Annotated in this window: 60 protein-coding genes (1 of these 60 running past the window's edge); 23 read left to right on the top strand and 37 right to left on the bottom strand. The window is 70.2% G+C overall.

All coding sequences use genetic code 11. The annotated features are described in order from the left end of the window. Positions 1 to 310 carry the 5' end (the start) of a diiron oxygenase gene (locus tag AB0M59_RS19905; RefSeq protein WP_364616924.1) on the bottom strand. 599 nt of this gene lie to the left of the window's left edge, so the window shows 310 of its 909 coding nt (coding positions 1–310); the start codon lies at positions 308 to 310; its stop codon lies beyond the left edge, outside the window. Between the two features lie 52 nt (positions 311 to 362). On the opposite strand from AB0M59_RS19905, the gene AB0M59_RS19900 reads away from it, so the two are divergent. Together AB0M59_RS19900 and AB0M59_RS19895 are read left to right on the top strand one after the other, a co-directional pair. Then, positions 363 to 1,136, top strand: coding sequence for a TetR/AcrR family transcriptional regulator (locus AB0M59_RS19900; protein WP_364616922.1), 774 nt, complete (start codon positions 363 to 365; stop codon positions 1,134 to 1,136). Next, entirely contained in the window at positions 1,133 to 1,450 is a 318-nt protein-coding gene (locus tag AB0M59_RS19895) for a DUF4873 domain-containing protein (protein ID WP_364616920.1), read from the top strand. The genes AB0M59_RS19900 and AB0M59_RS19895 overlap by 4 nt, the downstream gene beginning before the upstream one ends. A gap of 102 nt (positions 1,451 to 1,552) precedes the next feature. On the opposite strand, the gene AB0M59_RS19890 is transcribed toward AB0M59_RS19895, so the two are convergent. The 3 genes from AB0M59_RS19890 to AB0M59_RS19880 all read right to left on the bottom strand — a co-directional run bounded on the left by AB0M59_RS19890 (position 1,553) and on the right by AB0M59_RS19880 (position 3,196). Next, entirely contained in the window at positions 1,553 to 2,008 is a 456-nt protein-coding gene (locus AB0M59_RS19890; protein WP_364616918.1) for a pyridoxamine 5'-phosphate oxidase family protein, read from the bottom strand. Positions 2,009 to 2,192: 184 nt separating this feature from the next. Continuing rightward, a complete protein-coding gene (locus AB0M59_RS19885; RefSeq protein WP_003095490.1) occupies positions 2,193 to 2,423 on the bottom strand; it encodes a DUF3107 domain-containing protein in 231 nt (76 codons plus the stop codon). Positions 2,424 to 2,542: 119 nt separating this feature from the next. Beyond that, entirely contained in the window at positions 2,543 to 3,196 is a 654-nt protein-coding gene (locus AB0M59_RS19880) for a ferritin-like fold-containing protein (RefSeq protein ID WP_364616916.1), read from the bottom strand. A gap of 230 nt (positions 3,197 to 3,426) precedes the next feature. Here AB0M59_RS19880 and AB0M59_RS19875 point away from each other — a divergent pair, with 230 nt between their 5' ends. Further along, complete coding sequence (locus tag AB0M59_RS19875) at positions 3,427 to 5,217, top strand: DEAD/DEAH box helicase (RefSeq protein WP_364616914.1); 1,791 nt, start codon at positions 3,427 to 3,429, stop codon at positions 5,215 to 5,217. A 24-nt stretch (positions 5,218 to 5,241) separates the two neighbouring features. After that, on the top strand, positions 5,242 to 6,567 hold the full coding sequence (locus AB0M59_RS19870; protein WP_364616912.1) for a hypothetical protein: 1,326 nt from the start codon (positions 5,242 to 5,244) through the stop codon (positions 6,565 to 6,567). A 245-nt stretch (positions 6,568 to 6,812) separates the two neighbouring features. Here the strand turns inward: AB0M59_RS19870 and AB0M59_RS19865 are convergent, their stop codons facing one another. The 7 genes from AB0M59_RS19865 to AB0M59_RS19835 all read right to left on the bottom strand — a co-directional run bounded on the left by AB0M59_RS19865 (position 6,813) and on the right by AB0M59_RS19835 (position 13,535). Beyond that, positions 6,813 to 7,661 carry a hypothetical protein gene (locus AB0M59_RS19865; RefSeq protein WP_364616910.1) on the bottom strand — a complete coding sequence of 283 codons (849 nt, stop codon included), beginning with the start codon at positions 7,659 to 7,661 and terminating at the stop codon, positions 6,813 to 6,815. 12 nt (positions 7,662 to 7,673) lie between these two features. Next, a complete protein-coding gene (locus tag AB0M59_RS19860; RefSeq protein ID WP_364617134.1) occupies positions 7,674 to 8,525 on the bottom strand; it encodes a PD-(D/E)XK nuclease family protein in 852 nt (283 codons plus the stop codon). 126 nt (positions 8,526 to 8,651) lie between these two features. Continuing rightward, complete coding sequence (locus tag AB0M59_RS19855; protein WP_364616908.1) at positions 8,652 to 11,120, bottom strand: alpha-L-rhamnosidase C-terminal domain-containing protein; 2,469 nt, start codon at positions 11,118 to 11,120, stop codon at positions 8,652 to 8,654. A 126-nt stretch (positions 11,121 to 11,246) separates the two neighbouring features. Further along, positions 11,247 to 11,876: a MarC family protein gene (locus AB0M59_RS19850; protein ID WP_364616906.1), complete on the bottom strand. Its 630-nt coding sequence runs from the start codon at positions 11,874 to 11,876 to the stop codon at positions 11,247 to 11,249. Between the two features lies 1 nt (position 11,877). Then, positions 11,878 to 12,750 carry a PHP domain-containing protein gene (locus AB0M59_RS19845; RefSeq protein ID WP_364616904.1) on the bottom strand — a complete coding sequence of 291 codons (873 nt, stop codon included), beginning with the start codon at positions 12,748 to 12,750 and terminating at the stop codon, positions 11,878 to 11,880. 39 nt (positions 12,751 to 12,789) lie between these two features. After that, the gene (locus AB0M59_RS19840) at positions 12,790 to 13,350 is read right to left on the bottom strand and encodes a PH domain-containing protein (protein ID WP_364616902.1); all 561 of its coding nucleotides are present in this window, start codon (positions 13,348 to 13,350) and stop codon (positions 12,790 to 12,792) included. A 20-nt stretch (positions 13,351 to 13,370) separates the two neighbouring features. Further along, the gene (locus AB0M59_RS19835; protein ID WP_360687940.1) at positions 13,371 to 13,535 is read right to left on the bottom strand and encodes a hypothetical protein; all 165 of its coding nucleotides are present in this window, start codon (positions 13,533 to 13,535) and stop codon (positions 13,371 to 13,373) included. A gap of 195 nt (positions 13,536 to 13,730) precedes the next feature. Here AB0M59_RS19835 and AB0M59_RS19830 point away from each other — a divergent pair, with 195 nt between their 5' ends. Beyond that, positions 13,731 to 14,144 (top strand): NUDIX domain-containing protein, encoded by a 414-nt coding sequence (locus AB0M59_RS19830; protein ID WP_364616900.1) that lies wholly within the window; start codon positions 13,731 to 13,733, stop codon positions 14,142 to 14,144. Positions 14,145 to 14,205: 61 nt separating this feature from the next. On the opposite strand, the gene AB0M59_RS19825 is transcribed toward AB0M59_RS19830, so the two are convergent. Both AB0M59_RS19825 and AB0M59_RS19820 read right to left on the bottom strand, forming a co-directional pair. Next, positions 14,206 to 15,300 (bottom strand): DUF2332 domain-containing protein, encoded by a 1,095-nt coding sequence (locus AB0M59_RS19825; protein WP_364616898.1) that lies wholly within the window; start codon positions 15,298 to 15,300, stop codon positions 14,206 to 14,208. Positions 15,301 to 15,339: 39 nt separating this feature from the next. Beyond that, the gene (locus AB0M59_RS19820; protein WP_013223004.1) at positions 15,340 to 15,843 is read right to left on the bottom strand and encodes a MaoC family dehydratase; all 504 of its coding nucleotides are present in this window, start codon (positions 15,841 to 15,843) and stop codon (positions 15,340 to 15,342) included. 306 nt (positions 15,844 to 16,149) lie between these two features. Here AB0M59_RS19820 and corA point away from each other — a divergent pair, with 306 nt between their 5' ends. The 3 genes from corA to AB0M59_RS19805 all read left to right on the top strand — a co-directional run bounded on the left by corA (position 16,150) and on the right by AB0M59_RS19805 (position 18,898). Then, positions 16,150 to 17,232, top strand: a complete 1,083-nt coding sequence (gene corA, locus AB0M59_RS19815) for a magnesium/cobalt transporter CorA (protein ID WP_364616896.1) — start codon at positions 16,150 to 16,152, stop codon at positions 17,230 to 17,232. 179 nt (positions 17,233 to 17,411) lie between these two features. Then, positions 17,412 to 18,062, top strand: coding sequence for a metallophosphoesterase (locus AB0M59_RS19810; protein WP_364616894.1), 651 nt, complete (start codon positions 17,412 to 17,414; stop codon positions 18,060 to 18,062). Beyond that, entirely contained in the window at positions 18,059 to 18,898 is an 840-nt protein-coding gene (locus AB0M59_RS19805) for a chromosome partitioning protein ParB (RefSeq protein WP_364616893.1), read from the top strand. The genes AB0M59_RS19810 and AB0M59_RS19805 overlap by 4 nt, the downstream gene beginning before the upstream one ends. Before the next feature lie 85 nt (positions 18,899 to 18,983). Here AB0M59_RS19805 and AB0M59_RS19800 read toward each other — a convergent pair whose 3' ends face one another. Genes AB0M59_RS19800 through AB0M59_RS19790 form a run of 3 tightly spaced genes read right to left on the bottom strand, consistent with a single transcriptional unit; the run spans position 18,984 to position 21,781 of the window. Next, a complete protein-coding gene (locus AB0M59_RS19800) occupies positions 18,984 to 19,727 on the bottom strand; it encodes a hypothetical protein (RefSeq protein ID WP_364616891.1) in 744 nt (247 codons plus the stop codon). Further along, positions 19,727 to 20,221 carry a SigE family RNA polymerase sigma factor gene (locus tag AB0M59_RS19795; protein WP_364616889.1) on the bottom strand — a complete coding sequence of 165 codons (495 nt, stop codon included), beginning with the start codon at positions 20,219 to 20,221 and terminating at the stop codon, positions 19,727 to 19,729. The genes AB0M59_RS19800 and AB0M59_RS19795 overlap by 1 nt, the downstream gene beginning before the upstream one ends. A gap of 60 nt (positions 20,222 to 20,281) precedes the next feature. Next, the gene (locus tag AB0M59_RS19790; RefSeq protein WP_364616887.1) at positions 20,282 to 21,781 is read right to left on the bottom strand and encodes an MFS transporter; all 1,500 of its coding nucleotides are present in this window, start codon (positions 21,779 to 21,781) and stop codon (positions 20,282 to 20,284) included. Between the two features lie 118 nt (positions 21,782 to 21,899). On the opposite strand from AB0M59_RS19790, the gene AB0M59_RS19785 reads away from it, so the two are divergent. Together AB0M59_RS19785 and AB0M59_RS19780 are read left to right on the top strand one after the other, a co-directional pair. Beyond that, positions 21,900 to 22,565: a TetR/AcrR family transcriptional regulator gene (locus tag AB0M59_RS19785; RefSeq protein WP_364616885.1), complete on the top strand. Its 666-nt coding sequence runs from the start codon at positions 21,900 to 21,902 to the stop codon at positions 22,563 to 22,565. Positions 22,566 to 22,569: 4 nt separating this feature from the next. Beyond that, positions 22,570 to 22,746, top strand: a complete 177-nt coding sequence (locus AB0M59_RS19780) for a DUF397 domain-containing protein (RefSeq protein ID WP_364616883.1) — start codon at positions 22,570 to 22,572, stop codon at positions 22,744 to 22,746. Here the strand turns inward: AB0M59_RS19780 and AB0M59_RS19775 are convergent. Beyond that, positions 22,730 to 22,924, bottom strand: a complete 195-nt coding sequence (locus AB0M59_RS19775) for a PspC domain-containing protein (protein ID WP_364616881.1) — start codon at positions 22,922 to 22,924, stop codon at positions 22,730 to 22,732. The genes AB0M59_RS19780 and AB0M59_RS19775 overlap by 17 nt on opposite strands. Before the next feature lie 253 nt (positions 22,925 to 23,177). Between AB0M59_RS19775 and AB0M59_RS19770 the strand changes: the two genes are divergently transcribed. Together AB0M59_RS19770 and AB0M59_RS19765 are read left to right on the top strand one after the other, a co-directional pair. Further along, positions 23,178 to 24,083 carry a hypothetical protein gene (locus AB0M59_RS19770; protein WP_364616879.1) on the top strand — a complete coding sequence of 302 codons (906 nt, stop codon included), beginning with the start codon at positions 23,178 to 23,180 and terminating at the stop codon, positions 24,081 to 24,083. A 124-nt stretch (positions 24,084 to 24,207) separates the two neighbouring features. Continuing rightward, positions 24,208 to 24,780, top strand: a complete 573-nt coding sequence (locus tag AB0M59_RS19765) for a dihydrofolate reductase family protein (RefSeq protein ID WP_364616878.1) — start codon at positions 24,208 to 24,210, stop codon at positions 24,778 to 24,780. Between the two features lie 62 nt (positions 24,781 to 24,842). On the opposite strand, the gene ugpC is transcribed toward AB0M59_RS19765, so the two are convergent. The 6 genes from ugpC to AB0M59_RS19735 all read right to left on the bottom strand — a co-directional run bounded on the left by ugpC (position 24,843) and on the right by AB0M59_RS19735 (position 31,257). Then, complete coding sequence (gene ugpC, locus AB0M59_RS19760) at positions 24,843 to 26,024, bottom strand: sn-glycerol-3-phosphate ABC transporter ATP-binding protein UgpC (RefSeq protein WP_364616876.1); 1,182 nt, start codon at positions 26,022 to 26,024, stop codon at positions 24,843 to 24,845. Between the two features lie 2 nt (positions 26,025 to 26,026). After that, complete coding sequence (locus AB0M59_RS19755) at positions 26,027 to 26,866, bottom strand: carbohydrate ABC transporter permease (RefSeq protein WP_364523706.1); 840 nt, start codon at positions 26,864 to 26,866, stop codon at positions 26,027 to 26,029. After that, a complete protein-coding gene (locus tag AB0M59_RS19750) occupies positions 26,866 to 27,837 on the bottom strand; it encodes a sugar ABC transporter permease (RefSeq protein WP_364616874.1) in 972 nt (323 codons plus the stop codon). The genes AB0M59_RS19755 and AB0M59_RS19750 overlap by 1 nt, the downstream gene beginning before the upstream one ends. Continuing rightward, positions 27,834 to 29,156, bottom strand: a complete 1,323-nt coding sequence (locus AB0M59_RS19745) for an ABC transporter substrate-binding protein (RefSeq protein WP_364616872.1) — start codon at positions 29,154 to 29,156, stop codon at positions 27,834 to 27,836. The genes AB0M59_RS19750 and AB0M59_RS19745 overlap by 4 nt, the downstream gene beginning before the upstream one ends. A gap of 243 nt (positions 29,157 to 29,399) precedes the next feature. After that, the gene (locus AB0M59_RS19740; RefSeq protein ID WP_364616870.1) at positions 29,400 to 29,927 is read right to left on the bottom strand and encodes a general stress protein; all 528 of its coding nucleotides are present in this window, start codon (positions 29,925 to 29,927) and stop codon (positions 29,400 to 29,402) included. A gap of 133 nt (positions 29,928 to 30,060) precedes the next feature. Beyond that, positions 30,061 to 31,257, bottom strand: coding sequence for an acyl-CoA dehydrogenase family protein (locus AB0M59_RS19735; protein ID WP_364616868.1), 1,197 nt, complete (start codon positions 31,255 to 31,257; stop codon positions 30,061 to 30,063). A gap of 210 nt (positions 31,258 to 31,467) precedes the next feature. Here AB0M59_RS19735 and AB0M59_RS19730 point away from each other — a divergent pair, with 210 nt between their 5' ends. Further along, entirely contained in the window at positions 31,468 to 32,109 is a 642-nt protein-coding gene (locus AB0M59_RS19730) for a DUF4190 domain-containing protein (protein WP_364616866.1), read from the top strand. 168 nt (positions 32,110 to 32,277) lie between these two features. Here the strand turns inward: AB0M59_RS19730 and AB0M59_RS19725 are convergent, their stop codons facing one another. Beyond that, positions 32,278 to 33,186: a slipin family protein gene (locus AB0M59_RS19725; RefSeq protein WP_364616864.1), complete on the bottom strand. Its 909-nt coding sequence runs from the start codon at positions 33,184 to 33,186 to the stop codon at positions 32,278 to 32,280. 92 nt (positions 33,187 to 33,278) lie between these two features. Between AB0M59_RS19725 and AB0M59_RS19720 the strand changes: the two genes are divergently transcribed. The 4 genes from AB0M59_RS19720 to AB0M59_RS19705 are packed head-to-tail and all read left to right on the top strand — an operon-like array spanning position 33,279 to position 37,157. Further along, a complete protein-coding gene (locus AB0M59_RS19720) occupies positions 33,279 to 34,190 on the top strand; it encodes an aminoglycoside phosphotransferase family protein (RefSeq protein ID WP_364616862.1) in 912 nt (303 codons plus the stop codon). A 10-nt stretch (positions 34,191 to 34,200) separates the two neighbouring features. Then, complete coding sequence (locus tag AB0M59_RS19715; RefSeq protein WP_364616860.1) at positions 34,201 to 35,499, top strand: CBS domain-containing protein; 1,299 nt, start codon at positions 34,201 to 34,203, stop codon at positions 35,497 to 35,499. Continuing rightward, positions 35,492 to 36,001: a DUF1003 domain-containing protein gene (locus AB0M59_RS19710; protein WP_364616858.1), complete on the top strand. Its 510-nt coding sequence runs from the start codon at positions 35,492 to 35,494 to the stop codon at positions 35,999 to 36,001. The genes AB0M59_RS19715 and AB0M59_RS19710 overlap by 8 nt, the downstream gene beginning before the upstream one ends. Positions 36,002 to 36,011: 10 nt before the next feature. Beyond that, positions 36,012 to 37,157 (top strand): P-loop NTPase, encoded by a 1,146-nt coding sequence (locus AB0M59_RS19705; RefSeq protein ID WP_364616856.1) that lies wholly within the window; start codon positions 36,012 to 36,014, stop codon positions 37,155 to 37,157. Between the two features lie 7 nt (positions 37,158 to 37,164). On the opposite strand, the gene AB0M59_RS19700 is transcribed toward AB0M59_RS19705, so the two are convergent. The 5 genes from AB0M59_RS19700 to sigE form a co-directional block, all read right to left on the bottom strand. Continuing rightward, positions 37,165 to 38,223, bottom strand: a complete 1,059-nt coding sequence (locus tag AB0M59_RS19700) for a hypothetical protein (RefSeq protein WP_364616854.1) — start codon at positions 38,221 to 38,223, stop codon at positions 37,165 to 37,167. Between the two features lie 319 nt (positions 38,224 to 38,542). After that, entirely contained in the window at positions 38,543 to 38,977 is a 435-nt protein-coding gene (tatB, locus tag AB0M59_RS19695) for a Sec-independent protein translocase protein TatB (RefSeq protein WP_364616852.1), read from the bottom strand. A 77-nt stretch (positions 38,978 to 39,054) separates the two neighbouring features. Then, a complete protein-coding gene (locus AB0M59_RS19690; RefSeq protein ID WP_364616850.1) occupies positions 39,055 to 40,572 on the bottom strand; it encodes a trypsin-like peptidase domain-containing protein in 1,518 nt (505 codons plus the stop codon). Between the two features lie 639 nt (positions 40,573 to 41,211). Beyond that, a complete protein-coding gene (locus AB0M59_RS19685) occupies positions 41,212 to 41,868 on the bottom strand; it encodes a hypothetical protein (RefSeq protein WP_364616848.1) in 657 nt (218 codons plus the stop codon). After that, a complete protein-coding gene (sigE, locus tag AB0M59_RS19680) occupies positions 41,865 to 42,464 on the bottom strand; it encodes an RNA polymerase sigma factor SigE (protein ID WP_364617132.1) in 600 nt (199 codons plus the stop codon). Before sigE ends, AB0M59_RS19685 begins: the two co-directional genes overlap by 4 nt. A gap of 212 nt (positions 42,465 to 42,676) precedes the next feature. Here sigE and AB0M59_RS19675 point away from each other — a divergent pair, with 212 nt between their 5' ends. Next, on the top strand, positions 42,677 to 43,321 hold the full coding sequence (locus AB0M59_RS19675) for an O-methyltransferase (RefSeq protein ID WP_364616846.1): 645 nt from the start codon (positions 42,677 to 42,679) through the stop codon (positions 43,319 to 43,321). 12 nt (positions 43,322 to 43,333) lie between these two features. Here the strand turns inward: AB0M59_RS19675 and AB0M59_RS19670 are convergent, their stop codons facing one another. Further along, entirely contained in the window at positions 43,334 to 44,236 is a 903-nt protein-coding gene (locus AB0M59_RS19670) for a LysR family transcriptional regulator (RefSeq protein WP_364616844.1), read from the bottom strand. Positions 44,237 to 44,298: 62 nt separating this feature from the next. Between AB0M59_RS19670 and AB0M59_RS19665 the strand changes: the two genes are divergently transcribed. After that, positions 44,299 to 45,486: an MFS transporter gene (locus AB0M59_RS19665; protein WP_364616842.1), complete on the top strand. Its 1,188-nt coding sequence runs from the start codon at positions 44,299 to 44,301 to the stop codon at positions 45,484 to 45,486. Positions 45,487 to 45,584: 98 nt separating this feature from the next. Here the strand turns inward: AB0M59_RS19665 and AB0M59_RS19660 are convergent, their stop codons facing one another. Together AB0M59_RS19660 and AB0M59_RS19655 are read right to left on the bottom strand one after the other, a co-directional pair. Beyond that, positions 45,585 to 47,048 (bottom strand): M17 family metallopeptidase, encoded by a 1,464-nt coding sequence (locus AB0M59_RS19660; protein WP_364616840.1) that lies wholly within the window; start codon positions 47,046 to 47,048, stop codon positions 45,585 to 45,587. 90 nt (positions 47,049 to 47,138) lie between these two features. Then, positions 47,139 to 47,306: a DUF3117 domain-containing protein gene (locus tag AB0M59_RS19655; protein WP_013222969.1), complete on the bottom strand. Its 168-nt coding sequence runs from the start codon at positions 47,304 to 47,306 to the stop codon at positions 47,139 to 47,141. 210 nt (positions 47,307 to 47,516) lie between these two features. Here AB0M59_RS19655 and AB0M59_RS19650 point away from each other — a divergent pair, with 210 nt between their 5' ends. After that, on the top strand, positions 47,517 to 48,311 hold the full coding sequence (locus AB0M59_RS19650; protein WP_364616838.1) for an enoyl-CoA hydratase-related protein: 795 nt from the start codon (positions 47,517 to 47,519) through the stop codon (positions 48,309 to 48,311). 19 nt (positions 48,312 to 48,330) lie between these two features. Here the strand turns inward: AB0M59_RS19650 and AB0M59_RS19645 are convergent, their stop codons facing one another. From AB0M59_RS19645 to AB0M59_RS19625, 5 genes are read right to left on the bottom strand one after another with little or no spacing between them, the layout of a single operon-like run. Next, on the bottom strand, positions 48,331 to 48,894 hold the full coding sequence (locus AB0M59_RS19645; RefSeq protein WP_364616836.1) for a DNA-3-methyladenine glycosylase I: 564 nt from the start codon (positions 48,892 to 48,894) through the stop codon (positions 48,331 to 48,333). Then, on the bottom strand, positions 48,887 to 49,345 hold the full coding sequence (locus tag AB0M59_RS19640) for an SRPBCC family protein (protein ID WP_364616834.1): 459 nt from the start codon (positions 49,343 to 49,345) through the stop codon (positions 48,887 to 48,889). Before AB0M59_RS19640 ends, AB0M59_RS19645 begins: the two co-directional genes overlap by 8 nt. Then, a complete protein-coding gene (locus AB0M59_RS19635) occupies positions 49,342 to 49,665 on the bottom strand; it encodes a DivIVA domain-containing protein (protein WP_285999800.1) in 324 nt (107 codons plus the stop codon). The genes AB0M59_RS19640 and AB0M59_RS19635 overlap by 4 nt, the downstream gene beginning before the upstream one ends. After that, the gene (locus tag AB0M59_RS19630; protein ID WP_364616832.1) at positions 49,662 to 50,330 is read right to left on the bottom strand and encodes a permease prefix domain 1-containing protein; all 669 of its coding nucleotides are present in this window, start codon (positions 50,328 to 50,330) and stop codon (positions 49,662 to 49,664) included. The genes AB0M59_RS19635 and AB0M59_RS19630 overlap by 4 nt, the downstream gene beginning before the upstream one ends. Further along, the gene (locus AB0M59_RS19625; protein WP_003086561.1) at positions 50,327 to 50,644 is read right to left on the bottom strand and encodes a helix-turn-helix transcriptional regulator; all 318 of its coding nucleotides are present in this window, start codon (positions 50,642 to 50,644) and stop codon (positions 50,327 to 50,329) included. The genes AB0M59_RS19630 and AB0M59_RS19625 overlap by 4 nt, the downstream gene beginning before the upstream one ends. Positions 50,645 to 50,704: 60 nt before the next feature. Between AB0M59_RS19625 and AB0M59_RS19620 the strand changes: the two genes are divergently transcribed. The 3 genes from AB0M59_RS19620 to cydD are packed head-to-tail and all read left to right on the top strand — an operon-like array spanning position 50,705 to position 54,429. Further along, complete coding sequence (locus tag AB0M59_RS19620; RefSeq protein ID WP_364616830.1) at positions 50,705 to 51,865, top strand: cytochrome ubiquinol oxidase subunit I; 1,161 nt, start codon at positions 50,705 to 50,707, stop codon at positions 51,863 to 51,865. 3 nt (positions 51,866 to 51,868) lie between these two features. Beyond that, positions 51,869 to 52,849 carry a cytochrome d ubiquinol oxidase subunit II gene (gene cydB, locus AB0M59_RS19615; RefSeq protein ID WP_364616828.1) on the top strand — a complete coding sequence of 327 codons (981 nt, stop codon included), beginning with the start codon at positions 51,869 to 51,871 and terminating at the stop codon, positions 52,847 to 52,849. Positions 52,850 to 52,857: 8 nt separating this feature from the next. Next, on the top strand, positions 52,858 to 54,429 hold the full coding sequence (cydD, locus tag AB0M59_RS19610) for a thiol reductant ABC exporter subunit CydD (RefSeq protein ID WP_364616826.1): 1,572 nt from the start codon (positions 52,858 to 52,860) through the stop codon (positions 54,427 to 54,429). Positions 54,430 to 54,503 lie beyond the last annotated feature (74 nt).

The raw sequence follows: 54,503 nt of genomic DNA, 5'->3' as shown, positions 1-54,503 counted from the left end.
CCGACGTCGGGTCCTGCTCGTAGACGTCCTTGAGCAGCATCTGCATCAGGAGGATTTCGAACCACAGCCCGGTCGTCGCGACGCTCGCGACCTCGTGCTTGCCCAGCTCGATGCGCTGGTCGGGGGTCAGCTTGTCCCAGAGTTCGGTGCCGTAGAGCGAGGAGCGCTCGTCCAGGATGAAACGCTTGCCCTCGACCAGGGGCGCCGTCCAGTCGATGTCGACGTCGGGGTCGTAGAACTTGTTCGCCGACGACTTCAGCAGCCGTTCCGCGGTCTTCTCGCGATCCGGTTCCTTCAACGTCCGCGTCATCGCCGACACCCCTTTCAACATGTAACTTGAGGTAACAGTTACCTCTGGTAGCATGAGCCCCGTGATCGAACGTGTCAAGCGCTCCGGCAAACAGTCCAGGTCCTCGTCGCGCGACGAGGAGGCGACCGGCGACGCCCGCCGCGACCGCTGGCGCAAGCACCGGATCGCCCGGCGCAAGGAGTTCGTCGAGGCCGCCCTGCGGGCGCTCGACACGCACGGGCCGGACCTCGGCATGGAGGACGTCGCCGCAGAGGCGGGCGTCACGAAACCCGTGCTGTACCGGCACTTCGACGACAAGGCCGACCTCTACGTGGCCCTCGGCCAGCGCGGCACGGAGATCCTCTTCGAGCGCCTGATCCCGGCGATCAACGCGGAGCTCGCGCCGGTCCCGCGGATCCGGATGGCCCTCGACGCGTTCTTCACGGTGATCGAGGAGCACCCGAACCTGTACCGGCTGCTGGCGCACGGGCGGCCGGAGAAGCCGGTGTCGTCGGACGTCGTGGCCGAGGACAAGGAACTGATCGCGACGGCGCTGACGGCGCTGCTGGGCGACTACATGCGGATGTTCAACATGGACTCCGGCGCGGCCGAGCCGTGGGCGCACGGCATCGTCGGCATGGTCCAGAACACCGGCGAGTGGTGGCTGGGGCGCCGCTCGATGGGCCGCGACGCGGTGGTCGAGTACCTGACGCAGATCATCTGGGCGGCGATCGACGGGCTGACCCGCCAGCACGGCGTGGTCATCGACCCGAACCTCCCCCTGGAGGTCAACAAGGTGGTCCAGCTGGGCCGCGCGGAGTCCGATTCGCTGGAGGAGACGTCATGAGCGAGCACGACGAAGACGGCTACAGCGGCGAGGCGACCCTGGTGGTCGACGGGGTGTCGCTGACGACGACGGTGGAGTTGCGCGGGTACTTCCAGCCGATCGACGGCTTCTACCGCTGGTACGGCCGGGTCGCGGTGAACGAGGAGCTGACGCAGCTCGCGGGCGGCAAGAAGAAGCCGGTTTCGATCCAGGCCGGTGCGTATGCGGCCACCGGTGAGCTGTCGGACCCGGACCCGTGGGGGCGGTACCGGATCATGGGGACGAGCACCCCGCCGTTCCACGTGCCGACGTCCCTCGAAGAGCTCAACGCCTGAACGCCGTGAAGGCCTCCTTACCGGCGCTCATGGCCGGTGAGGAGGCCTTCACGGACTTCGGAACCGGCCCGGCCAACCCGCGCGGTGGCCGCACCGGCCGGCTCAGGGGTTGCGCGGGCCCGGCAGCTCACGCCCGGGCAGCCAGCCGTTCGGGATGTCCGTCGCCCGCCACTTGCGGACGCTCAGCCGCACGGCGGTGACCGGCGCTTCGAGGAACGGCGCCGCCTCCGGGACCTTCGCCACGAGCAACGAGCGCACCATGGCTTCGTCATTGGCCGGGACGACTTCGGCGAGGGCCTGCGCCTGCAGGAACGGCTGCATCGGCGAGCCCGTCGACACCACCACCGAAACGACCGGGTTCTCCCGGACGGCGGCCAGCGTGCGGCCCCGGTCCTCGAGCACCAGGTTCAGCGTGAACGGCCCGGTTTCGGCGAAGTACACCCCGCCCACCCACGGGCCGTCACTGCCCGAGGTCGCGAGGAACATCGACTTGTGCGCGGAAAGGGTGTCCCGCACGAGACCCGCCACGTCGCCGGCCATCGGCTCGACAGTGGTCATGCTTGCTGCTCCCGGAGGTGTCCGTCCGGGCCCCGTGGCGCCGGATCGCCAGCCGAAGCTAGGCGGCGGATTCGCGACACTCCAAGGAACACGCACCGATCCGGTGAAAGCGGCGGCCCACCGGGGCGGCAAAGCACGAAGGCCACCCCGGGAGGTCCCGGGGTGGCCTTCGCGTGGCTACGAGTCAGTCGCCGACGCCGAAGCCGACCTTGCGGACGTCGGACGGGGCGATCTCGACGTACGCGATGCGGTCGGCGGGGACGATGTACTTGCGCCCCTTCTCGTCGTTGATGCGGAAGAGCCCGTCACCGGCCGTCAGGGCCTCGGCGACCAGCTTCTCCACCTCTTCGGGAGACTGGCCACTGGACACCACCAGCTCGCGCGGCGTGTCCTTGATGCCGATCTTGACCTCCACGTGGGACCTCCGCTGGAAATTCGTAAGGGATGTGCTCGGCAAGGCTAACCGAACGGGCTCGTTCCGGTGGCGCATGTCCGCGCTCGACCGCGTCGTCACTTCCGGGTACTCCATCGGGATCAGCCCAGGCCGAGCGCCTGCATGCGCTTGGTGTGCCCTTGTTGCAACCGCCGGAACAGCGCGGCAATTCCGGAGAGGTCGCCCGATCCGCCGATGATCAGCTCGGCCAGCCCGTCGCGCTCGGCGACGACGTACTGGGCCTGGGTCAGTGCCTCCCCGAGCAGGCGGCGCCCCCACAGGGCGAGCTTGTCGCGGGTCTTGGGGTCGGCCTCGATGCCGGCCGCGACCTCGCGTTCGGCGAAAGCCGAGTGACCGGTGTCGGCGAGCACGGTGAGCACGAGGTCCTTGGTCTCCGGGTCGAGCCAGCTCGCGATCTCCCGGTAGAGGTCGGCGGCCAGCCCGTCGCCGACGTAGGCCTTGACCAGCGACTCCAGCCACGACTTCGGCGGCGTCGAAGCGTGCCAGGCGTCGACCTGGGCCACGAACGGCCCCATCGCGTCTTCGATCTTGACGTCGTGCGCGGCCAGGTGCTCGGCGAGCAGGCCGTAGTGACCGATCTCCGCGGCCGCCATCTGCGCCAACGCGGCCCGCCCGGCCAGCGTCGGGGCACTGCGCGCGTCTTCGGCCATCCGGTCGAACGCGGACAGTTCGAGGTAGGCGATCACACCCAGAAGGTCTACGACGCCTTCGGGAGTCTCTTTCGGCTCGGTCACGGGGGCAGGGTATCGCCGAAGCACCCGGGCGTGTCGGGACGAGACCGATCACACTGGTTCCGGCGTGCCGGGTACTGTCGAAAAACTGCTGACCAGGTACACTGCGAATGGTATAGAAGCTTCCGTACGCCATACCGGCGTCGGGAACAGGCAGGTCACGTGGCTTGCCGACGTACTGCAATGTGCGTGCACGCCTCTTCCGGCATTCCCGGGACGGACCGGTTCCGCGCTTGAAGATCAGCGCCAGGGACCAGGGTTTACTCCCGGTCGAGTGTCGAGCGGACCCAGGGCTGTGCGCGCTGGTCACGAGAGAGGCGATCACCCTGACCGCAGAAATTCCCACAACCGAACAGACTCCTGCCGTCGCGCTGGAACACAGCGAGACCGGCCCGGCCGCGCTCGACACCTCGCACCCGCTGCAGGCGGGCGTCGAGGTCGAGCCGGAAAACCCGACCTTCGCGTCCTTCGGCGTCAAGCCGGAGATCGTCAAGGCTCTCGGCGAGGCCGGCATCGAGCGCACCTTCGCGATCCAGGAACTCACCCTGCCGCTGGCGATGGCCGGCGACGACCTCATCGGCCAGGCCCGCACCGGCATGGGCAAGACGCTGGGCTTCGGCGTCCCGCTGCTGCACCGCGTGCAGGTCCCCGGCGACGGCACCCCGCAGGTGCTGGTCGTGGTGCCGACCCGCGAGCTGTGCATCCAGGTCGCCAACGACCTCAAGGGTGCCGGCAAGCACCTCGGCATCCGCACCCTGGCCATCTACGGCGGCCGCCCGTACGAGCCGCAGATCGACGCCCTGCGCAAGGGCATCGACGTCGTCGTCGGCACCCCGGGCCGCCTGCTCGACCTGGCCGAGCAGCAGCACCTGGTGCTCGGCAAGGTCCGCGGCCTGGTGCTCGACGAGGCCGACGAGATGCTCGACCTGGGCTTCCTGCCCGACATCGAGCGCATCCTCCGGATGGTGCCGGACGAGCGGCAGACGATGCTGTTCTCGGCCACCATGCCCGGCCCGATCATCACGCTGGCCCGCACGTTCCTGCGGCAGCCGACGCACATCCGCGCCGAAGAGAACGACGCGAGCGCGATCCACGAGCGCACCACCCAGTTCGTCTACCGGGCGCACTCGATGGACAAGCCCGAGGTCATCGCCCGCGTCCTGCAGGCGAAGGACCGCGGCCTGACGATGATCTTCAGCCGCACCAAGCGCACCGCCCAGAAGGTGGCCGACGACCTGGTCGAGCGCGGCTTCGCGGCCGCCGCCGTGCACGGTGACCTCGGCCAGGGCGCGCGTGAGCAGGCGCTGCGCGCGTTCCGCTCCGGCAAGGTCGACGTCCTGGTCGCGACCGACGTCGCGGCCCGCGGCATCGACATCGACGACGTCACGCACGTCATCAACTACCAGTGCCCGGACGACGAGAAGACCTACGTCCACCGCATCGGCCGCACCGGCCGCGCGGGGCGCACCGGTGTCGCGGTCACCCTCGTCGACTGGGACGAGATGCCGCGCTGGAAGCTGATCTCGGACACCCTCGGCCTCGACAAGCCGGAGCCGGTGGAGACGTACTCGTCGTCGAAGCACCTGTTCGAGGACCTGGGCATCCCCGAGGGCAAGACCGGCCGGCTGCCGCTGGCCAACCGCACCCGGGCGGGCCTGGGCGCCGAGGAGGAAGAGGACCTCGGCGGCAAGCGCCGCGGCCCGCGTGGCCGGGGCAAGGCCGGCGAGACCCCCTCGGAAGACGCGCCGCGCAAGCGCAACCGCACCCCGCGCAAGCGGACCCGCGGTGGTTCGTCGGGCGAGGCGACCGAGGCCGCGGACAACGCCGCCCCCGCCGTGTCTTCGGACGACGCTCCCGCTTCGGAAGGCCGCACCCGAGCGCGTCGCCGCACCCGCGGCACCGCGCCGGAAGCGACCGGCCCGGCCACCGAGAAGGAAGCCGGCGACAACGCCGAGCGGCCCGCTCGGCGGCGCCGCCGTCGCCGTCCCGCCGCGACGTCTGATACACCTGCGTCGGCAGACTGAACCTGAGCGCGGGGGTCCGGGCAAGTGAGCGACGACGTCGAGAAGGCGCCTGAAAACGCGCCCGAAGAGACCCCTGACTACGGCTCGGAGGACGTCCTCGAGGAAGTCGAAAGCACTACACCCGTCCCGCGGGTCAAGGCGCGTCGCTCGCCTTGGAACCGCGGGCGGGACCGGGTGATTGCCGCCTTGGCCGCGGTCGCCGTGGTCGCCGTCGCGCTGGTCATCGGCGTGACGAGCGACAGCGCGGCGACCGACCGGACCGAGGTGGCACCACCGCCGCCGTTGCCCGCGGCACCGGACAAGGTGCCCGGCTCGCTGGCCGAAGTGTGGAGCGCCCGCAGCGGCGCGACGCCGGTCCCGGTGGTGGCGGGCGACTCGGTGGCGACGGCCGACGGCGGCGAGGTCGCCGCCCGCGACCCGCTGACCGGGCAGATCCGCTGGCACTACACGCGTGACCTGCCGTTGTGCACGATGAACGAGACGTGGGGGCGGCTGAACGCCGTCTACGCCAAGTCCGAGGGGTGCAGCGAGGTCACGCAGCTGGACCCGGGCACGGGCCGGATCACGGCGCAGCGCAACGGCAACGCGGAGCTGGGCACGCGCCTGGTCGGCGACGGCTCGCACGTGACGACGACGGGCAAGAAGCTCCTCACGACGTGGCGCGACGACCTGGTGCAGAGCGCGGAGTACGGCCAGGTCCCGGCGCTGGTCAACGCGGGCAAGCAGCCCCGCACGGGCTGCACGTACGGCACGGTCGCGGCGGCGTCGGGCAAGGTCGGCGTGATCGAGCACTGCCCGGGCGACCCGGCGGACCGCCTGACGGTCTACAAGGCGGCACCGGAGAAGGACGACGAGCCTTCGGTGGCGTTCAGCAGCGTGCTGGCGGGCAAGCGGGCCCGGGTGATCGCGATGTCCGGCGACCTGACGGCGGTGGTCCTGCCGGACCAGAAGCTCCTGGTGATCTACAACGGCGACGGTTCCCAGCGCGCGGCGTACCCCCTGGACGTCCCGGCGGCCGATTTGGCGGCGGATCCCCTCGGGGGTGTCGAGGCGACGACGTCGACGACGCAGAACATGTACTGGTTCAGCGGGTCGAAGGTGGTGGCGCTGTCCCGCGACGACCTTTCGCCGCGGTGGACGTTGAGCAGCGCTTCCGGTCCCGGGATCTTGTTCGCTTCCCAGCTGGTGGTCCCGATCAAGGGCGGCCTGGCGGTGCTGAACGAGAACGACGGCTCGACGATCCGCACCGTCGGCGTCGACCGACGCGGGTATGCCGGGGTGGTCCGGTTGGGCGCGGCGGGCCCGGTCCTGCTGGAAGAACGCGGCGACACGCTCACGGCCCTGAAGTAACGACTTCCGGCTTCAATCACGCGAGTTCCGGGCTCAATCACGCGAGTTCCGGCTCCGATCACGCGAGTCCCGGGTCTGATCACGCGAGTTCCGGCTTCCGTCCCGCGAACAGACCGTCCAGGCACGCGAGCCGACTGCCCAGGTACGGGAGTTCGCCGTTCCGGGCCGCGAGCCTGCGTGATCGGCCACGTCATTCGCGTGATTGGGGGCGGAACTCGCGTGATTGAGCCCGGAACTCGGTGGGCTCAGGTGAGCCAGAAGAGGGTCAGGGCCGAGACCGTGAACAGCACCACCGCGACGCCCGCACCCGCGGCCGGGGCGCCGTTGCGGCGGTCCGCGACCCGCTGGGCCAGCAACGCCAATATCGCTGCCAGCGGGTGGCCGATCAGCAGCACGGCGCCAGGGCCTGGTGCGCCCGTGTTCAGGTCGATCCCCGCCACGACGAGGACGCCGATGGCCAGGACCGTGAGGCCGGCGGCCAGTGAGCCGGTGAATCCGCGCCACCAGCGGCCGCCCGGCTTCGCCGGCTCGGCAGCCTCGGACACATCGGCCGAAGTGGGATCCGCCGGCTCGATCAGCTCGGGTTCGACACGTTCTTGAGGCACCGTCTGCGCCTCGCCCGGCTCGAAGGCGAGCGGCTCGGTCTGCTGCTGCGCCTCGGCCACCCCGGACCCGGTGGCAAGCAGCTCGGTCTGCTGCTGCGCCTCGGCCACCCCGGACCCGGTGGCAAGCAGCTCAGTCTGCTGCTGCGCCTCGGCCACGACGGACCCGGCACTAGGCGGCTCGGTCTGCTGCGCCGCCACTCTCTGGTCACCCGACGCCGTAGCCAGCGGCTCGGTCTGCTGCTGCGCCTCAGCCGCGCCGGACCCGGCAGTAGGCGGCTCGGTCTGCTGCGCCGCCACCCTCTGGTCACCCGACGCCGTAGCCAGCGGCTCGGTCTGCTGCTGCGGAACCGCCTTCGCCTCAGCTTCAGCCGCCGGCTCGGCGCGCTCCTGCCTTGCCGCTCGGCCCGCGCCTCGCCCACCCGACTTCGCATCGGGCGCGCTCGCGGGCGTGGGCACCGTGGCCAGTTCGTCGGTGTCCGGTGAAGCCACTTTCCCTCCCTGTCAGGGCGCGAGCAGGTCCCACGGCTGCATCTGCGGGGCCGCTTCCTGCCCCGCCTTGCAGCTCGGCCTGAAGTCGCACCAGGCGCAACGGCGGTCCGGGCGGGCCGGGAACAACACGTCTTCGTCACCGCCCGCGTCCAGGGTATCCGTGGCCAGCCTGAGGTCTCCGGCGGTCTCGTCGGCGCGTTGGAGGTGCCTCCGCAGGCTCTCCGGCGTGTGCTCGGCCGCCGAGATCGTGCCCGTCGGGAGGTGGTGGAGCTCCACCGTCGTACACGGCATCCGCAGCGTCCGCGCCGCCGCCACCGCGTACAGCGCCAGTGCCTGCGACGCGCGGGCCTCGTACTCGTCCGGCGGCCGCCGTCCCGTTTTGTAGTCCACGATGACCAGCTCGCCGTCGCGGGCGTCGATGCGGTCCGCGCGGCCCTCGATGATCATCGACGGCTTCTCCCCCGGCGACGGGCTCACCGGCGCCGACACCCACCGCTCGAGCCCGACCGGCTCGTGCGTGACGTCGTTGTCCTCGACGTACTCCGCCACCCACCCCTTGGCGCGCGCCCGGTAGCGCGCCGCCTGCTCGTCGCTCTCGAAGCCCGCGTCCTTCCAGAACTCCGCCACCAGCGCCACCGCCCGCTGCGGCACGCGCTTGAGCACCGGCAGGTCGAACAACGCCCGCAGCGCGTTGTGCACCACCGCGCCGAGCGTGCTGTGCGCCCACGGCCCCGTGCGCTGCGGGGTCGGCCGTTCGAGGTACGCGAGCCGGTACCGGCGCGGGCAGTCGTCGAAGGTGGCCAGCCGCGCCGGCGACACCTTCGTGAGCCGCACCGGTTGCGCGACGCCGAAGTCGAACCCCATCTGCTCCTTCACGGCTGCCACGCTACGCACCACCACCGACACTTTCCGCGCCGGACCACCACGCAAAGCCGTGAAGGCCTCCTTACCGGCCATAAGAGCCGGTAAGGAGGCCTTCACGGACTTTCGCTACCGCACCACCAGGACCGTGTGCGTTCCGCCGGAGACCGCCAGAGCGCCGCCGGCCGCCGCGCGGATCGGGCGGCCGTCGAGCAGCACCACGCGACCGGCCGGGACCACCAGCGATCCCGACGTCCCGCGTGGAGCCGTCACCGTCAACGAGAACACCGAACCCTGCTGAGTCCACGAAGCCGACAACGCGCCCTTCGGCGTCGGCACCGCTCCGCGCGCCCAGGCGACAGAACCCGGGTGCGGCGAAACCGTCCACGTCGCGAAGCCGGGCGAAGTCGGCGAGACGCCCAGAAGGTCGTTCGTCAGCGCCGGCACGACGCCGGTCGACCAGCCGTGCGCGGCCGACGTGTACCCCTGCTCGTAGTGCGACCCGCCCTCGCCGATGCCCTCCCACGCCGTGATGCCCGGGTCGTGGGACGCCATCCAGCCGTACATCCGCTTGATCTGGTCGATCGCCGACGCCGCCTGCCCGCTCCGGAACCGCGCCTGGATCTCCGGGAACGACGTGAACGCGTAGACGCGCTTCGTCCCGTCAGCGACGAGAGTGTCGTTGTCCATGAAGGGATTCCCGTAGGGCAGCGCCCCCGCGGCGAGCCGGGCCAGTGACGAAGTGGCCTGCGACGGCGACGCGATCCCCGCCACGATCGCCTGGCTGTTGCCGTCCTGACCGTGGCGCACCGCGCCCGTCCCGGAGTCGAGGTAAGCCCCCGCGGCCGGGTCCCACAGGTACTGGTTCACCGCCGCCGAAACGCCGGAAGCGCGCGCCAGCCACCGGTCCGCGTCCGCCGCGTGGCCCGTCGCCCGCGCCAGGCCCGCCGCGCCCTGAAGCGCCCGGACGTACAACGCGTTGTAGTACGTCACTTCGCCCGTACGCGGCAGGAACGCGTAGTCGCCGTAGCCGCCGGTGCCGTTGAGGCCCTTCGAGAGCAACCCGCGCGAATCGGTGACCGACGGGTACCACGCGTCGAGCGTCTTCACGAGGTGCGAGTAGTACGAAGACGCGTACGCGTTGTCGCCCGTGTAGAGCACGTAGTCCCAGCTCGACGTCACCCACCAGAGCGGATAGTCGAACAACGGCAGTGTGTAGTTGTTGATCGACGCGGGCGGGATCCACCCGTCGGCGCGCTGGTGGTCCGCCAGGTCGGCGAGCACGTTGCGAGCCGCCGTGCCGTCCTGGTGGGTCAGGTACTCGGTCAGCCCGGACACCGCGACGTCGCCGACGTACGGGTCCCGGTCGCGCTTCGCGCCGTCGTGCAGCACCAGTTTCCCGTCCAGCGACGGCGAGAACGCGCCGCGCGGGTCCACATCGGACGCACGGAAGGTGTCCATGCCCAGCTCGTTGGTGTAGGACGCGGCGTACCAGTACTGGTTGAGCTGGGCGTCCGACGACTCGAACCAGCCGCGGTAGGTGTCCGGCGTGCCGAGGAACGGCGTGAAGTCGAGCGAGACACCGCTGATGCGCACCTCACCGGCGGGCTGGGCGAGCGGCGCGTCCGACGCGAGCGCGTCGAGGCTGATCCGCAGGTAGCGGAAGCCGTGCAGGCCGTCCGCGCACACCTGCGTGCCGCTCTGGCAGCCCTTGGTGTCCCGCCAGACCGTCGGCGCCGAAGGCACGGCGTACTGGTCGCTGCCCGGCCCGCCGGAGAAGTCCGACCGCGTGAAGTCGGAGCGTTCGCCCAGGTACTGCTGGGTTTCCGAGAACGACAGCCGGACGCCGGGCCGGTTCGCCGACGCGCCGGCGAACGCGATCTTCGGGTACCCGGCGACGACCTTGCCGAAGTCCACCACCGCGACCGGCACCGGCGGGTCGGCGACCAGGCCCGGCCAGACCTCGTTGACTCGGCTGAACTCCCCCGATGGCGTGTTCTGCGCCTTCGTGATGGTGATCCGGACCTGCGCGGTCGTCACCGGCCGGTCGAACGTCACAGCGCGCTGAACAGCGGTGTTGCCGCTCACCGAAGCCGCGACGCGCCACGCGCCCGCGTCCAGCACCTCCACCGTGTAGTCCTGCGGCACACCGTCCACACTGGACAGGACCGTGACGCCGGGGAGCGCGACCGGCGCGGCCGAGGTGATCGTCAATATGTCCGGGTAGGCGCCGATCGTGTCGTCGTTCCAGAAGGTGTCGACGTTGCCGTCGACGGCGTTGCCGGGCGCATACGTCCGCGGCTGGCCGTTGCCGCCGTTGTTCGGCGCGTGGAACGACGACGCGGTCGCCGAAGTCTCCGCTGGCCAGGCCGGCTTCGGCGGCGGCGCCTGCCGCTTGAACGTCGCGACGCCCCGGCCGAGCAGGCCGTCCGGGTTCGTGACGTCGCCGGTGGTCGACAGCACCTTCACCGGCCGCACATCCCGGCTGGCCGGCGCGACGACGTACTTCTGCCAGCTCGGGGCGGCGTCGGCGGGCGCGGCGACCACGCCGCTCGCCACCAGCACCGTGACCGGCAGGACTGCTCTGAGCCACTTCATCGAGGCCTCCGCAAGGCGTTTGAATCGTTTCAACCGCTGAGCTGAGATTCAGGCTGCGGGAGGCGTGCCAACGATGTCAACGAAGCCGGCGGTTCCTGTCCGGCAGGACAACCCGAAAGGCGGGGGTCAGCTGCCGCCGTCGATGAAGCCCCGGACGGAGTTCGCGACGAGCTCCACGGCGATGGCCGCGAGCAGCAGGCCGGCCACCTTGGCCAGCAGCGTGATGCCGCTTTCCTTGATCAGCCGGATGACGACGCCGGAGTAGCGCATGCAGATGTAGATCACGAAGTGCGTCGTGATGATCGCCAGCGCCAGCGCGATGTACGCGCCGATGTGCCCGTCGGCCTGGCGGACGAACACGATGGTCGCGGCGATCGCGCCGGGCCCGGCCAGCAGCGGCGTGCCGAGCGGGACGAGCGCGACGTTGACGTCCTCCGTGGCCGCTTCGGCCTCGTGGCCGCTGCCGGTGAGCAGCTGCAGCGCGATCAGCAGGAGCAGGAGGCCGCCCGCGCCCTGCAGGGCCGGGATGCCGATGCCGAGGTAGGACAGGATCGCCTGGCCGGCGACCGCGAACAGGCTGATGACCAGCAGCGAGACCAGGACGGCCTGCCGGGCGGCACGCGCCCGCGTCGCCACCGGCTTGCGGCCGACCAGGCTGAGGAACACCGGCACGGTGCCGGGCGGGTCCATGATGACGACCAGGGTGATCGTCGCGCTCATGAAGAGCTTCGCGTCGAAGAAGTCGGCGATGGCCATGTCAGCTCTTCACGACCTGGAACCCCGTCGCGCGCGCGACGAGCTCCTCGAGCTGCCCGGGGTCGGTGGTGCACTCGCCGAGCGCGATCGTCTTGTTCGTGCCGTGGTAGTCGCTGGACCCGGTGACGAGCAGGCCGAGCTCGCCGGCCAGCGCGCGGGTGCGGGCCCGCGTCGGCGCGTCGTGGTTGGGGTGGTCGGCCTCGACGCCGGTGAGCCCGTGCGCGGCCAGCTCGGCGAGGGTGTCCTCGCTGATCGTGGCGCCGCGGCTGAAGGCGAACGGGTGCGCGATGACCGTGACGCCGCCGGCCGCGGCGATCATGTCGATGGCCTCCTCGACCGGCGTGTCGCGGCGGGCGACGTAGTAGCCGCGACGCGGGCTGAGGTAGTCGGCGAAGGCCTCGTCGACGGACTTGACCAGCCCGGCCCGGACCAGCGCCTGGGCCAGGTGGGGGCGTCCGGGCGGCGAGTCCTCGGGAAGGAGGCCGAAGATCTCGTCGGCGTCGACGGGGAGGCCGTCGGCGGCCATCCGCTCGGCCATTCGGCGCAGCCGCGTGCGGCGCTCGACGCGCAGCCGGGTCTGCTCGGTGACGACCGGCTCGGACGTCGGGTCGAAGAGGTAGGCCAGCAGGTGGACGCTGATCTGGCGGCCGGTTTCGGGGTTGATCGACACCGTGGACAGCTCGGCGCCGGGGACCAGGGTCAGGCCCGGCGGCATCGCTTCGGTGGCGGGCGCCCAGCCCGCGGTGGTGTCGTGGTCGGTGATCGCGACGACGTCGAGCCCGGCTCTCGCGGCCGCGGCGACGAGCCCGGCCGGCGAGTCGGTGCCGTCGGAAGCGGTGGAATGGGCGTGCAGGTCGATGCGCATCGTGTCCATTGTCGACGATGCGCTAGGTCACACGTGCGCCGGGACGGCTCAGCCGACCGGCTTCTTGCCGCGGGCGGCCCGCTGGGCCTTGATCATCGAGAAGCGCTCGGCCTGCTTCTGCTTGTCGCCGAAGACGAGCTCCGAGATCGTGTCGTAGAACTCTTCGGGCCGCGGCAGGAAGTCGATCTTGTTGAGCGCCTGGATCTGACCGGCCGACTCGACGACCATCGTGCCGTAACCCATCATGCGGCCGGTGGCGGTGCGGACGTAGCTGAGGTCGGTGACCTTGCTGATCGGCATCATCAGCACCTTGGTGGTGAACACGCCGGTGGTCATGACGAACCTCTTGTCGGTGACCACCAGCCGCTCGACCCACCACTCCATCACCTGGTAGGCGAAGCGCAGCACGACGATCAGCGCGACGTACCAGAGAAGGTTCTGGCCGATGTACAGCGCCGGTGGCAGCAGATAGGACACCAGGACGCAGACGGCCAGCAGCGCGGCCGCCTCGAAGGTGTCCCACAGCAGCACCGCCCAGTGGCGGCGGATCCGGATGACCCGCCGCTCGGTGTCGAGGAGGTACTCGTCGGGGTCGCGTGGCGCGAACATGGTTCGAGGGTAGCCCCCGATCAGCCCTTGAACACGTTGCTGACGAAGGTGATCACCGATTCGGCCGAGTCCCGGAGGAAGTCGACGATATTGCCGACAAGGCCAGCGGCCTGACCCGGCTGGGCAATGACGAAGAACAGCACCAACGCGATACCGGCGAGGCCCGCAATCTTCTTCACGTTCACCGCGATCAAATCCCGTCTCTTACGGTGACACCGGACAACAGCAGAAATCCTGACTTTTACGTTGTACCGCACTGAACAGGCACGTGGGAGGTAAGTCCCGCGCTTGGGTCAGCACGCGGTCCGAAGTGTACCGTATGGCTACTCTCCGTGTACAGGACATCGGTTTTCAAGTCGGTCACGTCTACCCTTCGGGACATGGACGGCCTCACCAGCACCACGGTCCGCTGTGTCGGCGGCATCGCGTTCGACCCGCACGGCCGCTTGCTGCTCATCCGGCGCGCGAATGACCCCGGTTCGGGGCAATGGTCGCTGCCGGGTGGCCGAGTTGAACCGGGCGAAACGGACAAAGAGGCGGTGATCAGGGAGCTTTTCGAGGAGACGGGCCTCGACGTGATTCCCGGCACATTGGTCGGGACGGTGACCCGCGGGCCCTACGAAATCCACGACTACTGGTGCACGGTCGCCGGCGGAGTTCTCACGGCGGGTGACGACGCATCGGACGCGCGTTGGTCCGAAGCGGCAGACCTTTCGAGGCTCGAGGCCGCGGGGGAACTGGTGGACCTCCTTTACGTCACGCTCCGCGACTGGAAAGCGCTACCTCGGGCTTGAAAAGCCGTGAAGGCCCCCATAACGGCCACAAGAGCCGGTAAGGAGGCCTTCACGGCTCATGTCAGAGCGGCAGCCAGGTCATCCGCTGCCCGTGCGGTGCCGTACGGGCCAGCGCGTGCGCCGCCGCCTTCCCGTCCTCCCAGCGGACCACGCCGAGCGTCGCCAAGCCGTCGGCGCCGGCCAGGTCGTCCCGGCCCGGCAGGACCAGCTCCAGCCCGGCGCCGTAGAACTCCTCCGAGACCCACCACAACGGCCGCGACGCCGCCAAGGCACCCAGCGCCGAGACGAACTCGGCACGCCGAGGAGCCGGGAAGTACGCCAGAGCGTGGCTCGTGACCACGACCAGCGGTCCCTCCAACGACGCAGCAGCCCCGCCCAGGTCGTCCACTCCGTCACCCGCGATGAGGCGAGGGCGGTGCTTCGCCTGCTCGGCCGCCGCCGTCCTCAGCAACCGGATGCGGTCCGGCTGGTCGGCCCAGACGCACGCCTCCAGCCACGCCAGCTCGTCCTCGTCCGAGAGGTCCACCGGTGCCCGGTCCAGTCCGGCCCGATCGAGCACGGAAAGCTTCTTCGGCAGCTTCGGCGCCACCGCGCCGGGCGCCAGGTCCAAAGCGCAGTGCAGCCCGACCGAAGTCTTCGCCGGGCCCGCCGTCAGCTGCTCGCCGCCGTCGCACTGGTAGCGGTAGCCGAAGCGGTCGAGGCCCAGCAACAGCCCCGCACTGCAGCCGACCTCCAGCAAGGAAACCTTCCCGCCCGCTTCCTTCGCCGCCCGCGCGACGCCCGGGTACAGCAGCGCCGCCCGCCGGACCTCGTTCGTCTGCGTATAACGCGACGAAATCAAGGCGCGCGCCTTGTCCGCCCGCTCCAGCAGGAACGACCGGAACAGCGGCCAGGTCTCCGAGTCGACGCCGTCGAAGCCGCCCAGCGACGGGTAGTACCGCGAAAGCGGGTGGATGGGGTCGGCCTGCACGAGCCGGTGCGCCGTCGCCATCAGCAGCGTCCCGCGCACCTCGCCGTCGCGGGCGGCCGAGAGCAGGCCCGCCACGTCGTCGTCCTCGGCCGCCTGCAGCGCCAGGTGCTCGTACAACGGCGAAACGCCGCGGGCCTCGACCTCGGCGAACGTGCGGAGGATGCCCTTGATCGCGTCCAGGTCCATCAGTGCCTCATCCGTGTACAGAGCTTTGTTCGTGCAGCCTCATTCGTGCGGCACCGGCCGGCCCGGCTGCTCCCCGCCCCGAGTTTCCCCGTAGGAGCGCTTCGGCACCATCACCTTCCGCCGGAAGGTGCACACGATCAGGCCGTCCTGCTTGTAACCGCGCGTCTCGACGTACACGACGCCGCGGTCGTCCTTGGACTTCGACGGCGTCTTGTCCAGCACCTCGGTCTCGCCGTAGATGGTGTCGCCGTGGAAGGTCGGCTTGACGTGCTTGAGCGACTCGACCTCGAGGTTCGCGATGGCCTTGCCGGAGACGTCGGGCACGGACATCCCGAGCAGCAGCGAGTAGACGTAGTTCCCGACGACGACGTTCTTGCCGAAGTCGGTCGTCTCCTCGGCGTAGTGCGCGTCCAGGTGCAGCGGGTGGTGGTTCATGGTGATGAGGCAGAACAGGTGGTCGTCGTATTCGGTGACCGTTTTGCCCGGCCAGTGCTTGTAGACCGCACCGACCTCGAACTCCTCGTAGTACCGACCGAACTGCACTCGTCTCTCCTGTTCCGCGTAACACCGCGTGAGCCTGGTACGACACGCATCCGTAGTGAGGAGTACCCTCAACCATTGGTTCTCGTGCGTCAACGCGAGCCGTACCACTCTGCACCCGGCCCGGAGGAGGTGAGGAACCCGATGAGTAGTGGCGATAGTCCGCTCCCTAGTACTCCCAGCGTTCCCACTTCACGGGTCGTCTCCAGGTAGGCCTTCTCTCACGGGGAACGCTGGTGTCGCCGGGCGGACGCGTTTCCGCCCTGGTCAGTCGTCTCGCACGACCACGCACGACGCCCAGGAGATCCCATGCCTGCCATTCCCTCGCTCGGCGGCCTTCGCGGCCGCGGCAACAAGGGCGCCGTCCCCGTCCGTCCGGTCCCGGTGCCGCTGTCCGCGTACGTCGTGGACTGCGCGGTGTACGTCTCGGGCGAGCGCCTGCCCGGCCGCTGGACGCACATCGAGGCGATCAAAGAGGTCCGCAAGCGCCACGAGGGGTTCGTCTGGATCGGCCTGCACGAGCCCGACTCCCAGCAGATCCAAGGCATCGCGGAGACGTTCGGGCTGCACGAGCTGGCCGTCGAGGACGCCCTCGAAGCGCACCAGCGCCCGAAGCTGGAGCGCTACGACGACACGCTCTTCCTGGTGGTCAAGACCGTCCGGTACGTCGAACACGAGTCACCCACAACGGCGAACGAGATCGTCGAGACCGGCGAGCTGATGGTGTTCCTCGGCCGGGACTTCGTGATCACCGTCCGCCACGGGAACCACTCGGGCCTGGCGCGCCTGCGCCGCGAGCTCGACGACGACGCCGAGCGCCTGCAACTCGGCCCGGCCGCGGTCGTGCACGCGATCACCGACCACGTCGTCGACCACTACCTCGACGTCACGGGCCGCATCGAAAACGACATCGACGTGATGGAGGCGCAGGTCTTCGCGCCGCGGTCGCAGGTCAGCGCCGAGCAGATCTACCTGATGAAGCGGGAGGTCCTGGAGCTGCGCCGGGCGGTGATGCCGCTCGCGACGCCGATCCAGCGCCTGGCCGAGGGCTACACGCGGCTGGTGCCGGACGAGGTCCGCTCGTACTTCCGCGACGTCGCCGACCACCTCACGACCGTGTCCGAGCGGGTCGCGGCGTTCGACGAGCTGCTGTCCACCCTGGTCGACGCGACGGTCGCGAAGATCTCCCTGCAGCAGAACACCGACATGCGCAAGATCACGTCGTGGGCGGCGATCATCACCGTGCCGACGATGATCGCGGGCATCTACGGGATGAACTTCGACTACCTGCCCGAGCTGCACTGGAAGTTCGGGTACCCGCTGGTGATCACCGTGATCCTGGCGATCTGCCTGTTGCTGTACCGAATATTCCGGAAGAACGGCTGGCTCTAGGTCCCCTTCCTCCCCACCGGAACCCTTCGGAGAACGCCATGTCCAGGATGCTGTCCAACCTGAAGTTCTGGGCGCTCGCGCTCAGCGTGCTGTGGATCGTCGTCATCACTTTCGTCATCGTCGCCGACCCGGGGTTCGCTCACGGGATGAAGTAGTCCCCGGCGTCGTACCCTGGGTGCGTGCCGAAAGCGCTGGTGGTCTCCGACGAGGTCGACGAGCGGCTGTGGACCGACGCGGTCCGCACCGTCGCCGTCGACCTCGTCATCGGCGCCGGCGACCTCCCCTACGACTACCTCGCGTTCCTGGCCAGCGCGCTCGACGCACCGTGCGTGTTCGTGCCCGGCAACCACGACCCGGACCTGGGCGGCTACACGCGCTACGGCGGGCTGTCCATGAAGGACGGTTTTCCCACGGTCTGGCCGGGCCCGGCGGGCGGCGTCAACGCCGACGGCCGGGTCGTCGACGTCGCCGGGATCCGGTTCGCCGGGCTCGGCGGCTCGATCCGCTACAACGACGGGCCGAACCAGTGGACGCAGCGCCAGCAGGCGCGCCGGGCCCGCGGCCTGGTGCGGCGCGCGAAGTGGCGGCGCCGTCGTGACGGCCGTGACGTCGACGTCCTGCTGACGCACTCGCCGCCGCTGGACCTCGGCGACCGGGCGGACCCGCCGCACCGCGGGTTCGCGTGCCTGCACCGGACGATCGACGTGCTGCGCCCGAAGTGGTTGCTGCACGGGCACATCCACCCCCACGGCGAGCCGGTGCCGGACCGGGTCGTCGGCGAAACCCGTATCCGCAACGTGGTGGGCCACCGGATCATGGAGTTCTCATGAAAGAGACGGGGTTCCCCCGCGCCGACGCGGAGAACGACTTCCTCCGCGCCCGCCGGGGCCAGGTGCTCTCGCGGCTTTCGACGTGGCTGCGCCGCGAGCCCGACGACGTCAACATCATGCTGCCGTTCCACGAGGTGGTGGAGGCGCTCGGCTACCTCGGCGAGAGCCGGATCGGCCTGCGGGTGATCAAACTGGACTCGATCGTCGGCACGGTCGACCGCAGCCGCGACTTCGACCGCCGCTTCCGCCCGACGTCGGCCCGGGTCCGCGAACGCTGGGAGCGCTTGGCTTTGGCGTCCCGGCGCGGCGAAGAGATCCCGCCGATCGAGGTGTACCGCGTGGGCGAGCTGCACTTCATCATCGACGGCCACCACCGCGTCTCGGTGGCGCTCGCGCAGGGACTGTCCACAATAGAGGCATTCGTGACGGTGGTCCGGACCAAACTGAACCCGAGCGGCATCCGCCACCGCGGCGACCTGATCGTCAAGGACTACCGGCGGTTGTTCCTGGAGCGCGTACCGCTGGCGGGCCACGCGCGGGCGTCGGTGATCGTGTCGGACCCGTGGGACTACGCGAAGCTGGGCGAACACGTGGAGGCGTGGGGATTCCGGCTGATGCAGGACGAGGGCAAGTTCTGCGACCGGGCGAGCGTGGCGCAGCGATGGTTCGACGAGGAGTTCGTGCCGGTGGTGGGGATGTTGCGGCAGGCCGGGATGGTCGGCGATCGGACGGATGCCGAGGCTTACATGTGGGTGGCGGCGGAGCGGTACCGGCTGATCCGGACCCACCGCTGGGACGACGAGGTCATCGAGACGCTCCGCTCCCGCCGCCCCTGAAGCGCCCCAATGTGGCCTTGGTTGCGTTCAACGCACCCAAGGCGGCCTTCGGTGCGTTCAACGCACCGAAGGCCACATTGGGGCGCTAGAGACCCAGCCCCGGTGTCAACGCCAGCTGCCGCACCTGGGCGAGCGTCAGTGTCGGCTCCGGACGCTGCTCCGGCAGGTGGACGTCCTTCTGCTCCAGCACCCCGCTGCTGGTCGACCAGAACTGCACCAGCGCGTTCGGCACCGCCAGCGCCACGCGGTTCTTCACGGCGTCACCAGTGCGCAGTGTCGACAGCCACATCGTGCCCTGGGGCGTCGGTTCCGTGCGGCAGGTGATCTCGTCCGGTTCGCCGCACGGTGGGCCGCCCGCGTTGCCGGTGGGCAGGATCAGGACGTACACCGAGCCGGAACCCAGCGAGTCGGTCACCCGGACGCCCATGTGGAAGATCGCCTCGCCGGGCGCGTCCCCGATCGCGTCGGCGATCAGGTGGAACGGGTCTTCCGGCGGGGTCTCCCCCGGGATCGTCAGCCGCGTGATCTGCGCTTCGGGATCCAGAAGAGACCGCACGGCCTTCCCCACCACGCAGCTCAGCCGGTCGACCAGTGCCGAGCGGGTGTCCGATGAGGACGGACAAGGCGGGCCCGCCACCGGAGCCCGGTGCGGCAGCACCACCACCGCCAGCCCCAGCGCGAGCGCCACCACGACCAGCGCCACCGCCCCCGTGAGCAGGTGCTGCCGGCGGGACCGGCGGGCCGACGCCAGCACGCCGGAAGTGGAGAGACCCAGCGGGGGCTCGCCTTCGGTCACGTAGGCCGTCAAGGCGGATCGGACGTCTTCCATCACCGCTCCTCCGCCGTCGGCGCGGGCAGGACCGCGCGCAGGGCTTCGACCCCGCGGGCCGTCTGGGACTTGACCGTGCCCTCGGCGACGCCGAGCAGCGAAGCGACCTCCGCCACCGGGAGGTCTTCGAGGAACTGCAGCACGACCATCGCGCGCTGCCGCGGCGTCAGCCCGGAAAGGGCGCGCTCCACGTCGAGCCGCACGGGGGTGTCGCGGCCCGGAGGCGACTCCTGATCGGGCGGAGAAGCCATCACGTACTCACGAACGGACGTCCGCCTCCCGGCGAGGAAGAGGTTCAGCAGGATGCGACGCGCGTAGGCGTCGACGGTGTCCGGACGCACCCGCCGCCAGCGCCGGTACAGCTGCACGAACATGGCCTGGACCAGGTCTTCGGCCTGGTGCCAGTCGCCGCAGAAGGCGAACGCCACCCGGCGGAACCGCTGCACCCGCGCGGCGAAGTACTCGCTGAAATCGAGGTCTCTCGACGCCCCCACCCGGCCCTCCTTCGCACGTTCTCAGTGTTACTAGTGCGCGGAGGGCCGGGAAGGTTCAACTCACATGTGAACAGCGCCGGGAGCGGCTTCGCCCTTCGGGACGCCCGGGCGCAGCAGCAGGCCGCTCAGCAACGCACCCGCCGCGAAGATCACCGCCGCCCACGTGAACGCCGTCGTGTAGCTCTCGATCGACGCCTCGGCCGCCAGCTGCGGCGTGGGGACCTTGCCCGCGAGGTACGACGTCGCCGCGTTGCCGGCCAGCGTCGACAGCAGCGCCGTGCCGATCGAGCCGCCGACCTGCTGCATCGTGTTGACCGCGGCCGACGCGACACCCGCGTCACGCGCCTCGACGCCGAACGTCGCGACGCTCATCGCCGGCGCCATCGCCAGCCCGATGCCGAAGCCCATCACCAGCAGCGGGCCGAGCACGCCGGAGGCGTACGTGCTCTCGAGACCGATGCCGCTCAGCCAGAACAGCCCGACGGCCGCGATCGCCATGCCCGTCGGCACCAGCGGACGCGGGCCGAAGCGCGGCAGCAGGACGGCCGTCGCCGTCGTGGCGGCCAGCATCAGCGTCGCGACCATCGGCAGGAAGCCGACGCCGCTCTCGATCGGGGTGAACTTCAGGTTCTGCTGCACGTAGAACGTCAGGAACAGGAAGATCGCGAACATGCCGATGGCGAGCAGGAACATCGCCAGGTACGAGCCGCCGCGGTTGCGGTCCAGCAGCACGCGCAGCGGGAGCAGCGGGTGCGAGACGCGCTGCTGCAGCCACACGAACACGCCCAGCAGCACGACGCCTGCCGTGAGGAACCCCCACACCGAGACCGCCGACCACGAGTCCGCCTCGGCGTTCGCGAAGCCGTAGACCAGCGCGAACAGACCGGCCGACGCGGTGACCGTGCCCGGCAGGTCGAGCTTCGGGCGCGGGCCGGCGTCCTTCTGGTTGCTCAGCAGGACCGAGCTGCCGACGAACGCGGCCACGGCGAAGATGATGTTCACGAACATGCACCAGCGCCAGTCGAGGTACTCGGTGAGCACGCCGCCGAGCAGCAGCCCGACCGCCGCGCCGCCACCGCCGATGGCGCCGAAGACGCCGAACGCGCGACCGCGTTCCTTCGGGTCGGTGAACGTGGTGGTGAGCAGCGAGAGTGCGGCCGGCGCGAGCAGCGCGCCGAACACGCCCTGTGCCGCACGCGCGATCAGAAGCATCTCGATGTTGCTGGCCGCGCCCCCGAGCGCGGACACCGCGGCGAAGCCGGCCAAGCCGACAAGCAGGGCGTTCTTGCGGCCGAAGAGGTCTGCGAGGCGCCCGCCGAGCAGCAGGAGGCTGCCGAACGCGAGCGCGTAGGCCGTGACGACCCACTGGCGGGCGTCGTTGGAGAAGCCCAGGTCGACCTGGGCGGAGGGCAGCGCGATGTTCACGACGGTCGCGTCCAGCACGACCATCAGCTGCGCCAGGCCGATCATCACCAGGATCAGCCACCGTCTGGCGTGGTGGGGGTTGTCGGCGGCGCGCGTGTCCCCCGACGGCGCGACGACGAGCGTGGACTCGGTCATGGAGTGTCCTCACAGAAAGTGATCAAGACGCTATGTGGAGTAGGTATCTCCCCTTACGAGACCCAACGTACACAAGAACCGGAGATGGTGCCTCTACTTGGTTGGTAGAGTGGGACGCATGACACGGGACACTGGTCCCGCCGCACCGGCGCGGCCGCTGCGGCGCGACGCCGAACTCAACCGCCGCCGCATCCTCCAGTCGGCCCGGGAAGTCTTCGGCCGGCGAGGCCTCGAAGCCACGCTCGACGACATCGCGCACCACGCCGGTCTCGGCGTCGGCACGGTGTACCGGCGCTTCCCCAGCAAGGAACACCTGGTCGAGGCGATGTTCGCCGAGCGGATGGAGGAGATCGGCGACCTCGCCGAGGAAGCGCTGAAGGCCGAGGACGCCTGGCAAGCGTTCGTCGACTTCACCTGGAAGTCGATCGAGCTTCATTCAGGCGACCGCGGGCTGCGCGAGATCATGCTGTCCAACAAGTTCGGCCACGAGCACGTCGCCGAAGAGAAGGCCCGCATGGTGCCCTTGATCACACAGCTCGTCGAGCGGGCCAAGGCGGCGGGCGGCCTGCGCGCCGACTTCTCCCCGACGGACATCCCGCTGCTGCACATGATGGTCGGCTCGGCGATCGAGTTCACGTCCGCGGTGGAACCGGACCTGTGGCGCCGCTGCCTGGCGATGCTGCTGGACGGGTTGCGCGCGCAGCCGGGAAAGCCGTCGCAGCTGCCCCACCCGCCGCTCGGCGTGGACGAAGTCGACGAAGCGATGTCGTGCTGGCGCCCCTGAGGGGGTGATCGGCGGCTCGCCGAGCTTGGCGTGGCGCGGGAACAGTTACAGCGGCGGCGAAGTCGCCTTCACCGCGCCCGCCGTGAGGGTGCGGGACTCGGAGGATCCCTCCGGCCCGCACCTCACCGCCGGCGCTTCTTCCTGGTTCGGCTTGCTCACCTCCGTCACTCGGACGGGATGACCGCCCACATGATCAGGTAGGCCACGAACTGCGGCCCGGGCAGCAGGCAGGACAGCACGGCCAGCAGCCGCACGGTGCTGGTCTTCATGCCCCACCGCTGGGCGAGACCCGCGCACACGCCGCCGATCATGCGGCCGTTGCGGGGACGGGACAGCCGTCGGATGGTCGGTGCGCTCATCGTCTTTCCCTTTCTTCGAACTTCGGATATCCCCACTTCACCACGGGAGCACCCGCTTCCGCATCGCTCGCGGGAAGGATCGCTCCCTTAGGGGACGGTAAAAACGAAAACCATTCGGAACCTCCGGCGAAACCCCGGAAACCGGCGCGAAATCCGGTGACCTGCACGTTCTCCGGGCAGGGCGCGAAAAACCTCTGAGAGATGTCCCCGTCAGGGCTGGTTTTTCGCTTCGATGCGGTGATACTTGCACACCGTGTACCCGCGTCTGCAGTCCTTGGTCGTCGCCATGCTCTGCGCCCTGCTCGCCGCCGGGTGCGCGACGACCCAGGCCGCTCCCGAGACGAATTCCGGGCCGACGCCGCTGACCGCGTCCGCCGCCCTCGGGGACTTCGCGACCGTCGACTACTGCAGTCTGCTCGACGTGCCCGAGGTCGCACCCGGCGCGGTCGTCACCCCGACGTTCGAGACCTGCCGGGCCGACGTCGGCACGCGCACGATCCTCGTGGGGCCGCTGGCCTTCGACTCCGACCCGAACATCAAGCCCTACGCCTACCCCGGGCCGGTGCCCGACGGCGTCGCGGTGCAGCAGTCGATGTTCAACGACCGCAGCGCGTGCACCCGCGCGATCATCTTCGCCGACGGGAACCGGCTCGACCTCTCGGTCACCGACACCGGTGACGACCAGGGCGACCGCTGCGGGGTCGCGGACGCGACCGTCGGCTCGGTCCTGGGCGCGGTCACGGCGAACCAGGTGGGACGGCTCAAGTTCCCGGAACGTTCGTGGGGCCTCGTGGCGCCGTGCGCGATGCTGGACAACCACGACCTCGACCCCCTCGCGGGCGCCGGCACCCGGCCGACGACCGGACTGTCCGGGCACAGCTGCATCCGCGGCAAGGTGAGCTTCAAGCTGACGGTGCAGACGGACGAGGACAAGGCCCCGGCCGGGCCGCCCGAGCGGCTCGGCGGCCGCGAGGCCCGGGTGCGGGTGACGGGGGCGTTCTGCTTGGTGGACACGACGCAGCCGGCGCCGGGACTGCCGGGCCGCCGGGAACTGGCGGAGCTGAGCGTGGTGGAGACGGCGGGCACGGCCGGCGACGGCACGTGCACCGTGGCCCGCGCGGCGGCGAACGTGATCCTGCCGCTGCTCCCGACGGCGTAACCCAGGCTCGACGGCGGCCGGGGCTCCCTGCCACTTTCTTCCGCGGCGATGTCGAATGACGCCGAGCGCGTTCGTGGCGAAGGTGAGAGACCGGCACCGAACTCACCACCTCGAGGAGCGCATCATGACCGCCACCTACACCTTCGACGTCTTCTGCAGCCTCGACGGCTTCGGCAGTCACCACGGCGATTGGGGCGGCTACTGGGGCAAGCAGGGCCCCGAGCTGCTCGCGCACCGCCTCGCCCAGTACAGCGAAGACCAGCGGATGGTCTTCGGTGCCACCACCTTCCGGACCACCGCGGAGATGCTGAACGCCGCTGCCGACGAGGTGCTCGACCCGTGGGTGAAGCGGCTGCGGAACCTGCCGGCCACCGTGGTGTCGAACACCCTCGTAGGACCGCTCGACTGGCCGGACGCGACCGTCCAGGGCGGCGACGCCGTCGACGTCGTGACCCGGCTCAAGAAGGAGTCCGACGTGCCGCTGCGCTCGCACGGCAGCCTGGCGCTGAACCGGGCGCTGCTGGCCGCCGGCCTGGTCGACCGCGTCCAGGTGACGCTCTACCCGGTCATCACCGGCAGGACCGGGGAGGGCCCGATCTTCGCCGGCGCCGAGGACTTCGACCTCGAGCTGCTCGAGACCCGGACGCTCGACGGCAGCATCCAGGAGCTGATCTACCGGCCCACCCTGCACCCCTGAAAGCCGTGAAGGCCTCCTTACCGGCATCTTGAGCCGGTAAGGAGGCCTTTACGGACTTGGGGCTAGTCCTCGTAGGTGAGGTTCTTGCCGTTGGACGGGTCGAACACCTTGATCTTGTCCGCGTCGAACCAGACTTCGAGGTCCTCGTTCTCCTTCGCGGACGACTCCGCCGACAGGCGGGCCACGATCTGGGACTCCGACCCCGGGACGTCGGACGACCCGCTGTCCGCGGCCAGTTCCGCCAGCTCCGCGGACGTCGCCGTCTCGCCCTCCACCGTGAAGTGGGCGAACTTCTCCGAACCCATCGACTCGAGCACGTCGATGTGCGCGGTGAACGTGCTGCCACCGGTCTTCTGACCGGCCTCCACCAGCGCCGCGTCCTCGAAGTGCTCCGGCCGGATGCCGACCAGCACCTCGCGCCGCGCGTCCGCCTTCTCCACCAGCTGACGGATCCGGTCCGTCAGCGGCGTGGTGCCCAGCGGCGTGCGCAGCTCGTTGTTCTCCAGCGTCGCCGGGAGGAAGTTCATCGACGGCGAGCCGATGAACCCCGCGACGAACAGGTTCGCCGGGTTCTCGTAGAGGAACTGCGGCGCACCGATCTGCTGCACGTACCCGCCGCGCAGCACCACGACCCGGTCGCCCAGGGTCATGGCCTCGGTCTGGTCGTGCGTGACGTACAGCGTCGTCGTGCCGAGCTGCTTCTGGATCTTCGACACCGACGTCCGCATCTGGCCGCGGAGCTTGGCGTCCAGGTTGGACAGTGGCTCGTCCATCAGGAACGCCTTCGGGTTCCGGACGATCGCCCGGCCCATCGCGACGCGCTGCCGCTGGCCACCGGAGAGGTTGGCCGGCTTGCGGTCCAGGTGCGCGTTCAGGTCGAGGATCGCCGCGGCTTCCTCCACCTTCGCCCGCACCGTCTTGTCGTCCACCTTGGCCAGCCGCAGCGGGAAAGCCATGTTCTCGCGGACGGTCATGTGCGGGTACAGCGCGTAGGACTGGAACACCATCGCGATGTCGCGGTCCTTCGGGGCCTTCTCGTTGACGCGGGCACCGTCGATCCGCAGCTCACCGGTGGTGATGTCCTCCAGCCCCGCCACCATGTTCAGCATGGTCGACTTCCCGCAGCCGGACGGGCCGACCAGGACCAGGAACTCACCGTCGGCGATGGTGATGTCCACTTCGGACACCGCGAGCGCGCCGTCAGGGTACTTCTTCGACACCTTGTCGAGGACGATTTCTGCCATGACTACCCCTTCACCGCACCGGAGGTCAGCCCCGCCACGATGCGACGCTGGAAGAACAACACGAACACAATGATCGGGATGGTGATGACGACCGCGGCCGCGCTCACCTGCCCGGTCGGGTCCTCGAACTGCGAGGACCCGGTGAAGAACGACAGCGCCGCCGGCACCGTGCGCGACGCCGTGGTCGACGTCAGCGAGATGGCGAACAGGAAGTCGTTCCAGCAGAAGATGAACACCAGGATCGCGGTGGTGAACACACCCGGCGCGGCCAGCGGCGCGATCACCTTCCGGAACGCCTGGGCCGGCGTCGCGCCGTCCATCTTCGCCGCTTTCTCCAGCTCCCACGGGATTTCCCGGAAGAACGCCGACAGCGTGTAGATCGACAGCGGCAGGGCGAACGTGATGTAGGGCAGGATCAGCCCCGGCCAGGTGTCGAACAACCCCAGGTTCCGCTCGATGTTGAACAGCGGGGTCACCAGCGACACCTGCGGGAACATCGCGATCAGCAGCGAGAGCCCGACCAGCAGCTGCTTGCCGGGGAACTCCAGCCGCGCGATCGCGTACGCGGCCATCGTGCCCAGCACCACCGCGATCACCGTCGAGATGATCGCGATGCCGATCGAGTTCACCAGCGCCAGCAGGAACTCCGACGTCTGGAAGATGTCCGCGTAGTTCTGCCAGGTCCACGACTGCGGGATGAACGACCCGTCGGTCAGCGTGTCCTTGGTCTTGAACGACAGCGAAACGACCCAGAGCACCGGCACCAGCGCGAACACCAGCACGAGGATGTCGACCAGGCCCCACCTGACTTTGCGGCCCGTCGTGACGGTTCCCATCACCATCAGCGCTTACCCCCGTCGTCCGAACCCGGTGCGGCCGTGCCGAACACCTTGATGAAGATGAAGGCGATGATCGCCACGGTGATGAAGATCAGCACCGCCATCGTCGACCCGATCCCGAGGTTGAGCCCCTTGACCAGGTTGTCGTAGGTCTGCATGGACACCGAGCCGGTGTCCTGCGCACCACCGGTGAGCACGTAGATGTTGTCGAAGATCCGGAACGCGTCGAGCGTGCGGAACAGCAGTGCCACCAGGATCGCCGGCTTCATCACCGGCAGCATGACCTTGGTGAACCGCTGCCACGCGCTCGCGCCGTCCATCGACGCGGCCTTGAGCAGGTCGTCCGGCACCAGCGCCAGGCCGGCCATCAGCAGCAGCGCCATGAACGGCGTGGTCTTCCACACCTCGGCGAGGATGATGATGAACATCGACGGCCACTGGTCGGTGAGCGGCGCGCCGTCGGAGGCCAGCCAGTTCGCGAGGTAACCGGTCTTCGGCGTCCACGCGTAGTACCACGAGAACGCCGCGACGACCGTGACGATGCCGTACGGGATCAGGGCGACCGTGCGGACCAGGCCGCGCCCGACGAGCGTGCGGTGCATGACCAGCGCCAGCGCCATGCCGAGCACGAACTCGATCGCCACCGACACCACGGTCAGGAACATCGTGGTGCCGAACGCCGTCCACCAGTAGGAGTTGGACAGCACGGCCCCGTAGTTGTCGAGGCCGACGAACTCCTGCTGCGCGGGGAACCTCAGGTCGTACCGCTGCAGCGACAGCCAGATCGAGTAGACGATCGGGTAGCCGGTGACCGCGATCATCACGAAGAACGCGGGCGCGCACAGCCAGAGCCCGAGCTTCCGCTCGGCCTTCTTCCCTTCGGAGAGCGCGGGCTTGCCCTTCTTGCGGGAGGTCGCCTCATCGGCGACCGTGGCCCCGGCGGTGTCCGCCGGAGTCGAGTCCTGGACGGTCACGGGATCACTCCCTTCGACTGGAGCGCGTCGTTGAGCTGCTCACGCAGCTTGTCCGCGGTGGCCTGCGGGTCGATTTCACCCGGCGGGGAAAGGACTTTCGACATCACCGTCGACATGTTCTGGTACGCCGGGGTCAGCGGCCGCACCGCCGAGTCCTTGATGGCGTCGATGATCGAGTCGCGCATCGGGTACTTGAGCGCCATGTTCGGGTTGTCGGCGCTCGCCGGCTTCGACGGGTCGAGCGGCGTGTCGTTGTGGTACACCGATTCGATGGTCGGCGGCACACCGTCGTTGATCGCCGAGAACTTCTGGTTCTCCGCGTTGCGCAGGCACAGCGCCGCCTCGAACGCCTCGGGCTTGTGCTGCGACAGCGAGCTGACGCCGAGGTCGTAGCCGCCGATCGTGGTCTTGGCCGGCGTGCCGGCCTGCGCCTCGGGGTAGACGGCCCACTTGAAGTGCGAGACGTCCTGCGGCTTTTCCTTGGCGTAGGAGGCGTAGACGAACGGCCAGTTGAGCTCGAACGCGGCGTCACCGCGCTGGAACGTCTGCCGGACGTCGTCCTCCTTCGAGTTGGTCAGCGAGGGGTCGGTGATACCCGACGACGCGATCTGCTTCAGCAGGGCGAGTGCCTTCACCGCGCCGTCGTCGAGGACGACGGACTTGCCGTCGTCGGACAGGATGTGGCCGCCCATCGACTCCACGAGCGTGTTGTAGAAGACGACGAGGCCTTCGTACTGCGCGCCGGTGAAGACGATACTGTAGGGCTTGCCCTGCGCTTTGAGCTCCTTCGACTTGGCGATCATCTCGTCCCACGTCTTCGGCGGCGTGGGCGTGATGCGGTCGTCGTACCAGAGCAGCTGGACGTTGGTGTTCTTCGTGGCCGCGTAGAGCTTCCCGTTGTAGGTCGCCGTTTCCAGCGGTCCCTGCAGGACGCCTTCGGTCGCTGCCGCCTTGTTCTGGTCCTTCCACTCCTCGACCCAGCCGGCTTCGGCGAACTCCGAAACCCAGGTCACGTCGAGGCCGAGGACGTCCATCGCGGTGTCGCCCGCGGCGAGCCGCCGGGCCATCTGCAGGCGCTGGTCGTCCGCGCCGCGCTGCAGCTTGTTGTAGACGATTTCGTACTTGCCGTTCGCCGCCGCGTTGCAGTTGTCGACGACTTTCTGGAAGCTGTCTTCGGGCGCGTAGTAGACGTTGATCTTGAGCCCGCCGCTCGAGCCGCAACCGGCCAGCATGCCGGTCACCAGTGCCCCTGCCCCCAGCAGGACCGCGGTACGGCCGGGCGAGCGCCCCCGTTTGCCCGCGCCGATCCTCTTCCCCATAAGGCCTCCTCACCCGCATGCACGCCGGAAACCGCGGTGCCCGGCGGGCACCACGACGCGATGAGGCGAACCGCGCCAGCACCCCGACGTGCTAGTGATCGGGCCGCCGCGCTGGTTGGACGAGGCCGCCCGACTGGTGTCGGACAACTTATGCCGGGCGATCACACCCCGCAAGCAGTATCGGTAACGATTCAGCCCACTGCAGCTCGAACTGTGATTTTCCCCTGATAATGGCGGTTTTTTTCAGGTCGTCGCCGTCGGTGGCTTAAGGGCGAGCTTGGCGAGCAGCTCACGGGCCCGCTCGGCCGACCGGGGCTGGCACAGGACGTCGTAGCGGCCGGCGACGAGCTGGCTCGCCGAGGAGAAGTCCGGCCGCCGCCCGCGCGACATGCCGTACCCGATGGCGGCGAACATCAGCCCGGAGAGGACGCCGAGCACGAGCCCGGTCAGCACCTGCAGCACGAAGCCCTGGTTGACGAACAGCCCGAGCAGCAACCCGGCGAACACGCCGAACCAGGCTCCGGAGACGGCGCCGGTGGCGAGCACCCGGCCCCAGCTGAGCTTCCCGATGACCCGCTCGACGAGCATCAGGTCCACTCCGACGATCGTGACGTCGCCGACGGAGAATTCGCTGTCCGCGAGGAAGTCGACGGCCTGCTGCGCCTCGCCGTAGGTCGCGTACGACCCGATCGGCCAGCCGGTCGGCGGGGTCGGCAGCCGCGGCAGGCCGCCGGGCGCCGGGCGTCCGCCAAAGGGACTACTCACCATCATCACCTGCGCACTCGTGGGTCCGGGCGTCCATCTTGTCAAGAACGCCCGGACCGTGCGAGCCGCTTACCCCGAAAGGCCGGGGCCGGTGGTCGGACGCCGGTTGTCGCCGTATCGACAAACGGCGCCCCGAGCGTCAGGAGCGGGACTTGTACTCCCGCAGCAACCCCCGGCTGATGATGGTCTTCTGGATCTCGCTCGTGCCTTCGCCGATCAGCAGGAACGGTGCCTCGCGCATCAGCCGCTCGATCTCGTACTCCTTCGAGTACCCGTAACCGCCGTGGATGCGGAACGAGTCCTGCGTGACCTCCGCGCAGTACTCCGACGCGATCAGCTTCGCCATCCCCGCCTCGACGTCGTTGCGCTCGCCCGAGTCCTTCAGCCGCGCGGCGTTCACCATCATCAGGTGCGCCGCCTCGACCTTCGTCGCCATCTCGGCCAGCTTGAACGCCACGGCCTGGTGCTCGGCGATCGCCTTGCCGAACGTCTTGCGCTGCTGGGCGTACTCCACCGCCAGCTCGAACGCCCGGATCGCGATGCCGCACGCCCGCGCCGCGACGTTCACGCGGCCGACCTCGACACCGTCCATCATGTACGCGAAGCCCTTGCCCGGCGCCTCGCCGAGCACCATGTCCGCACCGATCCGGTAGCCGTCGAAGACCGCTTCGGTCGTGTCGACGCCCTTGTAGCCCATCTTGTCGATCTTGCCGGGGATGGTCAGCCCCGGCGCCACCTCGCCGAAGCCCTCCGGCTTCTCGACCAGGAACGTCGTCAGGTTCTGGTGGGCCTTCTCGGCACCTTCGTCGGTCTTGACCAGCAGCGCGATCAGGTTCGACGAGCCGCCGTTGGTCAGCCACATCTTCGAGCCGTCGACGACGTAGCCGTCGTCGGTCTTCTTCGCCTTCGTCTTGATGGCCGCGACGTCCGACCCGAGGTCCGGCTCCGACATCGAGAACGAGCCGCGCACCTCGCCGGTCGCCATCCGCGGCAGGAAGTGCTGCTTCTGCGCCTCGGTGCCGTGGCGGGTGATCATGTGCGCCACGATGAAGTGCGTGTTGATGACGCCGGACACGCTCATCCAGCCCCGCGCGATCTCCTCGACGACCAGCGCGTAGGTCAGCAGCGACTCACCGAGCCCGCCGTACTCCTCCGGGATGGTGATCCCGAACAGGCCCATCTCCTTCATGCCCTCGACGATGTCCGCGGGGTACGTGTCGGAGTGCTCGAGCTCCTGCGCGTGCGGGATGACCTCCTTGTCCACGAACGAGCGGACGGTCGCGAGGATCTCCGACTGCACGTCGGTGAGGCCGGCGGTCTGGGCGAGACGGGCCATCACGGCTCCCTTTCCGGTTGCGACGCCGGCTCCCGGCGCTGGGTTACCGGTGAGTATGACCCCAAAGCCGCCACCCTGCTATGAGGGCGCTCACGCTCCGCCTGATCGGCGCGCCCGGCCGGCGATCTTCGTCCCGGGGCCCGGCGTTGCCCACGGCCGCTTCCGCTGACCGGCTAAGTTGAGGTCCTGCACGCACCGAGGGGACCCGCCATGACCGACCCGTCCGGGGACAAGGACCGTCCGGCCGATCCGACCGTGTCGTACGACCCGCCGCCCACCGCGGAACCCGCGCCGTACGCGCCGGAGAACTACGACGCGCCGGCCGACAGCACGATCGCGGACACCACGGCCGCCGACACGACGGTCTCGGACACCACGATCGCCGACGCCCCGGCCACGCCGTCGGCGCCGGAGCAGCCCGGCCGGCTGCCGCCGGGCGCGTTCGAGGCTCCCGCCGCGCACATCCCCGGCACGCCGTACGTGGCTCCGGGTCAGCCGCAGCCGGTGTACCAGTACCCGTACCAGCAGCAGCCGTACCCGCCGGCCTACGGCCAGCCGTACGGCGGCCCGGCGCCCTACGTCCAGCCGCCGTACGTCCCCGTCGCACCCCGGCAGGACAACGCCCTGGCGACCGGCGCGCTGGTCTGCTCCATCCTCGGCTTCTGCTCCGGCATCACCGCGATCGCCGGGCTGGTCATGGGCCACATCGCGCTGAGCAAGACGAACCGCGGCGAAGGGGGCGGCCGCGGCGTGGCCACGGCCGCCGTGATCGTGGGCTACGTGGTGATCGCGCTGTGGGTCGGCTTCTTCACCACGCTCATCATCCTGGGTGCGAACGGTCAGCTGAGCTAGTCGGCCGGCCCTGAACACCGGCCGGGCTCACGCGGCTCGGCTACGAACGTCTTGAATGAGTCATTCAGGGCGCGGGAGGTCCTGAATGACTCATTCAAGACCTCGGCCGCGCTGCCCAGGGGCGATTTCCACGCGGTGCGGGCCAGTGAACGCGAACGGCCGGCTGAGCTAGTCGGCCGGCAGCACCGCGTCGCCGGGGCTGCGCGGCGACGGCGTCGCGTGGCCGTTCGCCTCCGGCTTGGCTTCCCCGAGTTCGAGCTCCGGCTGGGGCTCGGGCGCCTCGGGCGCGGGTGCGGGAGCGGACGCGGGAGCCGGCGCAGCGGGCCTCGGCGTCTGCGCGTCCAGGAACCGCAGCAGCTCCACCGGGAACGGCAGCACGAGCGTCGAGTTCTTCTCCGACGACACCTGCACGACCGTCTCCAGCAGCCGCAGCTGCAGCGCCGCCGGGGTGTCGGCCATCTGCGCGGCGGCCTGCGAAAGCTTGTACGACGCCTGCAGCTCACCGTCGGCGGAGATGACGCGCGCGCGCCGTTCCCGCTCCGCCTCGGCCTGCCGCGACATCGAGCGCTTCATCGCCTCCGGCAGCGCGACGTCCTTGATCTCGACGCGGTCGATGTGGATGCCCCAGTCCAGCGCCGGGCTGTCGATCATCAGCTCCAGGCCCTCGTTGAGGCGTTCGCGGTTGGAGAGCAGGTCGTCGAGCTCGCTCTTGCCGATGATCGAGCGCAGCGACGTCTGCGCGACCTGGCCGACCGCCGACCGGTAGTCCTGGACGTTGACCGCCGCGACGACCGGGTCGATGACCTTGAAGTAGACGACCGCGTCGACCCGGACGGTGACGTTGTCCCGGGTGATGCCGTCCTGGGCGGGCACCGGCATGGTCACGATCTGCATGTTGACCTTCTGCATCCGGTCCACGAACGGCACCAGCAGCGTCAGGCCGGGGTCCGAGACCCGGGCCCGCACCCGGCCGAACCGGAAGACCAGTCCTCGTTCGTACTGCCTCACGACGCGCACGCCGGCCGCGAGCCAGGCTCCGCCCGCGACGACTACGGCGCTGAGGATCTCCACCACCATGGCTGCTCCCGGGGTTGCGTTTTCCCCTGAAAAACCAGCGTACGCCCGTGTCGACCAGGACGAAACGCACTGGACGGGACCAGCAGACTGGGGTGGTGAACGATCTCCGCGTCCCGCCGCTGTTCGCCCGCCGGGCTCCCCGCGTGCTCGGCCCGGAGGCCGCGGGGTGGGTGGCCGCCCTGCCGGACCTGGCCGCCGGGTACGCCCGGAAGTGGGGGCTGACGTTCGAGGGCGAGGCGATGCACGGCTACGTCGGCGTGGTGCAGCCCGCGCGGCTCGCCGACGGTACGCCGGCGGTGCTGAAACTCGGTTGGCGCGAAGAAGAATCCGCCGACGAGCCGCTCGCACTGTCCACATGGGCCGGTCGGGGTGCGGTGCTGCTGCTGGAGTCCGCGCCGGACGACGGCGTCCTGCTGCTCGAACGGCTCGACCCCGGGCGCACCCTCGACGACCTCCCGCTGCGCGAGGCCGTCCCGCTCCTCGGCGAGTTGGCGCGGCGCCTCGCCGTGCCTGCTCCGTCCGGCCTGGCCAGGAGTGTGCGCGCCGAAGCCGAAACCCTCGTCGAGGACCTGCCCCGCCGGTGGGCCGCGCTCGGCGAGCCGTTCGACCGGCGGCTCGTCGACGACGCCGTCGCGGTCTGCCGCGAGTTCGGGCCGTCCGCGGGTCAACTGCTGGTCAACGAGGACCTGCACTTCCAGAACGTCCTGGCCGGCACGCGGGAGCCGTGGCTGGTCATCGACCCGAAACCGCTGTCCGGCGACCTCGAGTGGGGCGTCATCCCGTTGTTCTGGAACCGCTTCACCGAGTCCACACTGGACGAACGGTTCGCCCTGATCGTCGCTTCCCAGGAGCTCGACGCCGATCGCGCCCGCGCGTGGACGCTCGTGCGCGCGGTGCAGAACTGGATCTGGATGCTCGAAGACCTCGAAGCGTTCGAAGCGGACAGCGACGACCCGGCGTTCGTCACCGTGCCGGAAATCGCTCCGTGGGCGACCAGCCGATAGGGTCGGCGGCATGGCCGCGGTCAACAGGGTTTTCGCAGCTCAGCTGTCCGGGTTGCCGGTGTTCGGACCGGACGGCGAGTCCATCGGCCGGGTCCGCGACCTGGTCGCCGGCCTGCGCCTCGACGCGCAGCCGCCGCGGATCCTCGGCCTGGTCGTCGAGCTGACCACCCGGCGCCGGGTGTTCGTGCCGATGTTGCGCGTCACCTCGATCGAACCGAACGCCGTGACCCTCGCCACCGGCTCGGTCAACATGCGCCAGTTCAACCAGCGCCCCAACGAGGTCCTGGTGCTCGGCCAGCTGCTCGACGCGCACGCGACGCTGGCCGGGTCCGACACGCGGATCACCGTCGTCGACGCCGGGATGGAGCCGACGCGCACCCGCGACTGGGTGCTGGCGAAGCTCGCCATCCGCGAGCGGCGCCTCGGGCTGGGGCGCCGCCGGGCGGCCATGCAGGTGCTGCGCTGGGAGGAGGTCGCCGGCCTGGGGCTCGCGGACCTGGCGAAGCAGCCGCAGGGCGCGGGCCAGCTGCTCATGCTGTTCGACACCATGCGCTCGGTCGACGTCGCGGCGACCGTCCGCGACCTGCCGCTCAAGCGCCGGCACGAGGTCGCCGACGCGATGGACGACGAGCGCCTCGCCGACGTCCTCGAGGAGCTGCCGGACGACGACCAGAAGGAGCTGCTGTCCTACCTCGCCGAGGAGCGCGCGGCCGACATCCTCGAGGCGATGAACCCGGACGACGCCGCCGACCTGCTCGCCGAGCTCGCCCCCGCGGAGCAGAGCCGGCTGCTGGAGCTGATGGAGCCGGAGGAGTCCGCGCCGGTCAAGCGGCTGCTGGCCTACTCGTCCGACACCGCGGGCGGCCTGATGACCCCGGAGCCGGTCGTGCTCACGCCCGACACGACGATCGCCGAGGCGCTGGCCCACATCCGCAACGCCGAGCTGCCGCCCGCGCTGGCCAGCATGGTCTTCGTCTGCCGCCCGCCCACCGCGACGCCGACCGGGCGCTTCGTCGGCGTCGTGCACTTCCAGCGGCTGCTGCGCGAGCCGCCGGCCGAGCTCGTGGCGAGCGCCGTCGACACCGGCCTGGCGGCGCTGCGGCCCAATGCGACGCTGGCCGAGGTCACGCGGTACTTCGCCGCCTACAACCTGACCTGCGGGCCGGTCGTCGACACCGAAGACCACCTGCTCGGCGCGGTCACCGTGGACGACGTCCTCGACCACCTGCTGCCCGAGGACTGGCGCGAGACCGGCCTGCACGACACCACCGGCGAGACCGGCGAGCACCTGGAGGCCGACCGTGCCTGAACCGACGTCCCGACGGCGGCTGGACCAGCCGCGCAGCCAGAGCCGGTTCAAGCTGAACATCGACCCCGACACCTTCGGCCGCTTCACCGAGCGGATCGCGCGGTTCCTCGGCACCGGCAAGTACCTGTTCTGGCAGACGCTGCTGGTGATCATCTGGATCGCGATGAACCTCGCCGCGGTGTCGCTGCAGTGGGACCCGTACCCGTTCATCCTGCTCAACCTGGCCTTTTCGACCCAGGCGGCGTACGCGGCGCCGCTGATCCTGCTCGCGCAGAACCGGCAGGACGACCGCGACCGCGTCTCGCTGGAGGAAGACCGCAACCGCGCTACGCAGACGAAGGCCGACACCGAGTACCTGGCCCGGGAGCTGGCGGCGCTGCGGCTGGCGGTCGGCGAGGTCGCGACGCGGGACTACCTCCGCAGCGAGCTGGACCGGCTGCGGGAGGACCTCGACGTCCAGCCCCGGAAGGCCAAACCGAACCGCACTCCTACCGGTACGTAACATGGATGGCGTGACCAGTACGCAGCAGCTCCCCAGCGTCGACGACGTCCGCAGCGCGCTGAAGAGCGTGCAAGACCCCGAGATCCGGAAACCCATCACGGACCTGGGGATGGTCAAGGACGTGGTCGTCGGCGACGACGGCGTCGTCACGGTCGGGATCTACCTGACGGTGGCGGGCTGCCCGCTGAAGGCGACGCTGACCAACGACACCCGCGACGCGGTGTCGAAGCTCCCGGGCGTGGTGGACGTCCGCGTGGAGCTCGACGTCATGAGTGACGAACAACGCACCAACCTGCGGAAGTCGCTGCGCGGGGACGCTGAAGAGCCGGTGATCCCGTTCGCGCAGCCGGGTTCGATGACGCGGGTGTACTGCGTGGCGTCGGGCAAGGGCGGCGTCGGCAAGTCGTCGGTCACGGTGAACCTGGCCGCGGCGATGGCTTCTCGCGGGTTGTCCGTGGGTGTCGTGGACGCGGACATCTACGGCCACTCGATCCCCCGCATGCTGGGTACGCGCGAGAAGCCGACCAAGGTCGACACGATGATCATGCCGCCGCAGGCGCACGGCGTGAAGGTGATCTCGATCGGCATGTTCACGCCGGGCAACACCCCGGTGGTGTGGCGCGGGCCGATGCTGCACCGCGCGCTGCAGCAGTTCCTGGCGGACGTCTTCTGGGGCGACCTGGACATCCTGCTGCTGGACCTGCCGCCGGGCACCGGCGACATCGCGATCTCGGTGGCCCAGCTGATCCCGAACGCGGAGATCCTGGTGGTCACGACGCCGCAGCAGGCCGCGGCGGAGGTGGCCGAGCGGGCCGGCGCGATCGCGCTGCAGACGCGTCAGCGCGTCGCCGGGGTCATCGAGAACATGTCGTGGCTGGAGCAGGCAGACGGCTCCCGCCTGGAGATCTTCGGCTCGGGCGGCGGGCAGACGGTGGCCGAGTCGCTGACGAAGTCGATCGGGTCCGAGGTGCCGCTGCTGGGCCAGGTGCCGTTGGACCCGCGGCTGGTCGAGCAGGGTGACTCGGGGACGCCGCTGGTGCTGTCCACGCCCGACGCACCGGCGTCCGCGGTGCTGAAGGAAGTGGCGAAGAAGCTGACGGTGCGGGCGCGCGGCCTGGCCGGGATGATGCTGAACGTCACCCCGGCCGGCCGCTGAACCTTTTTCAGGAGCAGCGCCAGACGTACGGAGTCGAGTGCCGCGTGGCGGAGTCGTAGCGGTAGCCGCCCGCGGTGCCGTCGTCGCCGATGACGACGGGCAGATCGGCCTTGAGGTCACCGAACTTCGAGACGAAGGTGCCCTGGTTCCAGACGCCGTAGCCGGTGCCGGCCGCGTCGTTGCCGCCGTTCGCCTCGTCGAGGCGGCCGGTGATCAGGCCGCTGGAGTTGATCGAGAAGCCCGGGTTGCCGTTGGACAGGTTGTAGCTGGACTTCGGCAGCACGTGGGCCGCGTGCTGCTGGTCCCAGTAGACGCCGACCTTCTTGCCGTTGTAGACGCCGTAGCCGACGACGCGGCCGTCCTTGATGGCCTCGGGCCACGCGTTCTCCAGACCCGGCAGGGTGCCGAGGTGCGTGAGTGTCCCGTCGCGCCAGATGTCCCCGCTGTTCAGCACGATCGAGCCGTCCGCGTCCACGGCCGCCAGGCCGATGCCCGCCGGGAGGCCGGTCAGGAGCGTCACGGTGCCCGGCTGGTCGGCGGCCCAGCGGACCGCGATCTGGCCCGAGCCGTTCTGCTTGCGCACGACGCCGATGACGTCGCCGGAGCCGGTGATGCCGATGGCGGCCGACCGCGTGTAGCCCGCGGGCAGCTGACTCGACGTCGGCAAGGGCAGCTGGATCAGCGTGCCACCGGAGCTCTTGAACGCCCGCTCGAAGAGGAAGCCGGCCCCGAAGATCGAGTAGTTCGCCGTCCCTGCGACAACGCCCGAACGGTTCTCGGCGGCCACGGCGGCACCGTTGGTCCCGGCCGTGCCGAGGTCGGCGTACGTCCCGCCGGTCCAGGAAGCGGCGCGGCGGGTCTCGCCGAACGCGTCGGTCGGGAGCGCCCAGCCGGCGAAGTTCCCCTTGCCGTCGGTCGCGGTGACTTCCGCGCTCACGGAGGTGCCGGCGCTCAGGGCAGTGGGCTTCCAGGCGCACGCGGCGGCCGTCTCTGTCGCGGATGCCGTTTGCGCCGATCCCAGCAGGCCGGCCGCGAGCAGCGCGCAGCCCAGCGATCTGAGTTTCATCGTCTCCCCTTCGATTGCGGGCGGCGGACAGCCACCCCCACTCGAACGTAGGAGGGAAACGATCACCGGGGTCAGGGACGCGAACGGGGACTAGGGAAATCCCCGGAGACCGTGCGCGAACGGGCGGCGTTCGCCGACTGCACGAACGACTCGGCTGAGAACTCCCCGGGACAGGACGCGGGTTCAAAGTCCGGGGTCGCGGGTCGGCTGGGCGGCGCGTCCGAGTTTCGTGGACAGCGCGGCGAGTGCGAACGTCTTGAATGACTCATTCAGGTCTTCGGAGGTCCTGAATGACTCATTCAAGACCTAACCGCCGACGCTACGTGGCGTCCGGGTCGATCGGCGGGCGCTCGCCGGGCTTGAGCGGCTCCGGCTGCCGGGTCTGGCCGACGGTGGACCCGTTCGAGCCGTTCGTCCCGTTGGAACCGTTGGTGCCGCCCAAGTTCGGGCTGCCGTTCGTGATGCCCTTGAGGCCGAGCGGGTCCGCGTCGCCGTCGAAGAGGTGCTGCGTCACCACCCGCTTCGGGTCGAAGTTGCGCAGCCCGCGCAGGTCTTCGAGGGGTTTGCGGAGCTGGTCGAACTCCGGGCCCATCTCCTCGCGGAGCTGCTCCCGCGCACCGGTCGCGAAGTCACGGACCTTCTTCACGCTCTTCGCGAGCCAGGACGCCGCTTCGGGAAGCCGTTCCGGGCCGAGGATGAAGAGACCGGCGATGATGAGGACGAGGATTTCCCCCCATCCGACACTGTCGAACACCCGTCTACCTCCGCTCGGAACCTACCCGCTCAGGGTACCCGCCCCGGCCCGCGCTCCGGCAGGCCGAACACGGGAACTCAGTCGGAAGCCAGGGTTACGTCGACGACGAAGCTCGCGCCGTCCCGGGCCAGCTGCACGGGGACGACCTCGCCGACGTCGTGGGCGCGCACCGCGACCGTCATCTCGGCGGAGTCCCGCACCAGGCGGCCACCGATCTTCGTGATGACGTCGCCCTCCTTGATGCCGGCGTTCGCGGCCGGCCCGCCGGGCGCGACGTTCTTCACCTGGGCGCCCATGGTGGACGAGCCGGCGACCGTCGAGGACGCGTTGATGCCGATGTCGGCGTGCTGGACCTTGCCGTCCTTGATCAGGGCTTTCGCGATCTTGACCGCGTAGTCGCTGGGGATGGCGAAGCCGATGCCGATGCTGCCGCCGTCGGCGCCGGAGGAGCGGATCGAGGAGTTGATCCCGACGAGTGCGCCGGTGGCGTCGACGAGCGCGCCACCCGAGTTGCCGTGGTTGATGGCGGCGTCGGTCTGGATGGCCTCGTAGGTGACCGGCGGGGCGCCGTTGTCACCGCCCGCAGTGATCGGCCGGTTGAGGGCGCTGACGATGCCGGCGGTCACGGAGTTCTGCAGCGCGAGCGGCGAGCCGATGGCCATCACAGTGTCGCCGACCTGCAGGTCCGAGGACTTGCCGATCTGCAGCACGGTCGGGTTGGTGACGTTGACCTTGACGACGGCGAGGTCGGTCTTCTGGTCGGAGCCGACGAGCTTGCCCTCGGTGCGGGTGCCGTCGATGAAGATGGCGGTGACCTTGACGCCCGGGTCGGCGCTCGCGGAGGAGATGACGTGCTCGTTGGTGAGGATGTAGCCCTGCGGGTCGATCATGACGCCGGAGCCCTGCTCACCGGAGTCGGCACCGGGCTTGAAGACCTCGAGCGAGACGACGGCGGGCGCGACGCGCTTGGCGATCTCGGCGACCGAGCCGGCGGGACGTTCCTTGGCGGCCTCGGCTTCGGAGATGGTGGCGGAGCCGGTGAGCTCGTTGCCGGTATCGGCGACCCACCAGCCGACGAGTCCGCCGACGGCCCCGACGAGCAGGGCAACGACGCCCAGCAGGGCGAGAGCCTTGGGCTTGACCCGCCGTCCGAAGAGCACCTCGGGCAGGCTGAGCAGGGCACCGGGCGGACGTTTGGCGGGCTTTTCCTCGTCTTCGGCGGGCATGGCGGGGCCGGCGAGAACGGCGCCCGCGCCGGGATCGCGCCAGGGATCGCTGGTGCTGTGCCACAGGGGCGGATCTTGTGCTTTCGGTTCCCCTGTGGCCTCACGCGGCCGTTCGAGCAGCACACCCTCGGCCCCGGGCGGCCGCCGGAAGGCCTCGGCGAGCGATTCGGGAGCGGGCGGCGCGAGCCGGACACCGTTGGACTTCTGCGGGGAGTAGAGCTGGTCGAACGCCCCGTCGACGCCACTCGGCCTGCCGAAGACGGCGGCCTGCGCCGGATCGACGGCCGGCCGCGCGAGCGGCCGCGGACCCAGCCGGTCGGCATCGCGCGCGCCGGGCTGCTCGGGATTCACGTTCGGCTCGGTCATCATTCCCCGGTGCAGAAGATCAGGTGGCTGGGCGTGACGATACCCAAGCCCGGTGCTCCGAGTCTGCCGGTACGTCAGTGAAATGGCTGTTGCTTGAGCCGGTTGTCCCCAAGGGGCGGGCAATGTGGACAAACCGGGGACTCAGTCGCTGATCAGGGCTTTCCGTCGGGGGGCGGCGATAGACTGGACTCGGGGACGCCCCCCAGGGACGGGCGGGGGCTGCTTTTGGGTCTTGACTCCGGCTGGGCAGCTTTGGTGGCGTAGGGGCTGGCTGGTCGCCGCGCCGTGGTGTTGTGAAAGACCCTTTTACCTCGTCTGGCGACATGAAAGAGTCGTTCACGACGTTCGAGCTGCCCGCCGACAGCCTGGGCCGGCCGCGCCGGCCCGGGATCTTGCCGAGGACCGGCGGACGTCCTCCGAGGCTGCAGGGGTCGGGCCGGCGTGGCCCGGGTGGCACACTCCCGGCGCGAGGTCGCGGCGCTGAGCCGTCTTGAATGAGTCATTCAGGACCTCCGAAGACCTGAGTGAGTCATTCAAGACGTCCGAGCCACCCCCCGACAGCGCGAGCCGACCACCCGGCCCCGGACATACCGAAGGCCGCCACGAGGAATCCCTCATGGCGGCCTTCGCGGGAAACAAGTCTCAGCGGATACCGGCCGGCACCGCGACCGGTGTCGTGCTCGCCGGCGTCGAAGCGGGCACCACCACCGGCTGCGGCACCGCCATCTGGGCCGGCAGCAGGTTCGCCTGCTGCGGCACCCCGCCGCCGTTCTCCGGGCTGCCGTCGCCGCTGTCCGCGGTCGTCCCGACCAGCGCCAGCGCGCTCAGCACCAGCCCGGACACCACCACACCGGCCCCCTGCGCGGCGCGGCGCTTAAGCCGGCCGCCGCCGAGAACGTGCGGTGACTGGCCCAGGGGCGCCGATGATCCCAACGGCGCGACACCACCCAGGACCCCCGTGTCGCGCAGTCCCGCGACCCGGTCGGGGCGCTGGACCGCGACCAGCTGGCCGTCGGCCGTGATGGCCAGGTTGTCCGGTGCGCTCGGGAGCTCCGTGTGCTCCGGGATCGACTGCAGGCTCGCCAGGAACCCCGCCGACATCGACGGCGCACCCGCGCGGCGGATCGCGTCCACCGTCTGGCGCTGGGCGCGCACCTCGGCGGCGCACGCCGCGCAGCGCGTGATGTGCGACGCCGCCCGGTCACGGGCGCCGTGCGTGAGCTCCCCGTCGACGAACGCCACCACGGCGTCCGGCAGGAGGTGCGACTCGGGGAGTGCCCAGCCTCGGGGTGCGGTCATACCGACACCTTCGCAGACTCCGCAGCGTGAGCGCGCCGACGTTCGAGCGACGCGCGCAGCGCCTGACGCCCGCGGTGGATGCGGCTGCGGACGGTGCCCAGCTTGACGTTGAGCGTCGCGCCGATCTCCTCGTACGAGAGGCCTTCGACGTCACACAGCACCACGGCGGCGCGGAACTCGGGCGGCAGCTCGTCGAGCGCGGCCTGCAGGTCCGGGTCCAGGTGGGTGTCGGAGAAGACCTGCTCGGGGCTGGGGTCGTCGCCCACGATGCGGTCGGTGTCCTCCGGCAGGCCTTCCATCCGCACTCGCGAGCGGCGGCGGGCCATGTCGAGGAACAGGTTGGTGGTGATCCGGTGCAGCCAGCCCTCGAACGTGCCGGGCTTGTAGGACGCCAGCGACCGGAAGACCCGGATGAAGGTCTCCTGGGTGAGGTCCTCGGCGTCGTGGGCGTTGCCGGTCAGGCGGTAGGCGAGGCGGTAGACCCGGTCGCTGTGCTCGCGGACGACCTCGTCCCAGGACGGCGGCGTCCAGGCCGCTTCGTCCAGGGACACGGGCTCAGCCGCGTCGGCGTCGTTATCGGCAACGGCGTTCTGCATCGCGGGAGCAGGCACCTCCATCTGTGTTTCTCCTGTCTGCTCCACCCAACGCGGGCTGTGGCCACGGTGTTCCCCGTGCGCTCGGATTTCAGTCTCTCCGGACTCCTTATGGTTCTAGTGAGACTGGACTGAGAGCAGGCTGAGAACTTCTTCCGGGGTGCTTACCAGGGAGCCTGCGCGGATTTATCGACAACCAACGCTAACCTCCGTGCGTGAACACGCCCACCCCTGCGGCCGCACCGGCCGACTCCGGGTTCGTCGACGGGTACCTGCCCGACGACGAGGTGCTGTCTTCGGCGCGCGCGCGGGCCGATGACCTGGGCTGCAGCTCGCTGAGCGCGGGTGCGGGCGCGACCCTGCGCTTCCTGGCCGCGACGCTGCGCGCGAAGGCCGTCGTCGAGGTCGGCACCGGCGCCGGGGTGAGCGGGCTGAGCCTGCTGCGCGGGATGGCGCCCGACGGCATCCTGACCTCGATCGACGTCGAGCCGGAGTACCAGCGGGCAGCGCGCTTGACGTTCCGCGAGGCCGGCTACGCGCCGGGCCGGACGCGGCTCATCGTCGGGCGCGCGCTGGACGTCCTCCAGCGGCTCACGCCGGGCGGCTACGACCTGGTGTTCGTCGACGCCGCGCACATCGAGTACCCCGGCTGCTACGAGCTGGGCGTGTCGCTGCTGCGGCGCGGCGGGATCATCGCGTTCCACAACGTGCTGGCCGGCGGCCGCGTGATCGACCCGTCCCACCGCGACCCGGAGACCCTGGCGCTGCGCGAGGTGGCGCGGGCGTTCCGGGAGGACGAACGCCTGGTCCCGGCGCTGCTCCCGGTCGGCGGCGGACTGCTGGTCGCGGCCGCGACCTGACGCCGGCGCGGCTCAGCCCTCGGCCGCGGTGGTCAGCACGTGGTCGCGGAAGCCGGTCACGGCCGGGGTCATCGGCTCGTCCGCCCGCCAGACCAGCCCGATCGTCCGGTGAGGCCGCGGATCCAGTGGCACCTCCGCCACTCCCGCCGGGCTGCCCGGGCCGAAGCGCGGCAGCAGCGCCACCCCCAAGCCCGCCGCCACCAGGCCGCGGACTGTGTCCGACTCCTGGCCCTCGAACGCGATCCGTGGCGTGAAGCCGGCTGCCGCGCACAGCTCGTCGGTCAGCGTCCGGACGCCGTACCCCTGCTCCAGCAGCACGAACTCCTCGTCGGCCAGCTCCGCCATCCGGACCGACTCCCGGCCCGCCAGGCGGTGGCCCGCCGGGACCGACAGCAGGATCTCCTCGTCGACCAGGCCCGCCGTGGCCAGCGAAGGCGCCGCGGGCAGGGGCGCCAGCAGGGCCAGGTCCAGTTCGCCGCCCGCCAGGCGGTCGAGCATCTCCTGCCGCGAGCCCTGGACCAGCGTGAACCGCACTCCGGGGTACCGCGCCCGGTGCCCACGCAGCAGCGACGGCACCAGCGACCGCCCGAGCAGGTGCAGGAACCCGAGCACGACGTGCCCCGACTCCGGCGCCACCTCCTCGCGCGCCAGCCGGACGCCCGTGTCGACCGCAGCCAAGCCGCGCTCGGCCGCTTCGGCCAGCAGCTCCGCCGCGCGCGTGAGGCGGATGCCGCGGCCGTCCGGGACCGTGAGCGGCGCGCCCAGCGCGTCGGCCAGCGCCGCGAGCCGGCGGCTCACCGTCGGCTGCGGCACGCCCAGCAGTTCGGCCGCGCGTGTGACGTTCCTCGTCTCGCGCAGCGCGGCGAGCAGTGGCAGGTGCGGCGCCACCTGCGCCGACAGCGAGTCATACGTCATCGCATCAATCATGCCAGGTCAGCGCATTAGACGTATTGGTTAGCCCTGCTTACTTTCAGGGAGTGACTTCCACGCGCCGAGTCAAGACCGCCGTCGCCGCGGCCGGGATCTCCTCCTTCGCCCTGCTCTACGCGCCGCAGCCGGTACTGCCCCAGCTCGCCGCGCAATACCACCTCGACCCCGGCGGCGCGGCGCTCGCGATCAGCGTCGCGACCGGCGCCCTCGCCATCGCCGTCCTGCCGATCGCCGCGCTGTCCGAGGTGATCGGCCGGCGCCCGGTGATCCTGACGTCGGTGATCGCGTCCGTCGTCTTCGGGCTCCTGCTGCCGCTGATGCCGACCTATCCGGCGCTGCTCGTCCTGCGCGCTCTTCAGGGCGTCGCCATCGCCGGCTTCCCCGGCGTCGCGGCCGCCTACCTGGCCGAACGCCTCGGCCGCGCGGGCGTCGCCGCCGCCGTCGGCGCGATGATCGCGGGCAACACGATCGGCGGCATGCTCGGCCGGCTGGCCAGCGGGTTCACCGCCGGGCCGCTCGGCTGGCGCGGCGCGCTGTTCGTCGTCGCGGGTGTGGGCGCGGTCTGCTCGGCGATCACGGTCGTGACGCTGCCGCCGGGCACCCGTCCGCGCGGCGACGCCCAGCTCCGCGCGGTGGCCCGAGGGCTGGTCACGGCGGTGAGCAAGCCGGTGCTGCTCGCCCAGTACGCCGTCGCGCTGCTCGCGATGGGCTCGTTCGTCGCGCTGTACAACGCGGCCGGGTTCCGGCTGACTGGCGACCCGCTGGACTTGTCGCCGGCGATCGCGTCGCTGGTGTTCCTCGCCTACGCGTCGGGCTCGGTGTCGTCCGCGGCGGCCGGACGACTGGTGGCGCGCGTCGGCCGGCGTCGCGCGCTGATCGGCGCGCTCTTGGTGACGGCGGTCGGCGCGGCGCTGACGCTGCCGGACTCGCTGCCGCTGATCATCGCCGGTTTCCTGGTCCTGACCTGCGCGTTCTTCGCGGCGCACGCGGTCGCGAACGGCTGGGCCGCGGCCGACGCCCCCGAGAACGCGCGCGGCCAGGTGGGCGGCATGTATACGGCGACGTACTACCTCGGCAGCAGCGTCGGCGGCGCGGCGGGAGCGTGGGTCTACGGGCACGCGGGGTGGTCGTGGCTGATCGCGGTGGTGGCGGTGTGGCTGCTGCTCGCGGCGGCCGCGGTCGGGGCGGGTACGCGGGTCCGCGCGGAGCGGCGCGAGCTGGTCAACGCGGGCTGAGCTCAGGCGTTGCCGAGCCGCCGCCGCCCCGCCAAACGTCTTGAATGAGTCATTCAGGTCTTCGGAGGTCCTGAATGACTCATTCAAGACACTCCAGCTCAGCCGAGCGAAGCCGCCAGCTCCACCAGCGTCCGAGCCGCGAAGCCCGTCGCCCCCGGGACCACCTCGTCGTAGTTCTTCTCCGACCGCGCCGGGCCCGCGATGTCCAGGTGCGCCCACGGCAATCCCGCCGTGAACTCCCGCAGGAACAGCGCCGCCGTGATGCCGCCCGGGCCCGCCGGGGTCTGGCGGACGTCGCCGAACTCGCCGCGGACGTTGTCCGCGTAGTCCTCCACCAGCGGCATGCGCCACCACGCCTCGCCCACGCGCTCGCCCGCCGAACGAACCAGCGAAGCCAGCGAGTCCTCCGAAGCGAACAGCCCACCCGTGCGCAGACCCAACGACACCTTCATCGCGCCGGTCAACGTGGCCGCGTCCACGACCAAGTCCGGGTTGTACCGGCGAATCCCGTACGCCAGCGCGTCGGCGAGGACCATCCGGCCCTCCGCGTCCGTATTGCCGACCTCGGTCGTCTTGCCGCCGTAGTGCCGCACGATGTCGCCCGGCCGGTACGCCGAGCCCGACACGTGGTTCTCCGCCGCGGGCACCAAAGCCGTCACGCGCACCGGCAGCTCCAGCGCCGCGATCCCCCGGATCGCCGCGATCACCGCCGCGCCGCCCGCCATGTCCGTGCGCATCAGGTGCATGCCGTCGGCCGGCTTGATCGACAGGCCGCCCGTGTCGAACGTGATGCCCTTGCCCACCAGCAACAAGTGCTTCGCCGCCCCCGACGGCTTGTACGTCATCTCGATCAGCCGCGGCGGCCGCGACGACCCGCCGCCGACCGCCAGGACGCCGCCGAAGCCCTGCGTCGTCAGCCAGTTCTCGTCGCGGATCGCCACCTCGACGCGCGGGCCGGCCACCCGGGCCGCGGTGTCCGCGAGCCAGGCCGGGGTCTTGATGTTGGACGGCGTGTTCGCGAGGTCGCGCGTCAGCGCCGTCGACGCGGCCAGCACCGACGCGCGCGAGACCTGCGAGGTGAACGACGGGACCGCCCGGTCGTAGGTCACCAGCCGCACCGTCCGCACGACGGGCTTCGGGTCCTCGCCGGTCACCTTGAACCGGTAGCCGCCGAGCAGCAGCCCCAGCGCCAGCTCCGTCACGTGCTCGCCGGAAGCCTCCTCCGGCAGCACCAGCTGCACCGCGCGGAACGCCTTGCCCCCGTTGTCGACGTCGTCCGCCAGCGCCGCGTTCACCGCGCGGACCAGCGCCGCGCCCGCCTTCCGGTACTGCTTCGGCTCGCCGTCACCCAGGCCCGCGACCCAGCGGGCTTCGCCGGCGGGAACCGTCTGCACGTCGCCCGCTTTGCCGGTGATCCGGACGCCGCCGATCTCCAGCGGCTCGGACTCGACGTCGTCGGCGGGCGACGTCACCAGCCGCGCCACCGGGGCACCGCGACGGAGGTCGCCCGCCACCTCGATGTCGAGCAGACTGGTCGGAACGGGGGGTAGCGGATTACGCACAGTGAGCAACCTTCAGGCGCAGAGGAACCGCGACCCCGGCCTCCGAAGGGAGACCGGGGTGCGACGGAAGGACGGTTCGAGGGAGTCGGCTCAGCCGGTGACCTCCGCCAAAGCGGCGCCGAGGTCTTTCGCTTCTTCCGCGGAGAGTTCGACGACGAGTCGCCCACCACCCTCGAGCGGAACGCGCATCACGAGGCCCCGTCCCTCCTTAGTCACTTCGAGGGGACCATCTCCGGTCCGGGGCTTCATGGCCGCCATAGCGTGCTCCCTCCGTCTCAACCGGCGCGCCCGGGTCGCGCTCGCGTGAAAGCCAGCCGGGTCTGGTGTCCATTGTCCCTCATCAGCGGCCGGGCGCATCAGCGGACCGATCTTTTGCCGCCGTATCGGTGCTGGTATGCGGCTCGCGCGGGGTGGAAGGATGGGATGGAAGACTGTCGGAAGACCGATGTTTCCGCGCAAGGAGAAGACGTGACCACATCCGACGTCCTGCTGTCCGCCGACGCCGACGGGGTGCGCACCCTCACGCTCAACCGCCCGCAGGCGTACAACTCGCTGACCGTCGAGCTGAAGGAAGCACTGCTCGCGGCGCTGCGCGAGGCGGCGGACGACAAGGGAGTCCGCGCGGTCGTGCTGACCGGTTCCGGCAAGGCGTTCTGCGCCGGCCAGGATCTGAAGGAACACGTGGGGCTGCTCCAGGCGGGCGACCCCGCCCCGCTACACACGGTGAAGGAGCACTACAACCCGATCGTCCAGGCGATCGTGTCGATGGAGAAGCCGGTGATCGCGGCGATCAACGGCACCGCCGCCGGTGCCGGGGCCGCCTTCGCCTACGCCAGTGACCTGCGGATCGCCGCCGAGTCGTCGTCGTTCCTGATGGCGTTCGCCAACGTCGGGCTCGGCCCGGACTCGGGCGCGTCCTGGACGCTGCAGCGGCTGGTCGGCTACGGCCGCGCGGCCGAGCTGATGCTGCTGGCCCGGACCGTCGACGCGGGCGAGGCGCTGCGGCTCGGCCTGGTCGGCGAGGTCGTGCCGGACGAGGAACTGCCGGCCCGCGCCCAGAAGATCGCGGCGAAGCTGGCGAACGGACCGACCGTGGCCTACGCGAAGATCAAGGGCGTGCTCAACCTGGCGGCGCAGTCGACGTTCGAGGAAGCGCTGGAAGCCGAGGACGCCGCTCAGACCGCGCTCGGCGCGACCGCCGACCACAGCGAGGCCGTCGAGGCCTTCGTCGGCAAGCGCAAGCCCAACTTCCAGGGCAAGTGAGCGCCGGGCTGCTTCCGAGTCAGGCGGCCCGGAAGCAGCCCGCGACGTGGTCGTCGACCATGCCGGTGGCCTGCATCAGCGCGTAACACGTCGTCGGCCCGAGGAAGACGAAGCCGCGCTTCTTCAGCTCCTTGGCCATCGCCTTCGACTCGTCCGTGATCGCCGGGACGTCGGACATCGTCTTCGGGCGCTTGTGCGACGAAGGCGCGAACGACCACAGCAGGTCGTCCAGCGGGGTGTCGAGCGAAGCGATCGCCTTGGCGTTGTTGATCGCCGCCAGGATCTTCGCCCGGTTCCGCACGATCGACGCGTCCTGCATCAGGCGCTCGACGTCGGCGTCGCCGAACTTCGCCACCTTCACCGGCTTGAACTGCTTGAACGCCTTCCGGAAGCCCTCCCGCTTGCGCAGGATCGTGATCCACGAAAGGCCGGACTGGAACGACTCGAGGCACAGCCGCTCGTACAGCTCGTCCTGCCCGTGGAGCGGCGTGCCCCACTCCTCGTCGTGGTACGACGCGTAGTCCGGGGTCGAATTGCCCCAGCTGCACCGCGCGACGCCGTCGGCGCCGAGAAGCTCACTCATCCCCACCCACCGAATAGTCCTCCGCGAACCGCGCGAACCGCCGCAGCGACTGGCGCACCCCCAGTGCGAACGCCGGCCGCACCACCGGCCAGCCGAGCCGGCCCAGCGGCCCGAACGGCAGCCGCAGGTGCTCGGCCCAGACGAACGTCGAGCGCGTCGCGCCCTTGGGCACCACCTGGAACACGCCGGTGCCCTGCACGAAGCTGCCGAGGTGGCGGACCCCGCACCGCACCGGCGGCTCCCAGCTGGTGATCTCCATCGTGTCGGTGAAGCCGATGCCGGCCACCCCGGTGAACGCCGCCAGCCGCGACCCGACGCTGCGGCCGTTGCCCTCGACGACCTCGACCTCGGTGCCGAGCATCCACTCGCCCTGGCGCGTCCAGTCCGTCAGCGCGAGCCAGGTCGTCCCGGCCGGCGCGCGAACGTCGACCGACAGGATCAGATCCGTCACTGGGCGCCTTCGGGCGAGCTCTCCCGCTCGCGTTCACGCTGCTCCAGCTCGGCGACCCGGGTGCGCAGCTCGTCGAGCTCGACGCCGAGGCGCCGCATCACCCAGTCCACTTCGGACATCTTGTAGCCGCGCAGGACGAGCTGGAAGCGGACGTCCTGCAGGTCCTCGCCGGTGATGTCCTCGGCGGGCAGCCGCGTCGGCGAACTGCCCGGCGGCAGCGGGGCGAGTTCCTCACCCCGGCCGAAGACCACGGCGGCGAGCAGGAACACCACGGCGGCCACCAGCAGCATGACTACGAGGTAGATCAGCGCGGTCGTCACGCGACGATCGTGGCATACCCGCCCCACGAACGTCTCGCGAGCACGACGAGCCGCAGCGAAAGCAGCACCCAAGCGACCATCAACAGCGCACACGGGACGCTCAGGAACAGCCGCGAGACGTCGACGAACCCGGTCGTGCAGATCAACAGTCCGACCGAAGCGAGGTTGACGCCGACGGCCGCGGCGATGAGCACACCGCAGAACCGCGCGAGCCCGGTGCCGTCCAGCCGCCGGCTCAGCCAGCGGATGCCGAGCAGCGCGAGCACGCCGATCACCGGCACGACGAACACCGCGCCGTGGGTGACGTGCGTGACGACCTTGTACCACTCCGGCGTCGGCGTCGAGATCTTCGTCCACTCGCCGAAGGTGAGGATCCGCGCGTAGTCCCACGCGATCTGCATCGCCGGGACGCCGATGACGAGCTTCCACAGCGTCCGGACGCCGCTGAGCATGCCGAGCTCGGCCTGGTAGTCGCGGGCGACGACGGCCGCCGGGCCGAAGTCGGCGACCGCGCGACGCTCGGCGTCCTCGTCGGTCCAGCCGCCGGCGCGGTAGGCGTCGGCGGCGTCGTGCAGGCCGTCGCGGGCCTCGCCCAGCAGGTCGGCCTTGAACCGGCCGCAGCCGTGCAGCCTGCGGTCCAGGTCCCCCAGGTACTCGTCGATCATGCGCCCAGCACTCCCCCGATGACCGTGGTGAACTCCCGCCACTCGGTGCGTTCGGCGGCCAGGGCCTGCTCACCGGAGCGGGTGAGGCGGTAGGTGCGGCGCTTGCGACCGGACACGACGTCCCATTCGCTGGCGAGCCAGCCGGCCCGCTCGAGCCGGCGCAGCGCCGGGTAGACGGTGCCGGTCGGCAGGTCGAGCGCGCCGTCGCTGCGCAGCTGGAGCGCCTCGATGATCGCGTAGCCGTGCAGCTTGCGGCCGTCGAGCACGGCCAGCAGCAACGCGTCGAGGTGCCCGCGCAAGGTGTCCGCCTTCATAGGTACGCAGTCTACACGTCGCCCCGCTACATGTAGCCAGGCTACGTGTAGCCTGGCTACATGAACGCTCTCCCGGTCGCGAGACTCCAGTTCGCGACGACGACTTCGTTCCACTTCCTCTTCGTGCTGCTCACCCTGGGGTTGGTCACGCTGGTGGCCGTGATGCAGACGCGCTGGACGCTCGGCGGAAAGCCCGAATTGCTGCGGATGACGCGCTTCTGGGGCCGGCTGTACGTCATCAACTACGCGCTGGGGATCGTCACCGGCATCGTGATGGAGTTCCAGTTCGGGCTGACCTGGACCGGGCTCTCCGCCTTCGCCGGCGACGTCTTCGGCGCCCCGCTGGCGATCGAGACGCTGGTCGCGTTCTTCCTCGAGTCGACCTTCCTCGGCCTGTGGATCTTCGGCTTCGAACGGATGCCCAAGTGGCTGCACCTGGCGCTGATCTGGCTGGTCACGCTGACCGCGTACGCGTCGGCTCTGTTCATCATGCTGGCCAACTCGTTCCTGCAGAACCCCGTCGGCAGCCGGCTCGAGGGCGGCACGCTGCACCTCGACGACTTCGGCGCGCTGTTCTCGAACCCGGCGCTGGTCGCGTCCCTGCCGCACGTGCTCAGTGCCGCGCTGGTGACCGGCGGGTTCTTCGTGGTCGGCGTCAGCGCGTACCACTTCCTCAAGCGCACCACCGAGATCGAGTTCTTCCGCCGCTCGATGCGGATCGGCGTGGTGACCGCGCTCGTCGGCTCGATCTTCGTGGTCAACCAGGGCTTCGCGCAGTTCGGCGAGCTGAAGATGTACCAGCCGGACAAGCTGGGCGAGAGCGCCGTCGGCATGCCGCTGGGCGCCATGATCGGGCTCGGGTTCCTCATGTTCCTCTGCGCGATTCTCGGCACGCTGCTGCTGGTCCGGAACTGGATCACCCGGGCCCGGTTCCTGCACTACCTGATGGTCGCGGCGATCCCGCTGCCGTTCCTTGCGGCGATCATGGGCTGGCTGGTGCGCGAGCTCGGCCGCCAGCCGTGGCTGGTCTGGGGGAAGCTGCGCACCGCCGACGCGATCGCGGACGTCCCCGCCGGCCAGATCCTGTTCTCCTTCATCGCCTTCTCACTGCTGTTCGCCGCGCTCGCGGTCGCCGACTGGGTGCTCATGGCGCGCGTCGCCAAGCGCGGCCCGGAGCCGGTCGACGAGCCCGCCGAGCTGCCCGTCCTGAGCGGAGTCTGACCGATGGCGACCTTCTGGTGGTGCCTGCTGGGCCTGCTGACCTGCGGCTACTTCGCGCTGGCCGGCTACGACTACGGCGTCGGCATGCTGTTGCCCGCGTTCGAAGCCGACGAGCGGCGGCGACGGCAGACGCTCGGCGCGCTGGGGCCGTTCTTCCTGGCCAACGAGGTGTGGCTGGTGGCCGCGGTCGGCGTGCTGTTCGGCGCGTTCCCGCACCTGGAGGGCAAGGTGTTCAGCGGGGCGTACGTCCTGGTGGTGATGCTCCTGCTCGGCCTGGTCACGTTCACGGCGTCGATGCAGCTGCGCAGCCGCCGCCCGGACGCGCGGCGCGGCGCCTGGACGGCGGGCATCGTCGGCGGCGCGCTGGTGACGGCGCTGTCGTGGGGCCTGTTCCTCGGCAACCTGGTGCTGGGCCTGCCCCTGGACGCCGGGGGCGCGCCGACCGTGCTCGAGTTGTTCAATCCTTATGCCGTGCTGTGGGGGCTCGGGTTCGTCGCGCTGTTCTGCCTGCAGGGCGCGGCGTTCCTCGCCGTGCGGGCGCCGGCGGAGCTGACCGGCCGCGCGGTACGGCTCGCGCGCGCCTTTTCGGGGCCCGTGTTCGCCTTCCTCGTGATCGCCACGGCGTGGGGGTTCTTCGTCCTGGACGGCGTCACGGCTTTCGGTGTGGGTGTGGCCGTGCTGGCCTTCTCGGCTCTCGCCGTTTCGCGGCTCGGGTTCGCCGGCCGCCGCCACCGGCTGGCGCTCGTCGCGACGATGGTGCTCGCGGCGTGCCCGGCACTGCTCGCGGGCACGCTTCGGTTCCCGACGGTGCTCGTCTCCTCGGCGTACACGCTGAGCGTGGACCAGGCGGCGACGGCGTCCGGGACGTTCGCGGTGCTGGGCTGGTTCGCCGTGCCGGCGGTGCCGGTGCTCCTGGTGGTGCAGTGGCTGACGTGGCGCGCGCACCGGCATCCGCTCGACCAGCGCTCGCTGCTGCACTTCTAGGAGTCGTCGTGCCTGCTCTTCCCGGACAACGGCGGTACTTGGTCTTGTTGGCCGCGCTCGGAGCGATTTCCGCAGTTTTGGTGCTGGTCCAAGCCGAAGGGCTGGCCACGCTGCTCACCGGCGGCGGCGTTTCGCTCTTCCTGGTCGTGGCCATCGCTTCGCGGGTTCTGGTGTCGTGGGGCCATGGCGTCCTCAGTGGACGGTTCGCGGCGTCGGTGCGCGCCGGCCTGCGCCGGCGGCTGCTCGGCTCGTCGTCCGACCGAGCCGGGGTCGTCGCCACGCAGATCACGCGGGGAGTCGACGCGACGGACAGCTACCTGACGGGGTACCTGCCGTCACTGGTGGTGTCGGTGGTGGTGCCGATCGCGGTGGTCGTGCGGCTGTTCACGACGGACGTCGTGTCGGCGCTGGTGGTGACGGCGACGCTGCCGCTGATCCCGGTGTTCGCGATCCTGGTCGGGAAGCACACGGCGTCGCGGACCGCGCGGCAGTGGTCGTTGCTGACGAAGCTGGGCGGGCACTTCCTCGACGTCGTCCGCGGACTCGAGACGCTCCGGGTGTTCGGACGGGCGTCCGCACAGGCTTCGACGGTTCGTTCGATGGCGTCCGCCCACGCCGACGCGACCATGAAGACGCTGCGGGTGGCTTTCCTGTCGTCGCTGGTGCTGGAACTGGTCGCGACTCTCTCCGTGGCTTTGGTCGCGGTCCCGATCGGGTTCCGGTTGCTTTCCGGCGGACTCGACGCCCGGACGGCGTTGCTGATCCTGGTGCTGGCTCCGGAGGCGTACTTGCCTTTGCGGGCCGCCGGGGCGAAGTTCCATGCCGCGGCGGAGGGGTTGACGGCGTTGCGAGAGGCTTTGGCTGTTCCTGTGGTTCCTGCTTCGACCGGGGCTCGCTGTCGTCGGCGAGGTGCGCCTTCTCTGGTTCTCGAGCGGGTCTCGGTCTCCTACTCCGGTGTTCCGGTTCTGTCCGATGTGGACTTGTCTTTGCCTGCTGGTTCGCGGGTGGCTTTGGTCGGGCCGAGCGGGTCCGGGAAGAGCACCTTGCTCGCGGTGTTGCTGGGGTTCGTTTCTCCTTCTTCGGGACGGGTTCTGGTCGACGGGGTGGACCTGCGGACGCTGGCCTCTTCCGACTGGCTGGCGGATGTGGCGTGGGTGCCGCAGCGGCCGACGCTGTTCCGGGGGTCGCTGGCGTCGAACATCTCGCTGGGCGCCGCGGTGGACGTCCCTTCGGCCGCCCGCGCGGCGGCACTGGATTCGGTGGCGGCGGGGTTGCCTGCCGGGTACTCCACGTCGGTGGGCGAGTTGGGTGAGGTGCTGTCGGCGGGACAGCGCCAGCGAGTGGGGCTGGCCCGGGCGTTGGCGCGGACTTCGGCGGGGTTGGTGCTGCTGGACGAGCCGACGGCCCGGCTGGACTCCCGCACGGAAGCGGCGGTGCTGTCGGCAACGCGGCGGCTGCTGCCGGGGCGGACGGCGGTGCTGGTCGCCCACCGGCCGGCGATGGCCGGGTTGGCGGAGCGGGTGGTCGAGCTGCGGGGTGGCCGGGTGTGCGCGGAGGTGGCCGGTCCTGCGGCGAGCTGATCGCGGACACGCGGTCGAAGCGCTCGCCCGGCTTTCCTGACATGTACAGCTGCATGAACCGGTCCCAGATCGGC

The sequence above is a fragment of the Amycolatopsis sp. NPDC051371 genome, assembly GCF_040682155.1.
Lineage (GTDB): Bacteria > Actinomycetota > Actinomycetes > Mycobacteriales > Pseudonocardiaceae > Amycolatopsis.
Note: the sequence above shows the minus strand (reverse complement) of the source record. Positions and strands in the feature narration are given on the sequence as shown.

Bases quoted from the DNA above. Each gene is read 5' to 3' on its own strand.
- AB0M59_RS19900 (WP_364616922.1), top strand. From the start codon at position 363: ATGAGCCCCGTGATCGAACGTGTCAAGCGCTCCGGCAAACAGTCCAGG.
- AB0M59_RS19895 (WP_364616920.1), top strand. From the start codon at position 1,133: ATGAGCGAGCACGACGAAGACGGCTACAGCGGCGAGGCGACCCTGGTG.
- AB0M59_RS19890 (WP_364616918.1), bottom strand. From the start codon at position 2,008: ATGACCACTGTCGAGCCGATGGCCGGCGACGTGGCGGGTCTCGTGCGG.
- AB0M59_RS19860 (WP_364617134.1), bottom strand. From the start codon at position 8,525: ATGGGGTTCGACTTCGGCGTCGCGCAACCGGTGCGGCTCACGAAGGTG.
- AB0M59_RS19855 (WP_364616908.1), bottom strand. From the start codon at position 11,120: ATGAAGTGGCTCAGAGCAGTCCTGCCGGTCACGGTGCTGGTGGCGAGC.
- AB0M59_RS19850 (WP_364616906.1), bottom strand. From the start codon at position 11,876: ATGGCCATCGCCGACTTCTTCGACGCGAAGCTCTTCATGAGCGCGACG.
- AB0M59_RS19845 (WP_364616904.1), bottom strand. From the start codon at position 12,750: ATGGACACGATGCGCATCGACCTGCACGCCCATTCCACCGCTTCCGAC.
- AB0M59_RS19840 (WP_364616902.1), bottom strand. From the start codon at position 13,350: ATGTTCGCGCCACGCGACCCCGACGAGTACCTCCTCGACACCGAGCGG.
- AB0M59_RS19830 (WP_364616900.1), top strand. From the start codon at position 13,731: ATGGACGGCCTCACCAGCACCACGGTCCGCTGTGTCGGCGGCATCGCG.
- AB0M59_RS19825 (WP_364616898.1), bottom strand. From the start codon at position 15,300: ATGGACCTGGACGCGATCAAGGGCATCCTCCGCACGTTCGCCGAGGTC.
- corA (WP_364616896.1), top strand. From the start codon at position 16,150: ATGCCTGCCATTCCCTCGCTCGGCGGCCTTCGCGGCCGCGGCAACAAG.
- AB0M59_RS19805 (WP_364616893.1), top strand. From the start codon at position 18,059: ATGAAAGAGACGGGGTTCCCCCGCGCCGACGCGGAGAACGACTTCCTC.
- AB0M59_RS19800 (WP_364616891.1), bottom strand. From the start codon at position 19,727: ATGGAAGACGTCCGATCCGCCTTGACGGCCTACGTGACCGAAGGCGAG.
- AB0M59_RS19790 (WP_364616887.1), bottom strand. From the start codon at position 21,781: ATGACCGAGTCCACGCTCGTCGTCGCGCCGTCGGGGGACACGCGCGCC.
- AB0M59_RS19785 (WP_364616885.1), top strand. From the start codon at position 21,900: ATGACACGGGACACTGGTCCCGCCGCACCGGCGCGGCCGCTGCGGCGC.
- AB0M59_RS19775 (WP_364616881.1), bottom strand. From the start codon at position 22,924: ATGAGCGCACCGACCATCCGACGGCTGTCCCGTCCCCGCAACGGCCGC.
- AB0M59_RS19765 (WP_364616878.1), top strand. From the start codon at position 24,208: ATGACCGCCACCTACACCTTCGACGTCTTCTGCAGCCTCGACGGCTTC.
- ugpC (WP_364616876.1), bottom strand. From the start codon at position 26,024: ATGGCAGAAATCGTCCTCGACAAGGTGTCGAAGAAGTACCCTGACGGC.
- AB0M59_RS19755 (WP_364523706.1), bottom strand. From the start codon at position 26,866: ATGGTGATGGGAACCGTCACGACGGGCCGCAAAGTCAGGTGGGGCCTG.
- AB0M59_RS19745 (WP_364616872.1), bottom strand. From the start codon at position 29,156: ATGGGGAAGAGGATCGGCGCGGGCAAACGGGGGCGCTCGCCCGGCCGT.
- AB0M59_RS19740 (WP_364616870.1), bottom strand. From the start codon at position 29,927: ATGATGGTGAGTAGTCCCTTTGGCGGACGCCCGGCGCCCGGCGGCCTG.
- AB0M59_RS19735 (WP_364616868.1), bottom strand. From the start codon at position 31,257: ATGGCCCGTCTCGCCCAGACCGCCGGCCTCACCGACGTGCAGTCGGAG.
- AB0M59_RS19730 (WP_364616866.1), top strand. From the start codon at position 31,468: ATGACCGACCCGTCCGGGGACAAGGACCGTCCGGCCGATCCGACCGTG.
- AB0M59_RS19725 (WP_364616864.1), bottom strand. From the start codon at position 33,186: ATGGTGGTGGAGATCCTCAGCGCCGTAGTCGTCGCGGGCGGAGCCTGG.
- AB0M59_RS19715 (WP_364616860.1), top strand. From the start codon at position 34,201: ATGGCCGCGGTCAACAGGGTTTTCGCAGCTCAGCTGTCCGGGTTGCCG.
- AB0M59_RS19700 (WP_364616854.1), bottom strand. From the start codon at position 38,223: ATGAAACTCAGATCGCTGGGCTGCGCGCTGCTCGCGGCCGGCCTGCTG.
- AB0M59_RS19690 (WP_364616850.1), bottom strand. From the start codon at position 40,572: ATGATGACCGAGCCGAACGTGAATCCCGAGCAGCCCGGCGCGCGCGAT.
- AB0M59_RS19685 (WP_364616848.1), bottom strand. From the start codon at position 41,868: ATGACCGCACCCCGAGGCTGGGCACTCCCCGAGTCGCACCTCCTGCCG.
- sigE (WP_364617132.1), bottom strand. From the start codon at position 42,464: ATGCAGAACGCCGTTGCCGATAACGACGCCGACGCGGCTGAGCCCGTG.
- AB0M59_RS19670 (WP_364616844.1), bottom strand. From the start codon at position 44,236: ATGACGTATGACTCGCTGTCGGCGCAGGTGGCGCCGCACCTGCCACTG.
- AB0M59_RS19655 (WP_013222969.1), bottom strand. From the start codon at position 47,306: ATGGCGGCCATGAAGCCCCGGACCGGAGATGGTCCCCTCGAAGTGACT.
- AB0M59_RS19645 (WP_364616836.1), bottom strand. From the start codon at position 48,894: ATGAGTGAGCTTCTCGGCGCCGACGGCGTCGCGCGGTGCAGCTGGGGC.
- AB0M59_RS19630 (WP_364616832.1), bottom strand. From the start codon at position 50,330: ATGATCGACGAGTACCTGGGGGACCTGGACCGCAGGCTGCACGGCTGC.
- AB0M59_RS19625 (WP_003086561.1), bottom strand. From the start codon at position 50,644: ATGAAGGCGGACACCTTGCGCGGGCACCTCGACGCGTTGCTGCTGGCC.
- AB0M59_RS19620 (WP_364616830.1), top strand. From the start codon at position 50,705: ATGAACGCTCTCCCGGTCGCGAGACTCCAGTTCGCGACGACGACTTCG.
- cydB (WP_364616828.1), top strand. From the start codon at position 51,869: ATGGCGACCTTCTGGTGGTGCCTGCTGGGCCTGCTGACCTGCGGCTAC.